At 65.1% G+C, this 56,764-nt stretch carries 51 protein-coding genes (2 of these 51 only partly in view); 28 read left to right on the forward strand and 23 right to left on the reverse strand.

The genetic code is table 11. From position 1 onward, the window contains the following. The 3 genes in view from JQ586_RS10670 to JQ586_RS10680 are tightly spaced (at most 11 nt apart) and all read left to right on the forward strand, a layout consistent with a single transcriptional unit that may run on beyond the window. Positions 1-425 carry the 3' portion of an ABC transporter ATP-binding protein gene (locus JQ586_RS10670; RefSeq protein ID WP_212394490.1) on the forward strand. It extends 367 nt beyond the left edge of the window, so the window shows 425 of its 792 coding nt (coding positions 368-792); its start codon lies beyond the left edge, outside the window; it ends in the stop codon at positions 423-425. Next, positions 422-1,126 carry an ABC transporter ATP-binding protein gene (locus JQ586_RS10675; protein ID WP_212394491.1) on the forward strand — a complete coding sequence of 235 codons (705 nt, stop codon included), beginning with the start codon at positions 422-424 and terminating at the stop codon, positions 1,124-1,126. The genes JQ586_RS10670 and JQ586_RS10675 overlap by 4 nt, the downstream gene beginning before the upstream one ends. An 11-nt stretch (positions 1,127-1,137) precedes the next feature. Next, positions 1,138-1,593, forward strand: a complete 456-nt coding sequence (locus JQ586_RS10680; RefSeq protein WP_212394492.1) for a MarR family winged helix-turn-helix transcriptional regulator — start codon at positions 1,138-1,140, stop codon at positions 1,591-1,593. 29 nt (positions 1,594-1,622) lie between these two features. On the opposite strand, the gene JQ586_RS10685 is transcribed toward JQ586_RS10680, so the two are convergent. After that, a complete protein-coding gene (locus JQ586_RS10685) occupies positions 1,623-2,819 on the reverse strand; it encodes an amidohydrolase family protein (protein WP_212394493.1) in 1,197 nt (398 codons plus the stop codon). A gap of 146 nt (positions 2,820-2,965) precedes the next feature. On the opposite strand from JQ586_RS10685, the gene JQ586_RS10690 reads away from it, so the two are divergent. Then, complete coding sequence (locus tag JQ586_RS10690) at positions 2,966-3,739, forward strand: ferredoxin--NADP reductase (protein ID WP_212394494.1); 774 nt, start codon at positions 2,966-2,968, stop codon at positions 3,737-3,739. Here JQ586_RS10690 and soxA read toward each other — a convergent pair. The 9 genes from soxA to JQ586_RS10735 all read right to left on the reverse strand — a co-directional run bounded on the left by soxA (position 3,736) and on the right by JQ586_RS10735 (position 12,255). Continuing rightward, positions 3,736-4,509 carry a sulfur oxidation c-type cytochrome SoxA gene (soxA, locus tag JQ586_RS10695; protein WP_212394495.1) on the reverse strand — a complete coding sequence of 258 codons (774 nt, stop codon included), beginning with the start codon at positions 4,507-4,509 and terminating at the stop codon, positions 3,736-3,738. The genes JQ586_RS10690 and soxA overlap by 4 nt on opposite strands. Continuing rightward, on the reverse strand, positions 4,506-4,826 hold the full coding sequence (soxZ, locus tag JQ586_RS10700) for a thiosulfate oxidation carrier complex protein SoxZ (protein WP_212394496.1): 321 nt from the start codon (positions 4,824-4,826) through the stop codon (positions 4,506-4,508). The genes soxA and soxZ overlap by 4 nt, the downstream gene beginning before the upstream one ends. Next, complete coding sequence (locus JQ586_RS10705) at positions 4,826-5,299, reverse strand: SoxY-related AACIE arm protein (RefSeq protein ID WP_212394497.1); 474 nt, start codon at positions 5,297-5,299, stop codon at positions 4,826-4,828. Before JQ586_RS10705 ends, soxZ begins: the two co-directional genes overlap by 1 nt. Positions 5,300-5,307: 8 nt before the next feature. Then, positions 5,308-5,754 (reverse strand): sulfur oxidation c-type cytochrome SoxX, encoded by a 447-nt coding sequence (gene soxX, locus JQ586_RS10710; protein ID WP_249147457.1) that lies wholly within the window; start codon positions 5,752-5,754, stop codon positions 5,308-5,310. Further along, positions 5,747-7,018, reverse strand: coding sequence for an FCSD flavin-binding domain-containing protein (locus JQ586_RS10715; RefSeq protein WP_212394498.1), 1,272 nt, complete (start codon positions 7,016-7,018; stop codon positions 5,747-5,749). Before JQ586_RS10715 ends, soxX begins: the two co-directional genes overlap by 8 nt. Positions 7,019-7,073: 55 nt before the next feature. Beyond that, a complete protein-coding gene (locus tag JQ586_RS10720; RefSeq protein WP_212394499.1) occupies positions 7,074-9,272 on the reverse strand; it encodes a molybdopterin cofactor-binding domain-containing protein in 2,199 nt (732 codons plus the stop codon). A gap of 10 nt (positions 9,273-9,282) precedes the next feature. After that, on the reverse strand, positions 9,283-9,732 hold the full coding sequence (locus JQ586_RS10725) for a (2Fe-2S)-binding protein (RefSeq protein ID WP_212394500.1): 450 nt from the start codon (positions 9,730-9,732) through the stop codon (positions 9,283-9,285). Between the two features lie 177 nt (positions 9,733-9,909). After that, a complete protein-coding gene (locus JQ586_RS10730; protein ID WP_212394501.1) occupies positions 9,910-11,310 on the reverse strand; it encodes an MFS transporter in 1,401 nt (466 codons plus the stop codon). A gap of 156 nt (positions 11,311-11,466) precedes the next feature. After that, positions 11,467-12,255 carry an IclR family transcriptional regulator gene (locus JQ586_RS10735; protein WP_212394502.1) on the reverse strand — a complete coding sequence of 263 codons (789 nt, stop codon included), beginning with the start codon at positions 12,253-12,255 and terminating at the stop codon, positions 11,467-11,469. Positions 12,256-12,377: 122 nt separating this feature from the next. Here JQ586_RS10735 and JQ586_RS10740 point away from each other — a divergent pair, with 122 nt between their 5' ends. Next, complete coding sequence (locus JQ586_RS10740; protein WP_212394503.1) at positions 12,378-14,183, forward strand: NAD(P)/FAD-dependent oxidoreductase; 1,806 nt, start codon at positions 12,378-12,380, stop codon at positions 14,181-14,183. Positions 14,184-14,220: 37 nt separating this feature from the next. Beyond that, complete coding sequence (locus tag JQ586_RS10745) at positions 14,221-16,164, forward strand: alkyl/aryl-sulfatase (RefSeq protein ID WP_212394504.1); 1,944 nt, start codon at positions 14,221-14,223, stop codon at positions 16,162-16,164. Between the two features lie 74 nt (positions 16,165-16,238). On the opposite strand, the gene JQ586_RS10750 is transcribed toward JQ586_RS10745, so the two are convergent. Further along, positions 16,239-17,306, reverse strand: a complete 1,068-nt coding sequence (locus tag JQ586_RS10750) for a glycosyltransferase family 4 protein (protein WP_212394505.1) — start codon at positions 17,304-17,306, stop codon at positions 16,239-16,241. 337 nt (positions 17,307-17,643) lie between these two features. Here JQ586_RS10750 and JQ586_RS10755 point away from each other — a divergent pair, with 337 nt between their 5' ends. The 4 genes from JQ586_RS10755 (at position 17,644) to JQ586_RS10770 (ending at position 23,560) form a co-directional block, all read left to right on the forward strand. Then, on the forward strand, positions 17,644-19,407 hold the full coding sequence (locus tag JQ586_RS10755) for an ABC transporter ATP-binding protein (protein WP_212394506.1): 1,764 nt from the start codon (positions 17,644-17,646) through the stop codon (positions 19,405-19,407). Positions 19,408-19,477: 70 nt separating this feature from the next. After that, positions 19,478-21,679, forward strand: coding sequence for an amylo-alpha-1,6-glucosidase (locus tag JQ586_RS10760; protein WP_212394507.1), 2,202 nt, complete (start codon positions 19,478-19,480; stop codon positions 21,677-21,679). 52 nt (positions 21,680-21,731) lie between these two features. After that, positions 21,732-22,232: a PRC-barrel domain-containing protein gene (locus tag JQ586_RS10765; protein WP_249147458.1), complete on the forward strand. Its 501-nt coding sequence runs from the start codon at positions 21,732-21,734 to the stop codon at positions 22,230-22,232. Between the two features lie 86 nt (positions 22,233-22,318). After that, entirely contained in the window at positions 22,319-23,560 is a 1,242-nt protein-coding gene (locus JQ586_RS10770; RefSeq protein WP_312016949.1) for an MFS transporter, read from the forward strand. Here the strand turns inward: JQ586_RS10770 and JQ586_RS10775 are convergent. Both JQ586_RS10775 and JQ586_RS10780 read right to left on the reverse strand, forming a co-directional pair. Beyond that, the gene (locus tag JQ586_RS10775; RefSeq protein WP_212394510.1) at positions 23,514-24,758 is read right to left on the reverse strand and encodes an MFS transporter; all 1,245 of its coding nucleotides are present in this window, start codon (positions 24,756-24,758) and stop codon (positions 23,514-23,516) included. The genes JQ586_RS10770 and JQ586_RS10775 overlap by 47 nt on opposite strands. Positions 24,759-24,865: 107 nt before the next feature. After that, positions 24,866-25,354: a cupin domain-containing protein gene (locus tag JQ586_RS10780; RefSeq protein ID WP_212394511.1), complete on the reverse strand. Its 489-nt coding sequence runs from the start codon at positions 25,352-25,354 to the stop codon at positions 24,866-24,868. 297 nt (positions 25,355-25,651) lie between these two features. Here JQ586_RS10780 and JQ586_RS10785 point away from each other — a divergent pair, with 297 nt between their 5' ends. Continuing rightward, complete coding sequence (locus JQ586_RS10785; protein ID WP_212394512.1) at positions 25,652-26,368, forward strand: peroxiredoxin-like family protein; 717 nt, start codon at positions 25,652-25,654, stop codon at positions 26,366-26,368. Positions 26,369-26,374: 6 nt separating this feature from the next. On the opposite strand, the gene JQ586_RS10790 is transcribed toward JQ586_RS10785, so the two are convergent. Next, positions 26,375-27,271, reverse strand: a complete 897-nt coding sequence (locus JQ586_RS10790; RefSeq protein ID WP_212394562.1) for a LysR family transcriptional regulator — start codon at positions 27,269-27,271, stop codon at positions 26,375-26,377. Positions 27,272-27,544: 273 nt separating this feature from the next. On the opposite strand from JQ586_RS10790, the gene JQ586_RS10795 reads away from it, so the two are divergent. Together JQ586_RS10795 and JQ586_RS10800 are read left to right on the forward strand one after the other, a co-directional pair. Next, a complete protein-coding gene (locus JQ586_RS10795; RefSeq protein ID WP_212394563.1) occupies positions 27,545-28,666 on the forward strand; it encodes a patatin-like phospholipase family protein in 1,122 nt (373 codons plus the stop codon). A 362-nt stretch (positions 28,667-29,028) separates the two neighbouring features. Further along, entirely contained in the window at positions 29,029-30,612 is a 1,584-nt protein-coding gene (locus JQ586_RS10800) for a L,D-transpeptidase (RefSeq protein WP_212394513.1), read from the forward strand. An 18-nt stretch (positions 30,613-30,630) separates the two neighbouring features. Here the strand turns inward: JQ586_RS10800 and glgA are convergent, their stop codons facing one another. Next, positions 30,631-32,058, reverse strand: a complete 1,428-nt coding sequence (glgA, locus tag JQ586_RS10805) for a glycogen synthase GlgA (protein ID WP_212394514.1) — start codon at positions 32,056-32,058, stop codon at positions 30,631-30,633. Between the two features lie 212 nt (positions 32,059-32,270). Here glgA and JQ586_RS10810 point away from each other — a divergent pair, with 212 nt between their 5' ends. From JQ586_RS10810 to JQ586_RS10845, 8 genes are all read left to right on the forward strand, one after another. Next, positions 32,271-33,446: a CaiB/BaiF CoA-transferase family protein gene (locus JQ586_RS10810; protein WP_212394515.1), complete on the forward strand. Its 1,176-nt coding sequence runs from the start codon at positions 32,271-32,273 to the stop codon at positions 33,444-33,446. Between the two features lie 111 nt (positions 33,447-33,557). Then, on the forward strand, positions 33,558-35,099 hold the full coding sequence (locus JQ586_RS10815) for an ABC transporter substrate-binding protein (RefSeq protein ID WP_212394516.1): 1,542 nt from the start codon (positions 33,558-33,560) through the stop codon (positions 35,097-35,099). A gap of 6 nt (positions 35,100-35,105) precedes the next feature. Further along, entirely contained in the window at positions 35,106-36,056 is a 951-nt protein-coding gene (locus JQ586_RS10820) for an ABC transporter permease (protein WP_212394517.1), read from the forward strand. Continuing rightward, complete coding sequence (locus JQ586_RS10825; RefSeq protein ID WP_212394518.1) at positions 36,043-36,915, forward strand: ABC transporter permease; 873 nt, start codon at positions 36,043-36,045, stop codon at positions 36,913-36,915. The genes JQ586_RS10820 and JQ586_RS10825 overlap by 14 nt, the downstream gene beginning before the upstream one ends. Beyond that, entirely contained in the window at positions 36,912-37,904 is a 993-nt protein-coding gene (locus JQ586_RS10830; RefSeq protein ID WP_212394519.1) for an ABC transporter ATP-binding protein, read from the forward strand. Before JQ586_RS10825 ends, JQ586_RS10830 begins: the two co-directional genes overlap by 4 nt. After that, positions 37,901-38,869, forward strand: a complete 969-nt coding sequence (locus tag JQ586_RS10835) for an ABC transporter ATP-binding protein (RefSeq protein ID WP_212394520.1) — start codon at positions 37,901-37,903, stop codon at positions 38,867-38,869. Before JQ586_RS10830 ends, JQ586_RS10835 begins: the two co-directional genes overlap by 4 nt. A 114-nt stretch (positions 38,870-38,983) precedes the next feature. Next, complete coding sequence (locus JQ586_RS10840) at positions 38,984-40,054, forward strand: alcohol dehydrogenase (protein WP_212394521.1); 1,071 nt, start codon at positions 38,984-38,986, stop codon at positions 40,052-40,054. Between the two features lie 108 nt (positions 40,055-40,162). Beyond that, positions 40,163-41,245, forward strand: coding sequence for an isocitrate/isopropylmalate dehydrogenase family protein (locus JQ586_RS10845; protein ID WP_212394522.1), 1,083 nt, complete (start codon positions 40,163-40,165; stop codon positions 41,243-41,245). Between the two features lie 47 nt (positions 41,246-41,292). On the opposite strand, the gene JQ586_RS10850 is transcribed toward JQ586_RS10845, so the two are convergent. The 3 genes from JQ586_RS10850 to JQ586_RS10860 form a co-directional block, all read right to left on the reverse strand. Further along, positions 41,293-41,619: a hypothetical protein gene (locus tag JQ586_RS10850; RefSeq protein WP_212394523.1), complete on the reverse strand. Its 327-nt coding sequence runs from the start codon at positions 41,617-41,619 to the stop codon at positions 41,293-41,295. 175 nt (positions 41,620-41,794) lie between these two features. Next, a complete protein-coding gene (locus JQ586_RS10855) occupies positions 41,795-43,153 on the reverse strand; it encodes a murein L,D-transpeptidase (RefSeq protein WP_212394524.1) in 1,359 nt (452 codons plus the stop codon). Positions 43,154-43,545: 392 nt separating this feature from the next. After that, positions 43,546-43,941 (reverse strand): helix-turn-helix domain-containing protein, encoded by a 396-nt coding sequence (locus JQ586_RS10860; protein WP_212394525.1) that lies wholly within the window; start codon positions 43,939-43,941, stop codon positions 43,546-43,548. Between the two features lie 603 nt (positions 43,942-44,544). Here JQ586_RS10860 and JQ586_RS10865 point away from each other — a divergent pair. Next, entirely contained in the window at positions 44,545-44,796 is a 252-nt protein-coding gene (locus JQ586_RS10865; RefSeq protein ID WP_212394526.1) for a hypothetical protein, read from the forward strand. 188 nt (positions 44,797-44,984) lie between these two features. Here the strand turns inward: JQ586_RS10865 and JQ586_RS10870 are convergent, their stop codons facing one another. The 3 genes from JQ586_RS10870 to JQ586_RS10880 form a co-directional block, all read right to left on the reverse strand. Next, complete coding sequence (locus JQ586_RS10870; RefSeq protein WP_212394527.1) at positions 44,985-46,304, reverse strand: dicarboxylate/amino acid:cation symporter; 1,320 nt, start codon at positions 46,302-46,304, stop codon at positions 44,985-44,987. A 159-nt stretch (positions 46,305-46,463) separates the two neighbouring features. Then, positions 46,464-47,921 carry a sensor histidine kinase gene (locus JQ586_RS10875; protein WP_249147475.1) on the reverse strand — a complete coding sequence of 486 codons (1,458 nt, stop codon included), beginning with the start codon at positions 47,919-47,921 and terminating at the stop codon, positions 46,464-46,466. A 170-nt stretch (positions 47,922-48,091) separates the two neighbouring features. Next, positions 48,092-49,366 carry a serine hydrolase gene (locus JQ586_RS10880; RefSeq protein WP_212394529.1) on the reverse strand — a complete coding sequence of 425 codons (1,275 nt, stop codon included), beginning with the start codon at positions 49,364-49,366 and terminating at the stop codon, positions 48,092-48,094. A gap of 145 nt (positions 49,367-49,511) precedes the next feature. Here JQ586_RS10880 and JQ586_RS10885 point away from each other — a divergent pair, with 145 nt between their 5' ends. From JQ586_RS10885 to JQ586_RS10895, 3 genes are all read left to right on the forward strand, one after another. After that, complete coding sequence (locus JQ586_RS10885; protein WP_212394530.1) at positions 49,512-50,426, forward strand: dioxygenase; 915 nt, start codon at positions 49,512-49,514, stop codon at positions 50,424-50,426. A gap of 310 nt (positions 50,427-50,736) precedes the next feature. Continuing rightward, a complete protein-coding gene (locus JQ586_RS10890; RefSeq protein ID WP_212394531.1) occupies positions 50,737-51,162 on the forward strand; it encodes a globin family protein in 426 nt (141 codons plus the stop codon). 164 nt (positions 51,163-51,326) lie between these two features. Beyond that, positions 51,327-52,226 (forward strand): SMP-30/gluconolactonase/LRE family protein, encoded by a 900-nt coding sequence (locus JQ586_RS10895; protein WP_212394532.1) that lies wholly within the window; start codon positions 51,327-51,329, stop codon positions 52,224-52,226. A gap of 4 nt (positions 52,227-52,230) precedes the next feature. Here JQ586_RS10895 and JQ586_RS10900 read toward each other — a convergent pair whose 3' ends face one another. After that, positions 52,231-53,430, reverse strand: a complete 1,200-nt coding sequence (locus tag JQ586_RS10900) for a 3-hydroxybenzoate 6-monooxygenase (RefSeq protein ID WP_212394533.1) — start codon at positions 53,428-53,430, stop codon at positions 52,231-52,233. A gap of 22 nt (positions 53,431-53,452) precedes the next feature. Then, positions 53,453-54,004: a MarR family winged helix-turn-helix transcriptional regulator gene (locus JQ586_RS10905; RefSeq protein WP_212394534.1), complete on the reverse strand. Its 552-nt coding sequence runs from the start codon at positions 54,002-54,004 to the stop codon at positions 53,453-53,455. Positions 54,005-54,176: 172 nt separating this feature from the next. Here JQ586_RS10905 and JQ586_RS10910 point away from each other — a divergent pair, with 172 nt between their 5' ends. The 3 genes from JQ586_RS10910 to JQ586_RS10920 all read left to right on the forward strand — a co-directional run. Next, the gene (locus tag JQ586_RS10910; RefSeq protein WP_212394535.1) at positions 54,177-55,151 is read left to right on the forward strand and encodes an amidohydrolase family protein; all 975 of its coding nucleotides are present in this window, start codon (positions 54,177-54,179) and stop codon (positions 55,149-55,151) included. Positions 55,152-55,213: 62 nt separating this feature from the next. Beyond that, on the forward strand, positions 55,214-56,572 hold the full coding sequence (locus tag JQ586_RS10915) for an MFS transporter (RefSeq protein ID WP_212394536.1): 1,359 nt from the start codon (positions 55,214-55,216) through the stop codon (positions 56,570-56,572). A 3-nt stretch (positions 56,573-56,575) separates the two neighbouring features. Further along, positions 56,576-56,764, forward strand: partial view of a DoxX family protein gene (locus JQ586_RS10920; protein WP_212394537.1) — the beginning only. The gene runs 291 nt beyond the window's last position; 189 of the gene's 480 nt are visible here — the first part of the coding sequence; it begins with the start codon at positions 56,576-56,578; its stop codon lies off the right edge, out of view.

Raw genomic sequence — 56,764 nt, forward strand, 5'->3', positions numbered from 1 at the left:
CCTATGCGCGCGACGAGGCGGGACGGTTGCTCGATCTCGTCGGTATGGGGGCTTATGCCGAGCGGCCCTGCGGCGAGCTCGCCTATGGCGACCTCAAGCGGCTCGAGCTTGCGATCGCGCTCGCAAACCAGCCGAAGCTTCTGTTGATGGACGAGCCGACCGCAGGCATGGCGCCGCGCGAGCGGATCGAACTGATGCGGCTGACGGCGCGGATCGCGCGCGAGCAGTCGATCGGCGTGCTCTTCACCGAGCACGACATGGACGTCGTGTTCGAGCATTCCGATCGTGTCCTGGTGCTCAACCGCGGAACGCTGATTGCCGAAGGCTCGCCGGAGGAGGTCCGCGGAAATGCCCAGGTCCGGGCGATCTATCTCGGCGAGGGCCTGCTCTACGACGCGCGCCACCGCGAGGGAGCGCCCGCATGAAGCTCACAGTGAACGACCTCAACAGCTTCTATGGTCCGGCGCATATCCTGTTCGACATCGCACTCGAGGTCGGCGAAGGTGAGGTGGTCGCGCTGCTCGGGCGCAACGGCGCCGGCAAATCGACCACGTTCCGCTCGATCGTCGGTCTGGTCGAGAACCGCTCGGGCCGGATCGTGTTCGAGGGCAGGGACGTCTCGCGCGAGCCGACCCATGCCATCGTGCGCGGGGGGCTCGGCTACGTGCCCGAGGAGCGGCGCATTTTCACCGACCTGACGGTCGAGGAGAATCTCGAGGTCGGCCGCCAGCCGAAACGGGCGGGCGCGCCGCAATGGGATCGCGACAAGCTGTTCAATCTGTTCCCCAACCTTGGCGAGATGCGTGGGCGTCCGGGCGGACGGATGAGCGGCGGCGAGCAGCAGATGCTGACGATCGCGCGCACCCTGATGGGCAATCCATCGCTGGTGCTGCTGGACGAACCTTCCGAAGGCCTGTCGCCGAAGATCGTCGAGCAGATGGTCGACGCGATCCTGGCGATGAAGAAGGAGGGCGTCAGCATCGTGGTTTCCGAGCAGAATTTGCATTTTGCGCGGCTGATCTCGGATCGCGCCTATATCATCGAGCGCGGCCGGATCTGCTTCGGCGGCACCATGGCCGAGCTCGACGCGCGTCCTGACATCCGCGACGCGCATCTGTCGCTGTAAAGGTGGCCGTTATGGCAAGGAACGGAGTACAGAAGCGAAGCGCGAAGCCGGCCAAGCCGGCCTACGTACTGGACGAGCAGATCGGCTTCATCCTGCGCCAGGTGTCGCAGCGGCATGCGATGATCTTCGCCCGCGACATCGGCATCAACTTGACGCCGACGCAGTGGGCGGCGCTGTCAAAGCTGTCCGAAACCGGGCCGTGCTCGCAGAACCAGCTCGGGCGCCTGACGTCGATGGACGTTGCGACCATCAAGGGCGTGATCGACCGCCTGACGGCGCGCGGCCTGACCGAGACGTCGCCCGATCCCGATGACGGCCGCCGCCTTCTGGTCAGTCTCTCGCGCGCCGGCCAGCAACTGTCCGAGAAGGCGCTGCCGAATGCGCTGGCGATCTCGAGGGAGACACTGGCGCCACTTGATGCCAAGGAGCGCGACACGCTGATTGCGCTGTTGAGCAGGCTGCGGTAGCGAATCCATCATCGCCGCCGCGCTCCTGTCTACTTCCCCACGATGTCCGGCACCTTGCCCGCCGGTGGCGTGTTGCGGCTGCGCTGGGTGCGGACGATGCCGTCGATGATGGTCATGCCGACGCCCGGGAGATCGCCGAGTTGCACGCTCTCCAGGATGTTCCTGCCGGGCGAATGCTGCGCCTTGTCCATCAACACGAAGTCGGCGGAGCGACCGACCTCGATCAGGCCGCAATCGAGCTCACGCATCCGCGCGGTGTTGCCGGTGGCGAGGCAGAAGGCGAGCTCGGCCGGCAGGTCACCGAGCGAGGACAATAGCGACACCATGCGCAGAATGCCGAGCGGCTGCACGCCGGAGCCGGCCGGCGCGTCGGTGCCGAGAATCACGCGGTGCAGGTCGCCCATCTCGCGCGCGGTGCGCAGCGTGAACAGGGCGGAGCGCTCGTTGCCGTTGTGAACCAGCTCCAGCCCGCGCTTGCAGCCTTCGCAGATGCAGCGGATCTGGTCGTCGGGCAAGGCCGTGTGGCCGCCATTGATGTGGCCGACCACGTCGGTGTCGGCTTCGAGCACCACGTCCTTGTCGATCAGGCCGGAGCCCGGGATCGACGGTCCACCGGTGTGGATCGTGCTCTGGATGCCGTATTTGCGCGCCCAGCCGACCATCTTCCGTGCGGTCGGCCCGTCCTTGACGCCGCCGAGCCCGACCTCGCCGAGCAGCTTGACGCCGGCGGCGGCCATCTCCTTGAAGTCATCTTCCACCATCTCGCATTCGATCACCGGCGCGCCGGCATGCACCTTCACGCCACCGGGCCGCAGCGTCCAGAACGCGCGCTGCGCGAAGATTGCCATCGCCTTCAAGCCGACCACGTCGCGCGGCCGGCCGGGCATGTGCACTTCGCCGGCCGATATCATGGTGGTGACTCCGCCGTGCAGATAGCTGTCGATCCAGTTGATCTGGTTCTGCCGCGGCGTCCAGTCGCCGGCGACCGGGTGGACGTGGCTGTCGATCAGTCCGGGCGCGACCGTGGTGCCGTTGGCATCGACGATGGTGGTGGCGCCTTCGGTGTCGACGTCCTTGAGGCGGCCGATGGCTGATATCTTGCCGTTCTCGGCAACGATCGTGTCGGCGTCGAGGATCGGCCTTTCCAGGGCTCCCGACAGCAGTAGCCCGATATTGCGGATCACCAGCTTGGTCGGACCGGTGGCCTGGGGTGCATCGTGCGCCATGGTTTTTCCTTTTGGTTCAAGGCCTTCTTCACCCATCTTGCCCGCGGCTTGACGTCGGGATCAAGTTGGATTATTCATTTGTACACTAATGATCGTGTACGAATGATTTTGCTGCCGATCCGGCCCGCACGTCAAGGAAACTGACGATGAGCAATCTCAACCAGGAAAGCGTCCTCAGCGTTCACCACTGGACCGACACGCTGTTCAGCTTCAAAACCACCCGCAATCCGTCGTTCCGCTTCCGCAACGGCGAATTCACGATGATCGGGCTCAAGGTCGGCGAGAGGCCGTTGCTGCGGGCCTATAGCGTCGCGAGCGCGAACTACGAGGACACGCTCGAATTCTTCTCGATCAAGGTGCCGGACGGCCCGCTCACCTCGCGGCTCCAGCACCTGAAGGAAGGCGACGAGATCATCGTCAGCCGCAAGGCCACCGGTACGCTCGTGATCGACAATCTCGAGGATGGCCGCAACCTCTATCTGGTCGGCACCGGCACTGGCCTCGCCCCCTTCCTCAGCGTGATCAAGGATCCCGAGACCTATGACCGCTTCGAGAAAATCGTGCTGCTGCACGGCTGCCGCCGCGTCCGGGAACTCGCCTATGGCGAGATGATCACCGAGAAGCTGCCGAATGACGAATTGATCGGCGACCTCGTGCGCGAGCAGCTGATCTACTACCCGACCGTGACCCGCGATCCCTTCCGCAACCGCGGCCGCATCACCGATCTGATCACGTCGGGCAAGCTGTTCACGGACATCGGCCTGCCGGCGCTCGATCCTGCCCATGACCGCGTCATGATCTGCGGCTCGCCGGCGCTGGTTGCCGACACCCGCACCCTTCTCAACGGCCGCGGCTTCGTCGAGGGCAATCATGGCGAGCCGGCGCAGTTCGTGGTCGAGAAGGCGTTCGCCGAGCGCTAAGGCCTGACCGCGGGCGTTTCGATTTTCAAGCCGTGCGCCCGCGTCATCAGATAGAGCTCGAGCTCGACCAGTTCGGGCGAGCCGTAGTCATAAGCCTGCGCCCGGATGCCGGTGATGCAGGCGCGCAGCCGGCGCTGCAATGATCCGAGCGACTGCCATTCCAACCGGTAGAGCGGGTAGCCGGTCGGCTGTCCCTGCGTGATCGGGCTTCCCGCGAGTTTCTTGTCCCAGTTATCGTCGTGGCAGTTGGCGCAGCCGAGATTGAGTTGGCCCTGCCGCTGCGTGAACAGCCGCTGTCCCTTGTCGATGAAGGGCGACAGCTCCGGATCCTTGTCGGTCTCGATCGGCATGCCCCGTGATTGCTCGGCGACATAAGCGGTCAGCGCCAGCAGCTCGCGGCTTTCATAGGCAAGCGGCGCCGCCCGCTGGTGATTGGTGCGGCATAGATTGATCCGCTGCTCGAGATCAACCGGCCTTCCCAACGCCTGCTCAAAGGCGGGATAGTGTGCCGCGACGCCCTTCATGCTGACGCGCGCGTCATTGTGGCAGTCGGCGCAGGCCTTGTCGGCGGTACCGGCCTTGCGCTTCCACAGCGCTTCGCCGTCGAGCACCCACAGCATGCCCGGATTGGCGGTGTCCTCGTCCTGCATCGCCCTGGTATCCGGCGTCATGAAGCTGTAGCCGGAGCGGCGCTCCGCTTGCGGGATCCCGGTCGAATGCGCAGCGCCTGTCAGCGCGGTCAGGATTGCGAGGCAGAAGGCAAGCTTCATTCGACTGTGATCGCGGCCGACGCGGTCTCCGAAAATCCCTTGTCGCCGGTCCATTCGAACTCGAACTTGCCGCTTTCGGTCGCCGTCGTGAAGAAGGTGATGAAGGGATTTGCTGATATCGCGGGATAGAAATCGGCGCGAAAAATCTCGGTGCCGTTGTAGCGGCAGGTGAAGTTCGTGATGATATCGCGCGGCACCACGGCGCCTGAGGCGGTGTGGCGATAGCCGGTCTCCATGATGTGCGACATCAGCGTCTTGATCTCGATGACGTCGCCACGCCTGGCCTTGGCCGGTACGTTGATCAGGGCTGAGGGCATCAGATCGCTCCCTCGGTGCAGGCCGCCAGCGTCACCACGACGTCGGCGGTTGCGGACCAGAATGTGTCGTCGGAAAGTCGCGCGATCGCCGTGACCTTCTGGCTGTCGGCGAGGCGGATGCGGGTTGAGACCTGGGCGCGCCCGGCCCGTGGCCCGAGATAGAAATTGCCGATGTTCGGCTGCGGGTTCTTCTCGTTGAACACGTGAATGCTCTTCACGTAATCGTCCGCCGTCATCGGGCTGGTGACGCTGACGGTCATCGGCACGGTGTTGCCGTTCTCGACGAGAGGCGGGATATCGAGCTTGACCCTGCCGGCGCGAACATTGGCTTCGCCGACGATGTTGCGGATCGCCGACGACAGCATGGCCGGCGTTGCCTCGGCCGGCCGCACGACCACGATCGGAACCGCGCCCAGCACCGCGGCGCTGCCGGCGAGGCCCAGGAATGTGCGGCGCGTGGTATGATCCGTCATCGTCTCTCCTAATCCCGCAGCGTCGCCAGGTAGGCCACGATATCCTCGATCTGCTCCGCCGAGAGGATCGGCTTGCCGCGCCATGAGGTCCCGACGCGCGTGAGGCCGTCCACGCGATAGTAGGACGGCATGATCGTTGTGGCATTGAGCCTGGACGCATCGACCAGACGCAGCCGCAATTGTCCTACCGACCAGCGCCTGCCGCTGCCTGACAGCTTCGGCGCGACGTCGCCCTGGAACGCCTGTTCGGGAAATGGGCCGCTGTGGCAGAGGATGCAAGTGCTGGAACGGTCGACGACCAATGCGCGGCCGCGCGCTGCGTCGCCTCGGGTTCCGGTCAGTGGCTCCGGAATGGCGTCGCCAGCGACGGTATAGGGCAGCAATCCCTGCGCTCCTGCCGGACAGGGCAGGCTGAGCAGCGCGCCGAACAGTGCGATCCATGCCGATTTAGCCAAAGGCGTCCACCGTGATCGTTTTGAACCAGTCCAGTGCCTGTTCGGCCTCGCGCTGCCTGACGTCCCGCGACGCCGCGACCGGGCTCGTCGTCACCTCGCTCTCGGCATATTGATCCGCCTTGGGCTGATAGATGCCTTTCAGCGAGAACGCGTAGCCCGGCGCCACCGTGTTGTAGCACGCGCCGTCGAGCCGGGGCGTCTCGGGCGGCTTTCCCGCCAGCGCATTGATGATCGCGGCCGCGCAGGCCTTGCCCTGCGCACTTGCCGCGGAGGCGGATTTCGGAATGCCGCCGGCGATGCAGGCGTCGCCGATGACATGGATATTGGGCACGAGTTTCGAGGCGAAGGTGACCGGATCGATCGGACACCAGCCGGTGTGATCGGCGGTGCCTGATATCTCGGCGATGTGACCGGCCTTCTGCGGCGGGATCACGTTGGCGACTGCGGCCGTATAGTTGCCGAAGTCGGTGACGATGGCATTGGTCGCGGCATCGACCGACGTCACGCGCCCACCTTGCGACAGCCCGATCCGCTCGATCATGCCGGGATAGAGTTCCTCCCATGCCTTCTCGAACAGCTTCTGCTGGGAGTAATTGTCCTTGGCATCCAGCACCAGCACCTTCGATCGCGGCTTCCTTGTCTTGAGATAATGGGCGATCAGGCTGGCGCGCTCGTAGGGCGCGGGCGGGCAGCGCAACGGCGCGGCGGGAACGGCGATCACGACAAGGCCGCCGTTGTCCATGGCTTCGAGTTGTCTGCGCAGCAACACCGTCTGCTCGCCGGCCTTCCAGGCATGCGGCATCTGGACGGACGCCGCCTCGTCGTAGCCGGGCACGGCGTCGAAACGCAGCTCGATGCCGGGTGCGAGCACCAGGCGGTCGTAGGACAACTTTTCTCCGTCGGCGAAGCCGATCGCGCGCGCCTGTGCGTCGATTGATTTGGCAGCCTGCGCAACGACGACGATGCCGTCGGCCGCGACCTTGTCATAGGTGAATTGCTGCGCACGAAGCTCGCGCAAGCCCGCGATCACCTCATTGCTGAGCGGGCAGGCGGTAAACGTCGTGTTCGGCTCGATCAGCATCACTTGCAGTCTTGGATCGAGCCGCCGCAACGCCCGCGCACAGGCCGCGCCGCCGAAGCCTCCGCCGATCACGGCAACGCGCGGTGCAGCTTGTGCGACGGACGGGCATGCCAGCGCCGCCGCTGCTACTGCAGCGGCACCGCGGACGACATCCCTGCGCGTCCGATGACGCGGAACAGTCATGCATGATAATCCCGAAGGGAAGCGGCGGCCGGTCAGGCCGCCGCTTCTCGTTTCATCAGGCGAAGGTAATGTTCTGGCTGCGCAGCGGGAAGGTACGGATCCGCTTTCCCGTCGCGGCGAAATAGGCGTTGAGCACCGCCGGTGCCGCAACGCCTATGGTCGGCTCGCCGACGCCGCCCCAGAACCCGCCGCTTGGCACCATCACCGCTTCCACCTTCGGCATCTCGTTGATCCGCATCGAGTTGTAATTGTCGAAGTTGGTCTGCTCGATGCGGCCGTCCTTCACGGTGCAGCCACCGTAGAACAGCGCGCTGAGGCCGTAGACGAAGGAGCCCGCGATCTGCCGCTCGACCTGCGCCGGATTGACGACATAGCCGGGATCGGTGGAGGCGACGATGCGGTGCACCTTGATCCTGCTGCCGTCGGTCACCGAGATCTCGGCGGCGCCGGCAACATAGCTGCCATAGCCCATCACCTGCGCGATGCCGCGTGAGATGCCTTGCGGCGCCGGCGTGCCCCAGCCGATCTTCTCGGCCACCGCATTGAGCACCGCGAGATTCTTGGGATGCTTGCCCATCAGCTTGCGGCGGAACTCGAGCGGGTCCTGGCCGGCAGCCTGGGCCAGTTCGTCCATGAAGCATTCCATATAGATCGCGTTGTGATTGACGTTGACGCCGCGCCAGAAGCCCGGTGGCACGTGCGGATTGCGCATCGCATGCTCGATCAGCAAATTCGGCACAGAATAGCCGATCGCGGCCTCACCGGATTGGGCGACGCCCTGGAACGCGGCCGGATCCATGCCGTTCTGCAATGCTTCCGGGCGCACCGAGAACAGGATGGATTGCCCCGACAGCCGGTAGTGCAGGGCGGTCAGGTTGTTGTCGGCATCGAGCGCACCGGTCAGCCTGCACTGCGTGACCGGGTGATACTTGCCGTGCTGCATGTCCTCCTCTCGCGACCATAGCAGCTTGACCGGCGTGCCCGGCATCTGCTTGGCGATCGCGACCGCCTGGCGGACATAGTCGGTCATGCCGCGCCTGCCGAAGCCGCCGCCCAGCATCAGCTTGTGCACGTCGACCTTCTCCGCGGGCAGGCCTGACGCCTCGAGCGCCGCGGCGAAGGCCGCCTCGCCATTCTGGGTGCCGCACCACACCTCGCATTTGTCTGATGTGTAGAGCGCGGTCGCGTTCATCGGCTCCATCGTGGCGTGGTTCTGGTAGGGGTAGCTGTAGATCGCCTCGATCTTCTTGGCCGCGCCTGCGATAGCTGCTTTCGCGTCGCCGTTCCTGTTGCCGACATAAGCCGGCTGCCCATCGTCGAGACCTTCGGCCAGCCACTTCGCGATCGTCTCGCTGGAGACCATCGCGTTGTCGCCCTCGTCCCAGACGATCGGCAGTGCGTCGAGCGCGGTCTTGGCGTGCCACCAGGTGTCGGCAACGACCGCGATTGCGCTGTCGCCGACCTGCACGACTTTCTTCACGCCCTTCATCCCGGCGATCCTGGCCTCGTCAAAGCTCTTCACCTTGCCGCCGAACACCGGGCAGTCCTTGATCGCCGCGTTCAGCATGCCCGGCAGCTTGACGTCGATGCCGTAGATCGTCTTGCCGGTGGTCTTGTCCGCAGTGTCGAGCCGCTTCACACCTTTGCCGGCGATGGTCCAGTCCTTGGGATCCTTCAGCTTGATGTCGGTCGGCGGCTCGAGCTTGCCGGCTGCCTCCGCAACCTTGCCGTAGGTGGTGGTGCGTCCGGACGGTGAGTGGGTGATGACGCTGTTGGCCGCCGTGCATTCAGAGGTCGGCACCTTCCAGTCGTTGGCGGCGGCCTGGATCAACATCATGCGCGCGGCGGCGCCGCCCTTGCGCACATAATCCTGCGAGCTGCGGATGCCGCGGCTGCCGCCGGTCGAGAAATCGCCCCAGACGCGCTTGCGCGCGACGCTCTGGCCGGGCGTCGGAAATTCGGTCGTCACCTTCGACCAGTCGCATTGCAGTTCCTCGGCGACCAGCTGGGCGAGGCCGGTCAGCGAGCCCTGGCCCATCTCGGAACGGGCGACGCGGATAACCACGGTGTCGTCGGGCCGGATCACGACCCAGGCGTTGACTTCAGGCGCGTTGACCTCGGGCGAGCCGTCGGCCGCACGCACGACGGTAGGCCCGAACGGAAAGTCGAAGCCGAGCGCCAGTCCGGCACCGGCGGTCGCCGTACCGATCACGAAGGCGCGGCGGTTGAGCTTTGGCATCATGTGCTGATTCATGACTGCCTCCTCACGCGTTCGCGGCAGCGTGGATCGCCTCGCGCACCTGCTGGAAGGTGCCGCAACGGCAGATATTGGTGATGGCCTCGTTGATGTCGTCGTCGGACGGTTTCGGGTTTTCCTTCAGCAGCGCCGCCACCGCCATGATCATCCCGCTCTGGCAGTAGCCGCATTGCGGCACGTCGTTGGCGATCCACGCCTGCTGCACCTTGTGCAGCATGCCGTTGACCGCGAGCCCTTCGATGGTGGTGATCTGCTTGCCCGCAGCTTCGTTGACCGTGACGCCGCAGGAGCGCATCGCGACACCGTCGATATGTACGGTGCAGGCGCCGCATTGTGCGATGCCGCAGCCGTATTTGGTGCCTGTCAGTCCGACATTCTCCCTGATCGCCCAGAGCAGCGGCGTGTCGTCCTCGACGTCCACGCTGATTGCCTTGCCGTTGATGTTGAGGTTTGCCATCGCTTTCCCCTGATTGGTCCAATCCTCCGATTGGACTTCGCGGCGATGTTGGCCTCGAATCTGGAATGGTTCAAATCAAGAAAATGCGCTCGCAGCGCGGAAGGAAAATGCGCTTGCAGCGCGGAAGAAAGCTTGCAGCGCGGTGTTGAGACGCGGCCGGCGCGCGCGACATGGCTGTCATGTCTTCTGCGGCGAGGGGACCACCAGCCGCAGGAAGCTCATCACGCTGCCGAGCGCCGCAAAGCCGGCGCCGAGCGCGAGCGCGACGGTTGCGCCTTCGCGGTCGGCCAGCGCAAAGCAAAGCGCCGCCAGCGCGGCACCGGTGGTCTGCCCGATCAAGCGGGCCGTTGCGACGATGCCGCTGGCGCTGCCGCTGCGGTGGGACGGCGCGCTCGACATGATCGCCTTCATGTTCGGGGTCTGGAAGAAGCCGAACCCGATGCCGCAGATCATCGTGCGCCAGACGATGTTGGCGATGCTGGGCTCGGTCGGCAGCGTCGCGAGAAGCAACATGCCGACGCCAAGCAACAGCATGCCGATGCCGCCGAGGATGCCCGCGGGATAACGATCGGAGAGCCGTCCGCCGATCGGCGCCATGAAGGCGACGACCAGCGGCCAGGGCGTCATGAAGAAGCCGGTCTCGACCTGCGAGCGGTGCAGGATGTCCTCGAAGTAGAACGGCAGCGACACGAAGCCGAGGCCCTGCACAGCGAATGAGCAGACGGCGGTCGCAGCTGACAGCGCGAAGATTGGTCGGCGGAACAGGTCGATCGGCAGCATCGGCGCCGGATGATCGACGTGCCGCCGTGTCAGGATCCAGCCGAACAGCAAGGCGCCGACCAGTTCGCCGATCACGAGCGCGGGCGGCGCCTTGTGCGCGGCGCTGCCGATCCCGATGATGAAGAGGCCAAGGCAGGCCGAGGCGAACGCCGCCCCGAGGAAATCGAAGGCATGGGTGGCGCGCGGTGTCGCCGGGAGCGTTTTCAGCCCGATCACCAGCGCAATCAGGCCGAAGGGAATATTGACGGCGAACAGCCAGGGCCATGGACCGAGCGCCAGGATACCGGACGCGATCGTCGGTCCGAGCGTAAAGGCGGTTGCGACGACCAGCGCATTGTGGCCGAAGCCGCGGCCCTGCATCCGGCTCGGATAGACGAAGCGCACCAGCGCGGTGTTCACGCTCATCAGGCCGCTGGCGCCGAGCCCCTGCAAGGTGCGGGCGATCAGCAGGCTCGGCAGCGACCACGCCAGGGCGCAGCCGAGTGACGCCAGTGTGAACAGCAGGAGGCCGCAGAGATAAATGCGCTGGTGGCCGACGATCTCGCCAAGCGCGCCGAGCGGAAGCAAGGTCGCGACCAGGGCGATCTGGTAGACGTTGACGACCCACACCACCTCGGCCGGGCTGACTTGGAGGTCGTTGGCGATCGCGGGCAGCGCGATGTTGGCGATCGCGGTGTCGAGCGAGGCCATCGCCAGCGCGGTGAAGATCGCCGCCACCGCCCAGCGCCGGCGTTCCCAGGGCAATCCATCGGTGGCTGGCGCCGAAGCTGCGCCGGCGATCGGGGTCTTTTCGAGCATGCCTGAAGATTTCTCCAGGGCGCCGTTTACTACGCCTCTCTGCCTTTCCACAGCCGTGCCGCTGCATGATGCGTATGCGATGCGGCCCTGTCGGAGGCCGCCAACGTCCCGTCATGTTCGCGCAGATATGCCTCGATGGCAGGACCGACGCGCGACCTACCCCTCCGCGACCAGCGCGCGGATGCTGCGGGCGAGGCCGAGGATGCGCGGGCCGCATTCGCGCTCGATCTGTTCCGCGCTGAAGCGGAACGAGGGGACGCCGCAATTCACCGACAGGCACTCGCCCGACGGCGTGCGATAGAGCGGCGCGGCGACACCGAAGATCTCGCGCCGCCATTCGCCGAGCGAGACGGCAAAGCCGCGCTCCTTGCAGAGCGCGACATCCGGCAGCGTGCGTCGCTGGACGTAATCGAGGTCGTCGGGGCGCTCGGCTCGCACGCGCGCAACGTAGCCGTCGAGCTCGTCGCCCGAGAACAGCGACAGCAGCGCGCGTCCGACCGCAGTCGGCGCGAGCGAGCTGACGAAGCCGACGTCTGGCACATGCGGCGCCGCATCGGTTGTGCGCAGCGTCTCGACATAGATGAAGTCGAGCCCGAACGGCATTGCGATCGACACGGTGCCACCGGCGTAGGTTGCGAAGTCGCGCATCAGCGGACGCGCGAGCTGGCGCACCTTCAGCGACGAAAGGACAGGGTAGGCGGCGGCGAGCACACCGAGCCCGAGGACAAAGCGCCCCTTGGCATCGCGCCTGAGGTAGCCGAGTTGCTCCAGCGTGTAGGTCAGCCGCGACACCGTCGGCCGCGACAGGCCGGTATGCTGGGCGAGCTCGGCGTTCGACAGCGGGCTGCTGTGGCGGCGGAACGCCGCCAGCACATCGAGCCCGTGCGCCAGCGTGGTCGCGAAGGATGGGTCCGTTCCGGTTTCGGCAGGAGATGACGCTGTCATGCAAAATAATGGTCTCAGATCAGCAAATTTGTCAATATATCGAAATGAATTTGCAAATCGTGTCGATATAAGTTATCAGCCGGCAAACAATGACAAGATCTGCCGGAGTGAGGCACCCCCAGATGACGATGACCGACCAACCCCCTGCTATCGACAAGGAGCAGCTGCGGCGGAAATATCAGGAGGAGCGCAGCAAGCGGCTGCGTCCCGACGGCAACGACCAGTATCTCCAGATCAAGAGCCAACTGGCCCACTATCTCGACGATCCCTACACGCCACTCATCGAGCGTGCTCCGAAGACCGACCATGTCACCTTTGCCTTCATCGGCGGCGGCTTTGCCGGGCTCGCCACGGCGGCGAGGCTCACCGAGACCGGCATCAAGGATGTCCGCATCATCGAGAAGGGCGGCGATTTCGGCGGCACCTGGTACTGGAACCGCTATCCAGGCGCGCAGTGCGATACGGCGTCGATGGTCTACATGCCGCTGCTCGAAGAGACCGGCCACATGCCGTCGGAGAAATACGCGCACGCGCCCGAGATTCTCGCGCATTGCCAACGGATCGGCCGGCAGTTCAATCTCTACGACAACGCGCTGTTTCACACCGAGGTCGTGAGCCTCGACTGGGATGAGGCGCAATCGCGCTGGATCATCCGCACGACGCGGGGCGACGAGTTCACCGCGCAGTATATCGGCATCGGCACCGGCCCGCTGCATGTGCCAAAGCTGCCCGGCATTCCCGGCATCGAGCGTTTCAAAGGACACTCCTTCCACACCAGCCGCTGGGACTACGACTACACCGGCGGCGATCCGAAGGGCGGCCTGATGGAGAAACTCGCCGACAAGCGCGTCGGCATCATCGGGACAGGTGCGACGTCGGTGCAGTGCGTGCCGTACCTCGCGCGAGCCTGCAAGGAGCTCTACGTGTTCCAGCGTACGCCGTCGTCGGTCGACGTGCGCGGCAATGGCCCGATCGATCCGGACTGGTTCGCCGGCATCGCGACGCCCGGCTGGCAACAGCGCTGGCTGGAGAATTTCACCGCCAACCAGGCTGGCGGCTCGGCCGAGGAAGACCTCGTGCAGGACGGCTGGACCGACCTGTCGAAGCGGATCCGCGCCAAGATCACGCTGCTGCCGCGCGAGCAGCGGACCGTCGAGAACATGCGGGCAGCCTTTGAGGATTCCGACTTCGAGAAGATGGAGGAAATTCGCAATCGGGTCGACAGCATCGTTCGCGATCGCGACACGGCGAAGAACCTCAAGGCGTGGTACGGCCAGCTTTGCAAGCGGCCGTGCTTCCATGACGCGTATCTCCAGGCGTTCAATACGCCGGGCACGCATCTGGTCGATACCGACGGCAAGGGCGTCGACGTCGTCACCGAGAACGGGATCGTCGTCGCCGGCAAGGAATATCAGCTCGATTGCATCATCTATGCCTCAGGTTTCGAGGTCGGCACCGAGTACAAGCGTCGCGCCGGCTTCGATCTGACCGGCCGTGACGGCGTCAAGCTGTCGGACCATTGGGCGCGGGGCATGCGCACCAAGCACGGCATCCACGTCAACGGCTTCCCAAATGTGTTCTTCGTGCAGCCGACGCAGGGCGCCAACCTGATCTCCAACGTGCCGCACAATCTGACGGAAGCGGCGCGGACAATCGCATTGATGGTCGGCCATGCCCGGGACAATGGCTTCAAGGAAATCGAGGTTACCAGGGACGCCGAGGATCGTTGGGTCGAACTGCTGCTGACGGGCGTCGGCCGGATGATCGGCGGCCCCGACTGCACACCCGGTTACTACAACAATGAGGGACGCGAGCCCGGTCCGGCCGCCAAGCTCAATGTCGGCCATCCCGCCGGCGCACTGGCCTATTTCAAATATATCGACGGCTGGCGCCGCAGCGGCCAGTTCGAAGGTGTGCAATTTCGCTGAGTGAATTGATCTTCATTATGCGAGGGAGTGTTCGCGTATGAGCCAAACAGCCGCAGGTGAAACGTCACAGCAAGCTCCGAAGCCGGCATCCGCCTCGGTCGTCGCCCGACATGAGGCGACGCTGAGGGCACTGCCGTTCTCTGACGTCAGCGATTTCGACGACGCTGCGCGCGGTTTCGTCGGTACCATCGAGAACGCGAAGATCACCTCCGCGCAGGGACGGGTGGTCTGGAGTCTGGAGCCTTACGGCTTCCTCTCCGAGGAGACCGCGCCGCCGAGCGTTGATCCCAGCCTGTGGCGACAGTCGCGGCTCAACATGCATCACGGCCTGTTCGAGGTGGTACCTGGCGTCTACCAGGTTCGCGGACTCGACATCGCCAACATGACGCTGATCGAGGGCGACAAAGGTGTGATCGTGGTCGACACGCTGACCTCGATCGAAGGCGCTCGGGCGGCTATGGAGCTCTACTTCCAGCATCGCGGCAGGCGACCGGTCGCCGCCGTGATCTTCACCCACACCCATACCGATCATTGGGGCGGCGCGCGCGGCGTGGTCGACGACGCGATGTTGGCTGCCGGCGTGCCGATCGTCGCGCCGAACTTGTTCATGGAGCACGCGGTCTCCGAGAACATCATCGCAGGGCCCGCTATGCTGCGTCGTGCGCAGTACCAGTTCGGACCCTTCCTCGCCAAGGGCGTGCGCGGGCACGTCGATTGCGGGCTCGGCAAGACCATGGCGGCGGGCGCCGTAGCCTTGCTGCGGCCGACCGACCTGATCATCGCGACCGGCGACACCAGGATCATCGACGGCGTCGAGTTCGAATTCCAGATGGCGCCGAACAGCGAGGCGCCGGCAGAGATGCATTTCTTCATCCCGCGCTACAAGCTGCTCAACCTCGCGGAGAACTGCACGCATAACTTCCACAATCTCTTGCCGTTCCGCGGCGCCGACGTGCGCGATGCGCTGGCCTGGTCGAAATATCTCGGCGAGGCCTTGCAAATGTGGAGCGGCAAGGCGGACGCGATGTGCGGCCAGCATCACTGGCCGGTGTGGGGCCGGGAGCGGATCGACAACATGATCCGCCAGCAGCGCGACCTCTATAAATTTGCCCACGACCAGACCATCCGCCTGATGAATCACGGACTCAACGCCGCCGAGATCGCCGAGACGATCCGTTTGCCGCAAAGCCTCGAAGGCGCCTGGCACGGCCGAGGCTACTACGGTCACATCAGGCACAACGTGAAGGCGATCTACCAGAAATATCTCGGCTGGTACGACGCCAACCCGGTCAACCTCGATCCGCTGCCGCCGGTCGCGTCAGGCCGGAAATATGTCGAGTATATGGGCGGTTCCGACGCGATCCTGAAGCGCACGGCCGCGGACTTCGCCAAGGGCGAGTTCCGCTTCGTGGCGCAGGCCTTGAGCCATCTCGTCTTCGCCGAGCCCGACAACCAGGCGGCGCGCGCGATGCTCGCCGATACGTTCGAGCAGCTCGGCTACGCCGCCGAAAGCTCGACCTGGCGCAACGCCTATCTGTTCGGCGCCCAGGAGTTGCGTCAGGGCATGCCGAAGACGCCGCCGCGTTCCCCGATGCCGCGCGAGACGCTCGCCGCGCTGCGCACCGAACAACTGTTCGACGTGCTTGGCATCCGCCTCAACGGCCCCAAGGCCGACGGCAAGCGCATCGTCCTGAACTGGAACTTCACCGATACCGGCGAAACCTTTGCCCTCAACCTGGAAAATTCCGCACTGACCTATGTGAAGGGCGCGCAGGCGTCCGATGCCCACGCGAGCTTCACGCTGGCACGGGGCACGCTCGACGAAATCGTCGCCAGGCTGACCACGTTCCCGGAAGCCGTCGGCGCCGGCAAGATCAAGGTCGCGGGCGATCCGACGCAGCTCGGAGAGCTGATGGCGCTGATGGACGAATTCCCTCGGATGTTCGAGATCGTCGAGCCGAAGCGGACGGTGGTGACATGATGATCGAATGACCCGACGAACCGGCCGCACGTTTTTGGCCGGCCGCCGGGTCGTTCGATCGGCCGCTGCGACCGTTATTCCGCGCTCGCCACCAGTTTGAAGCGCGGCTTTGCTTCCATGAGGCCGTGATAGGTGGCGAGATAGTCGAGCGCCATGCGGCGCGCCGTGAATCGGGTCTCGAACTGCTTGCGGATCGCGCCGCGGTCGAGCGTCGCGAGGCGGCCGACGGCCGACACGGCGCTGATCTCGTCCTCGACGACGAAACCGGTGAGGCCGTCGTCGATCACCTCGGGCACCGAGCCGCGGTTATAGGCGATGACCGGCGTGCCGCAGGCCATCGCCTCGATCATCACGAGGCCGAACGGCTCCGGCCAGTCGATCGGAACCAGCAGGCCGACCGCTCCGCTGAGGAAATCCGGCTTCTCGCGGTCGTTGATCTCCCCGATGAAGTCGACCAGCGGATTGCCCTGTATCAGCGGCTTGATCAACTCGTCGTAATACTCCTGGTCGGCGCGGTCGACTTTGGCGGCGATCTTCAACGGAATGCCGCAGCGCGTCGCGATCTTGATCGCACGATCGACGCCCTTTTCCGGGGCGATGCGACCGAGCACGGCGAGATAGGACGGTTTTACGGGTTGCGGCGTCAACAGGCCTTCGGGCAGGCCGTGATGGATGGTGCGCACCCAATGCGCGTGCGGCACCGGCCGCCGTTGCGCACCGGAGATCGATATCACCGGGATCTTGGAGAATGTATTGAAGACCGGCTGGTGTTCGGGAAGGTCGAGCCGTCCATGCAGCGTGGTCACGAACGGCGTCGGCTGCCGGTAGAACAGCGACCATGGATAATAATCGAGATGAAAGTGCAGGAAGTCGAATTCATCGTCGTCGCTCTTCTGCCTGACGCGCTCGAGCATCACCATGTGCAGTGCGTTCGGATCGCGCACGGAACCGTCGAGGCGCAACGCCTTCGGCCAGGTCGCATCGAGCTTCGCTGACGTCTCTGAATCGCCGCTGGCGAACAGGGTGACGTCGTGGCCGAGCGCCACAAGTTCTTCCGTCAACCAGTGTACGACCCGTTCGGTGCCGCCGTAGAGTTTGGGGGGGACAGCCTCCGTCAGCGGGGCAACCTGCGCGATGCGCATTTCAGCATCTCCTGTATGTATGTGGGTGGAACAAAGAACCCCTCAGCCCTGTAAAGAACCCCTCAGCCCTGTGATGGCACCGGCATGCCGAAGACGGGAACGTTTACGCACGTGCGAGGTTCCTTATGTGCGTGAGAACCGCTGCACCTTTCTTCCTTCACAGTGTGGTCTTGCTGATGCCATCTCGCTCCAACAGCTTTTTGCCGACGCCAGAGTTGCAAAAATGCTGCGCAGTGATGGCCGAAGCAAGGAATCGCCCCGCCGCTCTTCACGTCATCGTGCACGAGAGTTCCACTTAGAGCGTCTCGTTCACCCTCAACAGGCTTTGCAGGACGTCATGGACCATCTGTCAGGATATGCGCACCGTCCCTTTCCCTTTGTGTTGCGCTATCTGCGCCGGCGGCTCTCGTCGCATGCCGTGATCTTGTCGGCCGTGGTTGCTGCCGTTGCCTGTTCGGTAGGCACCCAATACGGCGTCAAGAACCTCGTGGATGCGCTGTCAGCGGGGCCGTCTTACGCGGGTGGCGTATGGCTGGCATTCGTTCTGCTCATGTCGCTGATTGCCGCTGACAATTTCATGTGGCGGATCGCAAGTTGGACAGCAAGCTTCACCTTTGTCGGCGTGACCGGCGACCTTCGCCGCGACATGTTCCGCCATCTCACCGGCCACGCACCGAGCTATTTCTCGGACCGGCTGCCGGGCATGCTGACCAGCCGCATTACGGCGACCTCGAACGCGGTGTTCACGGTCGAGAACATGTTCGTGTGGAATGTGTTGCCGCCGTGCATCGCCACCTTTTCAGCAATTGCGCTGATTGGAACCGTCAGCCTGTCGATGTCGGCCGTGCTGGTGCTGATCTCGGGAACCATGGTGGTGGGAATGTTCCGCATGGCCGCCGCGGGCAAGCCGCTCCACGATGATTACGCCAACAAGGCCGCGGCGGTCGACGGCGAGATGGTCGACGTGATCAACAACCTGCCGCTGGTGCGGGCATTCTGCGGCCTCGGCTATGAGCACGATCGTTTCGATGCGACCGTGAGCAGGGAACTGGTCGCGCGGGGCCGCTCCCTGCGTTATCTCGAAAAGCTCCGCCTCACTCACGCCGCCGTGACCGTGGTGCTGACCGTCGCCATGCTGGCCTGGGCCATCAATCTCTGGCAGCAGGGCACTGCGACCACCGGCGACGTCGTGCTGGTCTGCACGCTCGGCATCTCCATCCTGAGCGCCACCCGCGACCTCGCCGTCGCGCTGGTCGACGTCACCCAGCACGTCGCGCGGCTGACGGAAGCGCTGGCGACGCTGTTGCAGCCGCACGAGCTGAAGGACCACCCGGAGGCCGAGCCGCTCGTGAAGACCGGCGCGGCGATCGCCTTCAACAATGTGACGTTCGCCTATCCGGGCGGCATGCAGGTGTTCGAGCGCTTCAGCCTGCGCATCCAGCCGGGCCAGAGGGTCGGCCTGGTCGGCGCGTCCGGTGGCGGCAAGTCCACGCTGTTCACGTTGCTGCAGCGCTTCTATGACGTGGAGCACGGCAGCATCATGGTCGACGGCCAGGACATCTCGCGCGTGACCCAGCTCAGCCTGCGCGAGGCGATCTCCGTGGTGCCGCAGGACATATCGCTGTTCCACCGCTCGATCATGGAAAACATCCGCTACGGCCGGCCGAACGCCACCGACGGCGAGGTGCTGCGCGCGGCGATAGCGGCGCGCTGCGACTTCATCGAAACCCTGCCGGAGGGCATGGACACCATCGTCGGCGACCGCGGCATCAAGGTCTCCGGCGGCCAGCGGCAGCGGATCGCGATCGCACGCGCCTTCCTGAAGGACGCACCGATCCTGCTGCTCGACGAAGCCACCGCCGCGCTCGACACGGAATCCGAGGAGGCGATCCGCGAGGCATTGTCGCGGCTGATGCGCGGGCGTACCGTGGTGGCGATCGCGCACCGACTCGCGACATTGCGCAATTTCGACCGCGTCGTGATGCTTCAGGGCGGCCGCATCGTCGAGGACGGTCCGCCCGACCTCCTCGTCAAGGGAAGGGGTCCCTACCGCGACCTGGTCGCGCGCGAAATGGGCCGCCTCTCCACCAGCGCGGCCTGACCCCGCGCCCTCAAGCGCTGTTGCGTTCCGCCGCGTTCGTTCGAGCCAAAAACAGTTGCCCGAGGTCCTGATGGCAGCCGACGTCGTCACGCAAATCATCACGGCCCGCATCACCGAGCAGGTGATCGAATCGCCATTCTACATTCCGATGACCGGTCCCGCGGCGCGGCCGCGGCGCTCGCTCAAGCATGATGACACGTTCATCGTGCTTGACAGCCACGGCGACATCGGCGCCTCGGCCGGCGGGCCCGACGGACTGTTCAACGCGGATACGCGTTACCTTGCGCGGCTGGAGATGGTGCTGGAAGACGTGCAGCCGCTGCTGCTCGGCTCCAATATGCGCGACGACAATTCGGCGCTGACGGTCGACCTCACCAACTCCGACGTCTATCGCAACAGCCGCCTGACGTTGCAGAAGGACACGCTGCACATCGTGCGATCGATCTTCCTGTGGCGCGGCACCGCCTATCAGCGCATCGGCTTGCAGAACCATGGCGACCACCCAGCGAGCTTCGATCTCACGCTGCTGTTCGACAATGATTTCGCCGACTTGTTCGAGGTGCGCGGCGAGCGGCGACCGCGGCGCGGCACAGGCTCGAGCAAGCTGCTGGGCCCGGCCGATGTGGTGCTGGAATATCACGGGCTCGACGAGCAGACGCGGATCACGGCGCTGCATTTCGATCCGCGGCCGACGCGGCTTTCGGTGAACGCGGCGACCTTTCATTTCGACCTCGCGCCCGAGCAGGCGACATCGCTGTTCGTTACGGTCTCCTGCAACAGGCCGATCATGCACAAGCCGGTGCCGTTCTTCCGCGGGCTGCTGGCGCATCGCCGCGAGATGCGGACATCGTCGGCCGGCGCGGCCTCGATCGAAACCTCGAACAACATATTCAACGAGGTGCTGTGCCAGGCGATGGCCGACCTCAACATGTTGATGACGGAGACGCCGCAGGGCCGCTACCCCTATGCGGGTATTCCCTGGTACTCGACCACGTTCGGCCGCGACGGTCTGATCACCGCGCTGCAGATGCTGTGGGTTGATCCACGGATCGCCAAGGGCGTGCTGAAGCGGCTCGCCTTCTTCCAGGCGAAGGCGGTCGATCCGCGCGCGGACGCCGCACCGGGCAAGATCCTGCATGAGATGCGCGGCGGCGAGATGGCGGCGCTGCAGGAGGTGCCGTTCGCGCAATATTACGGCAGCGTCGATTCGACGCCGCTGTTCGTGCTTCTGGCCGGGCTCTATCTCGAGCGCACCGGCGACGAGGAGACGTTGCGCGAATTGTGGCCGGCGATCGAGGCCGGGCTGCAATGGATCGACGGGCCGGGCGATCCGGATGGCGACGGCTTTGTCGAATATCAGCGCGCGACCGAGCAGGGATTGCAGAATCAAGGGTGGAAGGATTCGTTCGACGCCGTCTTCCATGCCGATGGTCGGCTCGCCGAAGGTTACATCGCGCTGTCGGAGGTGCAGGGCTATGTCTTTGCGGGCAAGCGGCTTGCCGCGCGCGTGGCGGGCCGGCTGGGCATGCCGGACAAGGCCGCAAAGCTCGAGGCGGAGGCCGAGCGCCTGCGCGAGCGCTTCGAGGAGGCGTTCTGGTGCGAGCAACTCGGCAGCTACGCTCTGGCGCTCGATGGAGCCAAGCAGCCGTGCAAGGTGCGCACATCGAATGCCGGCCAGCTGCTGTTCTCGGGCATGGTGCGGGAGGACCGCGCCCGACGCGTCGCGACCGACCTGATGAGCCAGAAATTCTTCTCGGGCTGGGGTATCAGGACCGTCGCTGTGGGGGAGGCGCGCTACAACCCGATGTCGTATCACGACGGCTCGATCTGGCCGCATGACAATGCGCTGATCGCGCTCGGCTTCGCCCGCTATGGCTTGAAGCATTCGGTGGCGCATCTGTTCAAGGGACTGTTCGACGCGGCGAGCTACATGGAGCTGCGGCGTCTGCCCGAGCTGTTCTGTGGTTTCCGCCGCGAGCGCCGGCGCGGACCGGTGCTTTATCCGGTCGCCTGCGCGCCGCAGGCGTGGGCGAGCGCGACGGCCTTCACGCTGCTGGAGGCCGCGCTCGGGCTCGAATTCGATACTGTCCGCGGCGAGATTCGCCTGCGCGACCCACGTCTGCCCGAATTCCTCAACGAGGTGGTGCTGCGCGACCTCAGGCTCGGGTCCTCCAGCGTGGACCTGAGGCTGCGCCGCCACAACGGCGAAGTGTCGCTCGAAGTGTTGCGCACGCGCGGCCAGATCCAGGTGTCGATCGTGCTGACGCATTGAGCGTTGCCGCACGGCCGCCTCGCATGAGGCGAGCAACATGGTGGAGAGTTGCATGCGTACGAGGATCATCATCTTGTTCGTCGCAGTGGCGTTGATCACGGCCCGCGGCGTTCGCGCCGGCGATGATTCACCTTCGCCAACACCATCACCGCCGCCCGCAGCCCAGGCCGCGCCAAAAGAGCCGGCCAAGCAATCGGCGCCACCGCCCTCGGTCACCGTGATCGGCGCGCGGGACGCGCACGGCATTCTCGGCCGCGAAGTGCTCAGCTCGGCCAATGAGGACATGGGCCGGATCGTCGACGTCATCGTCGACCGCGACGGCAAGGTGCGCGCCGCGGTGATCGATTTTGGCGGATTCCTCGGCGTCGGCAGCCGCAAGATCGTGGTCGACTGGAACGCGTTGCGGTTCGCCGGCGTTTCCAACAAGAGCGACAGCATCACGCTGGACCTGACCAAGAAACAGGTGAACGCGGCTCCCGAATACAAGGAAGACACGCCGTTGATCGTATTGGGCGCGGCCGGAAGTCTCCACCCGTGGGATTACGATCATTAGGGGGAATGAACCTGGTCGCACGTCCGAACACTCCATTCGAGACGATTGACGACGATCGTGGCAAGCGGTCAGCCGGCGAAAAAATTGTGCCTCTCGTGACGGACCAGCCCAGGCCGGAGGAGCCGCATACGCCGTCCTCCCAGAGCCAGCACGGGCTCGACTGGTTCATCTTCTTCCTCGCCGATGTGCAGACCGGCTTCGGACCGTTCATCGCCGTCTATCTGACAACGCAGAAATGGACCCAGGTCGAGATCGGCTTCGTGCTTTCGATCGCAGGCATCATCGGCCTGCTGGGCCAGATGCCGGGCGGCGCCATCGTCGATGCGGCGCGCTCGGAGCGGGTTGTCGCCGGCTGCGCAGTGGCCGCCATCGGCAACTGCGCGTTGGCCTACGCGATCTGGCCGATCCTGCCTGTGGTGACATTGGCCGCGACATTTCATGCGCTCGCAAGCTGCGTGCTGGGTCCGGCGATTGCCGCCATCAGCCTCGGCCTGGTCGGGCCGCATGCGATCGGCGAGCGGCTCGGCCGCAACGCGCGTTTCGCCTCGCTCGGCAACGGCTCGGCTGCGGCGCTGATGGGGGCCTGCGGCTATCTGCTGTCGAGCCGCGCGGTGTTCATTGTCACCTTCCTCCTCGCGATCCCGGCGCTGGTGTCACTGTCCAGGATCCGCGAGCGCGAGATCGACATCGCGCAGGCCCATGGCGAGGTGAAGCGCGAGGTCCCCGACAAGAAGGCGACCAGCGTCCTCAGCCTGGTGCGGCATCGCTCGCTCTTGATCTTCGCCTGCGCGATGATGCTGTTCCAGCTCTCCAACGCGGCGATGCTGCCGCTGATGGCGGGCGTGGTCACGAGGCGGTCGAGCGAGTGGGCACCGATCCTGATCGCCGCCTGCATCATCGTGCCGCAGGCGTTCGTCGCGCTGGCCTCGCCCTCGGTCGGCCGCAAGGCCCAGGAATGGGGTCGGCGGCCGCTCCTCTTGATCGCGTTCGCCGCGCTCATGATCCGCGGCCTCCTGTTCGCCACGGTGCACGATCCCTACGTGCTGGTCGCGGTGCAGGTTTTCGACGGCATCACCGCGGCGGTGTTCAGCGTGATGGTACCGCTGGTGGTGGCCGACGTCGCCTTCGGCAGCGGTCACTTCAACCTGGCGCAGGGCATCGTCGGCACTGCGGTCGGCATCGGCGCCTCGCTCAGCACGGTGCTGGCCGGCTATGTCAGCGACAGGCTCGGCAGTGCTACGGCCTTCCTGGGACTCGCCGGCGTTGCCTCGCTCGGACTTCTCATGATCTGGCTGGTGATGCCGGAGACACGGCGGACGTCGGCGTGACCACGAGGCGCATGGTCAACCACGCCGCGACCGCCAGCGCCGCCGCGACACCGGCAACACAGGCCGTCCATCCGAAACGGTCGAACAACGGGCCGAGCACGGCGCTTCCGACCAGGCCGCCGAGGAAATAGCAGGCGAGATAGGTCCCAGTCGCTGCGCCGCGGTTCTCATGCGCGGCCTGCCCGACAAACCCCGTTGTCGCGGCCTGGGCGAAAAAGGTCCCGGCGCCGACCAGCACCATGCCGGACAGCACTGCGAGAAGGTGTGAGGAGAGCAGCAACGGGAGCCCGATTCCCGTTACCGCAAGCGCGCCCCAGATGGCGGGGCGCGTGCCGAACCGCGCGGATATCCCGCCGGCCGGTGGCGTCGTGATCACCGACGGCAGGAAGACGAGGTAGACCAGGCCGAGATCCATCCGTCCGAGCGACAGTGGCGCACGGACCAGGACGAAGTTCACGAATGTGAAGGTCCCGATGAAGGCAAACAGTATGCAGAAGCCGATCGCGAAAGCTGCGCGCAGTGCCGGATTGCGCCATTGCGTAATCGTGGCCCGAAGGGGCGATTGCGTCGCCGGCATCGCGTCCATGGGCTGAACGCGCTTGATCGTGACGTAGACCAGTGCCGCGCCGGCGAGGTTGAGCAGTGCAAAGAGATAGAACGTCGACGCCAGCCCAAGCGTATCGGCAACCGCCGCCGAGACCAGTCGTCCGAGCAGGTTGCTCGCGACATTGCCGGTGATGTAGGCGGCGAATGCTCCGCCGGCGTCCGTCGCGCTGCATTGCTCGCCGAGATAGGCAAGCGTCAGCGCAAAGGCCGACGCCATGCAGAGACCTTGCGCGACGCGGAGCAGCGCGAACGTGGTGAGATCCGGCGCGATCGCAAGCAGCATCGTCGGAAGCGCGAGCATCACGAGGCTTGCGAGAATTCCGCGGCGGCGGTCGACATGCGGGCTCAGCACGCTAATTGCAAGGCCGGCGACGGCCATGCCCATGGTGCTCGCGTTGACCGCAAAGCCCATCGCGGCCGGTGTCACATTGTAGTGCCGGGTCAGCGAGGGAAGGATCGCCTGTGTCGCGAACAGGTCGACCACAGTCAGAAAAGCGGTCAGGCCGATGATCAGGGATCGTAGTGCGACACCTGGCGAACGACCGTGTATCGCCATCACGTCCACTCGCAGGCGCGTTGCCGTCTCTGTCATCGGATCGCTCACAAAACGGGGATGTGACGGCTGGACGTTGGGGAGCATGGGGCCTCCAGGGCGTCACATCGGCAACGAGGCGCGGGGCCGGCGATCGTTACGTCCGGTTACATGTTGTGGTCGTGCGGATCCTTGCGGACGTCGCCGACATAGAGAATGACGGTTTCCTTGCCGAGGTTCTTCCACCAATGCGACGTACCGAATACTTCGGGGCGGATATCGCCGGCCTTGTGCACGATCGGCTCGGAGCAATTGCTGGCATATTCGACGATCTCGCCCTGCTGGACGAAGATCAGGGCCGGGCGGTCGTCGTGACTGTGCCAGGGCACGATGCCGCCGGGCTCGACCGTCAGCTTGCGGAAGCGCAGTTCGCGATCCTTGATGTGGGCCGGCTGCTTTTCGAGGTCGATCGCGCCGAGCGTGACGTCAGTGACACCGACCGGCTTGAAGTCGACTTTCTCGCGGATGTCGGGCCTCATTTTATCCGCCGGGCATTCGCCGGCAAAGGCGGCGGAAGCGGTCGCGAGCGAGCTCATGACGATGCCAGCGAGCGATAGGCCTTGCCGGAGCGTGCGTGATTGTCTGGATTTCAGCATAGTGGTCTCCTTTGGTCCGCCGCGGCCCCGATATGGCTTGGCCGGCGATGGCAGGAGTTTCACGGAGATCAAGTGCGATATGAAATGCCGGCTGGCTCTCGACTCCATAGCGCCACGCTATGCGCGGCCGAGCTTGTGACGGCCGAGCGCCATGCCTGGCAGCTATCGAACCGATCGGGCATCGGCATTTCGATGCGGCGCCGGATCAGGCTTTGATAGGACAGCGGCGCGCTGCCCCTTGCGGGCGGCCCGCGGCCGAAAATATCATCATCTTCAACCCGTCGGTCGGAGCCAGGGATGACCCAGCTTTCACCTGCCAATGCCGAGCGCCTCAGGGAGGCATTCCTGAGCTGCCGTGATATGGAGGGCTCGCTCGGCGAGCGGTTGTCGGCCTATGCGGCGGCGAGCCGCAAGGTGTTCCCTGCCTACAGCGAGGCGGTCGATCGTCTCGTCGTCCGTCTCAGGGAGAATGGTGGTGGCGAGAATGCGCCCAAGCCGGGCGAGGCGTTGCCGCCCTTCCTGCTGCCGGATGAGACCGGCGCGCTCATCAGCCTGCAGACGCTGATCGCCCGGGGGCCACTGGTCGTGATGTTCTATCGCGGGCACTGGTGCCCCTATTGCCGATTGAACGTGAGCGCCGTTGTCAGGGCGCAGGACCGGATCGAGGCACTCGGTGGACGGATCGTAGCGATCATGCCGGAGACGCAGAAATACGCGGCCCAGTTCAAGTCCGAATCCGGCGCACCGTTTCCGGTGCTGACCGATCTCGACAACGGCTACGCCCTGTCGCTCAATCTTGCGATCTGGCTCGGCACCGAGATTCGGCTGCTATTGTCCAACGTCGACATATCCGGCTTCCACGGCAATGATGCCTGGGTGCTGCCGATCCCCGCGACCTTCGTGGTCGACCGCGACGGTCTGGTGCAGGCCCGCTTCGTCGATCCGGATTTTCGCGAGCGGATGGAGATCGACGATCTGGTCGCTGCGGTTAGAAGCGCGGCGGTGGGCAGCTAGGCCGCCTCAGGCGCTGCGGCCCAGCACTTGCTGCCAGTCGGCACCGCGCAGCATCCGCATCACGGCAGAAGCGACCGCGGTGCGCTGCCGCCCGGCAACGCCATAGAGGTGGACGGTCCTGCGCGAATCGAGACCATCGACGGCGGCGCGTTTCAGCGTGTCGGGAATTGTCGCCGTCTTCGGGATGACGGCGACGCCGATGTCGGCCTCCAGCAACTCGATCAGGTCGCGCTCGGAAGAGATTTCGTGGCTGCGATCGACGGCGACGCCATGCTCGCGTAGCGATTTCCCGACGCGCTCGGAATGCTCGCAATAGCTTCGCGACAGCAGCTGCTCGCTACGCAAATCATCGAAGGCGATCTTGTCGCTGCCGGCCAGCGGATGCCGCTTGCTCATCACGAGGCCGAAATCCTCGGTGAAGAGCGGCCAGGTGTCGAACCGGTCCCAGTCGCTGCCAAGCTCGGCCGCAATGCCGAGCTCAGCCTCGCCGTTCTTCAGATACTCGCCGACTTCCGTGCTGTTGCCGCGCAAGAAGCGGAATTCGAGCCGGTTGAACTGCCGCCTGATCTGGGCGAGATGCGGGATCAGCAGCGCAAGATCGATTGCGTGAGTGAGGGCGATCCGCAACGCGCCGATCTCGCCGCTCTTGAACGACGAGGCCAGCATGCGCGCGCCGGCGGCCGCGTCGTAGCATTGCTGCAGCAGCGGCTGCATGCGTTGACCGAGCTCCGTCAGCTGCGCGGCCGGACGCTCGCGCCGGAACAGGTCGCCGCCGAGTTCCGCCTCGAGCTGCTTGATCGCGCGCGTCAGCGAGGGTTGCGTCACGTTGCACTCGTCGGCGGCACGCGTGAAGTTCAGGAGCCGCGCAACCGCGAGGAAATACCTGACCTGATGCATTTCCATGAAGGTGCTGCCCTGCATTATTCCTCGGACCAGGCTAGCCGAAAAGCCCTGCCAGGAACACCGGAACCGCGATAGCGGCGGCGTATGGTTTCGGAAGCCAGCCGGCATTTCCGGTGAAGGCGCTCGCACCGCAGACTGCAGCGATGGAAGCCGAGCCGCGCACTGAAACGTGAACGTAACAAGGACCGCCCACTCGCGAACCTTTGCGGGCAGGTTGAAGCTTCGCAGGAGTGTGAATTGACCGAGGCCAGGGACAGTGTTTCGTCGCGCAGATTGGTATCTGCGGGTGCATCTGATACCGGCCAGGTGGTGCTCGTGCTGCAGGGCGGCGGGGCGCTCGGCTCCTACCAGGCCGGCGTTTACGAGGCGCTGCATGAGGCCGGTATCGAGCCGGACTGGATCGTCGGCACCTCGATAGGCGCCATCAATGCCAGCCTGATCGCGGGCAATTCGCCGCAGAACCGCACGACACGGCTGCGCGCGTTCTGGAAAAAGATGGAGCAGAACCCGGTCTGGAGCTTTCGCGACATCTATCCCGGGTCCAATGAGAAGCTGTCCTACTGGTCGACGGTGACCAACGGCATTCCGGGATTCTTCCAGCCCAATCCGCTTGCGCATGCCGGCGACAGCTATGTGCTGGGCGCCGACAACGCCGGCTACTACTCGACCGCGCCGCTGGAAAAGACGCTCGCCGAATTCGTCGACTTTGATCTCGTTAACCAGTGCTCGCCGCGGCTGACGGTCGGCGCCGCGCATCTCCGTACGAGCGAGATGCGCTATTTCGACAGCCGCGACACCAGGCTCGGCGTCAAGCACATCATGGCGTCAGGTGCGCTGCCGCCTGCGTTTCCGGCGATCCGGATCGACGGCGAGCTCTATTGGGATGGCGGGATCCTGTCGAACACGCCGACGGAAGTGGTGTTCGACGACATTCCGCGCAGGAATTCACTGATCTTCGCGGTGCATCTGTGGAACCCGAGAGGTTCGGAGCCGACGACCATGGCTGAGGTTCTGACCCGTCACAAGGATGTGCAGTATTCCAGCCGGATCGCCAGCCACATCGCGCGCCAGCAGCAGGCGCACCGGCTGCGTCATGTCATCAACCAGCTGGCCGCGCGGCTCCCCGAGAGCGAGCGCAATAGCGAGGCGGTGCGCGAACTTGCCAGCTACGGCTGTCCGACGCGGATGCATATCGTGCGGCTCCTGGCGCCGCAGCTCGATCGCGAGACCCACATCAAGGATATCGACTTCAGTCCGTCCGGTATCAAGGCGCGCTGGGACGCGGGCTACGCCCACACCAGGGCCGTGTTGCAGCGCAAGCCGTGGATCGGCGAGTTCGATGCGCTCTCGGGCGTCGTCCTGCATGAGCAAGCGCTGGCGGAGGCCGCGGAATGATCCGCCGCGCGGTAGTTTGCAGCATCGCGCGTTCCGCAGCGGAGCAACCGGGGCGTCTCATGATCTGGCCGGGGAGGTCGGAGTCAAGGCGACCTGTGTGACGTCAAAGTGACCTGCGGTCACAGCACCGCGCAAGCCGCATCGCCCGAGAAAGCAAGGAAATGCGCCCGGCATGGGCCGATTCCGGACGCCGGCCACCTTTCTCCTCCGCCGCCTGTCGTATATGAGGTATTTGCCCCAGGGAACGCGAGTCCCCAGCGCGAATTGACGTGGAAGGTGGCGGCGACCAGTTAATCGAAAAATCGGGATTTTAACGTTTGATCGACGCAAGCACCGACAGGCATCCTACACCGGGACATGGCATGGTAATTCGATACACGACGGCGCAATCCACCGGGCCGATGCGGCGCCGGGGAACTCTCGCCATTGTGATGCTCGCGACGGTGGCGGGGCTGACGGCGATGACCGCCTCGGCCGGGGCGAGACAGGCGCGCCCGGTGCAGGCCGTCGAGGCGACGGCGCCGCGGGAAGCAGGCGATCCGATCATGGCAATCGTGTCGATCAAGAGCCAGCAGGTGACTTTCTATGACGCCGATGGCTGGATCTACCGCGCACCGGTGTCGACCGGCATCAAGGGACGCGAGACGCCGGCCGGCGTTTTCGCCCTGATCGAGAAGGACAAGGATCACCATTCGACCCTCTATGACGATGCCTGGATGCCGAACATGCAGCGCATCACCTGGAACGGGATCGCGCTGCATGGCGGGCCGCTGCCCGGTTATGCGGCCTCGCACGGCTGCGTGCGGATGCCCTACGAATTTGCGGAAAAGCTGTTCGACAAGACCGAGATCGGGATGCGGGTGATCATCTCGCCGAACGATGCGGCTCCGACCGATTTTTCGCATCCGGCGCTGTTTCAACCGACCAGGGAGGCCCTCGCCGCGGCTCCGGCTCGCGCCGCGAAGCTCTCGCGCGAGGCCGAGGACGCCGCCAGGGTGGCCGATGATGCCAAGCAGGCAGCCGCGACCGCGACGCGCGAGACCGCGTCGCTCACGGCCTCGCTGCGCAAGCTGGAGCAGGCCAAGACCCGTGCCGACGCCGACCTTGCGTACACCAACAAGCTGCTGGCCGCCGCAAAGACCGACCAGGCCAAGGCGCGCGCCGCGGATTTGCAGCAGAAGGCCACCGCCAAGGCGTCCGACGCCGCGACGCAGCTCGACACCGCCAAGGGCGATTCCAAATCGAAGCTCGACGCCGCCGCTGCCGCAAAGGACGCCGCCAAGGCCGCGGCGACCAAGAAGACTGAAACCGCCAAGGCGGCGACTGACGCCAAACTCGCGCTCGAGCCGGTCTCGGTCTACATCAGCCGCGCGACGCAGAAGCTCTATGTGCGGCGAAATACGCACAAGGCGTGGCCCGACGGCGGCGAGGTGTTCGATTCCTCCATCGAGGTTCCAGTCACGATCCGCGATCCCGAGCAGCCGATCGGCACGCATGTATTCACGGCGATGGCGCGCAAGGATTCCGGCCTGCGCTGGAGCGTGGTCACGATCGACAGCGGGGATAATGCCAAGGACGCGCTCGACCGCGTCACGATCCCGCAGGATGTGCTGGATCGCATCGCACCGACCGCATTGCCGCGTTCTTCGATCATCATTTCCGACGAGCCGCTGAGCAGCGAGACCAATTACCGCACCGAGTTCGTCGCGGTGCTGAGCAACCAGCCCCAGGGCGGCTTCATCACGCGCAAGCCGACGCCTCGGGTCGATGACGCCATCGCCAGCAACGACGGCTGGGGCAACAATGATGGTTTCAGCTTCTTTCAGCGCAGCTGGCAACCGGATCCCCAGCCCCAATTCCTGCCGCCGCCCGGTTATTACTACCAGCGTCGGCGCGGCGGCCCGTACGAGCAGCGCCAGGTGCAGCAGCCGAACGGATTATGGTAAGGCGGGGCAGGCGACGCGCTACGCCGCAGCTTGCGGCATGATCAGCTTCTTGTAGAGCGTGCCGTAGCAGGCCGCCGACAGGTCCCAGCTGTAGGACTTGGCCATTGCGCTGGAGCGCATCGCATTGAGGCGGTCCTTGGCGCGGTAGGTGTCGAACGCGCGCCTGACGCCGCCGAGGAAGGATTCTGCTGACGGCTGCGGGAACAGGAAGCCGGTCTCGCCGTCGGTAATCGTCTCGGCAAGACCGCCGGTCTGATGACCGATCGGTAGCGAGCCGAAGCGCTGCGCATACATCTGGCTAAGTCCGCAGGGCTCGAACCGCGACGGCATCAGGGTGAAATCGCTGCCGGCAAAGATGCGGCGCGCCTGCGCGTCGTTGAAGCCGATCACGACACCGATCGCGTCAGGCCGGCGCCGGTGCGCGGCGACCAGCGCGTCCTCGATCGCAGGCTCGCCGCTGCCGGTGACGACGATCTGGCCGCCCGCCTTGATGATCTCGTCGGCCGCCGACAACACGAGGTCGACGCCCTTCTGATGCACGAGCCTGGCCACCAGGCCGAAGATCGGCCCGCGGGAAACGGCCAGGCCGAACTGCCGCCGAACGTAATCGGCATTGGCCTGCTTGCCTTTCCAGTCGCCGGCGCCGAACGGCTTTGCAAGCTGCGCGCAGAAGCGCGGATCCCAGCTCTCGTCGATGCCGTTCAATATGCCCGTGAGCTGGTCGGCGTCGGAGCGGATCCGCAGCAGGCCCTCGAGCCCGCAGCCAAGCTCGGCCGTGGTGATCTCCCTGGCATAGGTGGTGCTCACCGTGGTCAGATGCGAGGCGTAGACGAGGCCGCCCTTGAGGAAGGACAGCTGGTCGTAGAATTCCAGCCCGTCGATGTGGAAGGAGCTTTCCGGCGCGCCGATCCGCCGCAGCGAGTCCCTGGGAAACAGGCCCTGATAGGCAAGATTGTGGATCGTCAGGATCGAGGGGATCCGCGTATCGCGCCAGGCGAGGTATGCCGGTGTCAGCGCCGCCTGCCAGTCATTGGCGTGAACGAGGTCTGCTGCCCAATTCTTGTCCAAGGAGCCGGCTGCAAGTTCGGCAGCTGCGGAGGCGAAACGGCCGAAGCGGATATCGTTGTCCGGCCAGTCGCGGCCGGACTCGTCACCATAGGGATTGCCCGGGCGATCGTAGAGTTGCGGGCACAGCAGGACATAGACGGGCAGGCCATCCTTGGTCGATGCGCGGCCGAGCGTGCAAGCCGGCATCTCGGCGAGCCGAGGGCATTGCCCAACGATTTCAATATGTGTGAACTGTTCGACGACGTCCCGGTAGCCGGGAAGGATGATCCTGACGTCGCTCCATGGGCGGAGTGCCCGGGGAAGCGCGGCGGAAACGGCGGCGAGCCCGCCCACGCGGACGAAATCGTCCATCTCCGTCGTGACGAACAAGACCTTCAACAAGCGCCCTCGTTCCAGCCCATGAAAGGGGCTATGCAAGATCGGGTCCAGTTTGCTCTTGAGTAAAATGCAAGACGGCCCGCGGCCTGGTCTGGACGAGACGCTTTCCTGTCGGCCCGGCCCACTTTAGGGTCGCGCGGCGCCAAGCGATCTGGAAACCGTGCGTGGAGGGAGCCTTGGAAAGAACACTAGCTGAAAACGCTGAGGGGAATTTGCCACGAAGCTTCGACGGCCTTCGCGTGCTCGATTTTTCGACCACGATCGCCGGACCTCATTGCACGCGGATGCTGGCCGACATGGGCGCGGAGGTGATCAAGATCGAGACAGCCGAGGGCGAGACGATGCGCACCCGCCCGCCGTTGCGCAACGGCTGCTCGACGGCCTTCGGCCAGCTCAATGTCGGCAAGCAAAGTCTCGTGCTCGACCTGAAGTCCGCCGAGGGTGTCGAGGCGGTACGTCGGCTGATCGCGACCGCCGACGTGCTGGTCGAGAATTTTCGTCCCGGCGTGATGCGGCGGCTCAGGCTCGACTACGCCTCCATCAGCGACATCAATCCGAAGCTGGTCTACTGCTCGATCTCCGGCTACGGCCAGACCGGCCCGTCGGCGGAATTGCCGGCCTATGCGCCGGTCATCCATGCCGCCTCGGGCTACGAGATGGCGCATCTGGCCTATCAGCCGGGCCGCAGCCGGCCAGACTATTGCGGCATCTACCATGCCGACGTGCTGACCGGTGTCTACGCGTTCGGTGCGATCTCCGCCGCGCTCTATCAGCGCAGTGCAAGCGGCAAGGGACAGCACATCGATGTCTCGATGCTGGAATCGATGCTGAGCCTGACCCTCAACGAGGTGCAATGGTCGCAATTCGAGGTGTCGCCGCCGCAGCGCCCGATGTTCGGCCCGATCGGGACCATCGACGGCTACGTGATGGTGGCGATCGCGAGCGAGAAGACGTTCCAGAGCCTGATGCAGGTGATCGGCCGTCCCGAATGGATTGCCGACCCGCGATTTGCGAAATATGCCGACCGGCGGGAGAACTGGGCCGGCCTGATGGATGGCGTCGAAGGCTGGTCGCGCGCGATCTCTACGGAAGCCGGCCTTGCCGCGCTCAACGAGCAGGGCGTGCCGTCGTCGGCCTACCGCACCGTGCGCGAGGCGCTCGCCGACCCGCAGATCGCGCATCGCGGCGCGCTGGCCGAGGTCGAGGACGGCGGCGGCAGCTTCAAGGTGCTCAATTTGCCGTTCCGGATGTCCGGCGCGAGGGTCGCAGCCGCCCCGCGGATGTCGACGCTCGGCCAGCACACGCTGTCCTACCTCAAGGAGATCGGCCTTTCCGCGGATGAGATTGCGCGCTTCTCGGCGCAGGCGCCGAAATCTGCGCGCGGCTAGCCCTGCCGCCTTTCATCCTTCTTACGGTCTTGCCGTGCGCGGCGATTCCGGACAATCTCCCCCGCCACACGATCCGGAACACCGGACGTCGCGCAGCTGGAGGGAACATCGATGAGGCCGGTCAACCGCGCATATGCGCTTGCGCGTTTATTTCTTGTTGCGGGATTTGGTGTGGCGGCGTCGGCGATGCCGGCCAGCGCGCAGAAGCAGGGCGGTACACTGACTGTCGGCCAGGAGCTGGATATTCCCGGCTTCGATCCGCTCAAGGTGGGCGTCTACGACACTTCGGCCAACACCGCCGCGGCCGCGATCTTCGATACGCTGACCACGCTCGACGACAAGGGGGAGGTGCAGCCGAAGCTTGCGCTGTCGTGGTCCCACTCCGACGACTTCAAGACCTGGACCATCAAGCTGCGGCCCGGCGTCAAATTCCACGACGGCACGCCGTTCAATGCGCAGGCGGTGAAGGAGAACTTCGACCGCCAGAAGGATCCCAACAACAAGTGCCGCTGCGCCTTCTACATCACGAGCATCATCAGTGTGCAGACCACTGACGATCTCACCGTGGTCTACAATTTCAGCGACCCGTCGGTGAACTTCCCCGCAACGCAGACCATTCAAAGCTCCAACAACGTGATGCAGTCGCCGACCGCCTGGAAGACCAAGGGCGACGACTACAACCGCAATCCGGTCGGCACAGGTCCCTACATCCTGAAATCGTGGACCGCCGGCGACCGCATGGTGCTGGAGAAAAATCCGGACTACTGGGACAAGGGCAAGCCCTATCTCGATCGCATCATCCTCAAGCCGCTGCCGGATGCGCAGTCGCGTTTCGCCAGCCTGCAATCGGGCGAGGCCGATGTGATCTGGGACGACGAATACGACGCCGACAACATCATGAAGGCGAAGAAGGACCCGAACCTCTCGGTCAACAGCTATGCCGGCTCGGGCGCGCAGGTCTATGCCTTCAACACCAAGACCCCGCCGTTCGACGACGTTCGCGTGCGTCAGGCGCTGGTGATGGCGCTCGACCGCAAGAAGATCTCGCAGGCGATCACCAACGGCCTGGCGCGGCCCGCCACCAATCCCTACGGCGACGGCTCCTGGGTCAAGTGCAAGGACGACGGCGCGCTGCCGGAGGATGCCGAAAAGGCCAAGGCGCTGATCAAGGACTACGGCAAGCCGGTCGACTTCAAGATGATCGTGTCGGCGACGCCGCGCGGACGCACCGTCGGCCAGGTCCTGCAGCAGGTCTGGAAGCGGGTCGGCGCCAATATGGAGATCGAGCAGGTCGACCAGGCCACCATCGTACCGCGCGCCTTCATGCGCCAGTTCCAGCTGACGCCCTGGCGCATCGTCGATCTGGCCGATCCCGACCCGCAGATGTACGCGAACTTCCACACCGGCAGCCCGGTGGCGCTGGCCAACTACTCCAATCCCGAACTGGATCATCTGCTGGAGCATGCGCGGACGACCGCCGACGTGGCCAAGCGCACCGAGGATTACTGCGCGATCAGCCGCCTGATCAACAAGGAGGCGATCTGGTTCTGGACCTTCCAGAACACCTACTACTCCATCTCGAACGCCAAGGTGAAGGGTGTGCCGAAGATGTTCAACGGAGTGCTGGACGTTTCCGCCGCCTGGAAGGAATAGCGTTTCATGCTGTTCTTCGTCGCGCGAAAGCTCCTGTACATCGTACCGGTGCTGATCGCGGTCTCGATCCTGACCTTCGTGATCGCGTCCCTGTTGCCTGGTGATCTCGCCTACGTGATCCTCGGCGACCAGGCGACGCCCGAGAAGGTCGCGGCACTTCGTCATGACATGGGGCTCGATGAGCCGATCTGGCTGCGCTACTTCGGCTGGCTCTGGCACATCCTGCAGGGCGATTTCGGACGGTCCTTCCGCACCGGGCAGACCGTGCTGGACGCCGTCAGCGAACGCATCCCGGTCTCGTTCGAACTGATGATGCTTGCCGAGCTGATCGGGCTCGCGATCGGCGTGCCGCTCGCGATCGCCTGCGCGGCGAAGGCCGGAAGCGCCTTCGATCGCTTCGTGACCAGCTCGGCCTTCGGCATGCTGTCGGTGCCGACCTTCCTGTCCGCGATCCTGCTGATCTACCTGTTCGCGGTCGAGCTGCACTGGCTGCCTGCGACCGGCTATGTGCCGATCGCCGAGGATCCGATCGCCAACCTTCGCTTCATGGTGTTGCCGGCGCTGACGCTGGCGCTGGCGGAATGGCCGGGCATCATGCGGGTGCTGCGCTCCGACATGATCGCGGCCCTGCAGGAGGACTACATCGCGCTCGCCAAGGCCAAGGGCCTGAAGCCATCGCGCATCCTGTTCGTGCATGCGTTGAAACCATCGTCGCTGACGCTCGTCACCATCACCGGAATCAATATCGGCCGCCTGATCGGTGGCGCGGTCATCGTCGAGACGATCTTCGCGCTGCCGGGGATCGGCCGTCTCCTGGTCGGCGCGATCTACACCCGCGATCTCATCATCCTGCAGGGCGTGGTGCTGCTGGTTGCCGCGGGATTCGTGATCATGAATTTCATCGTCGACATGCTCTACGCCGTCCTCGACCCAAGGATCCGCCATGGCCACGCTTGAGCTCAACCTCGCGGAAGAGGCCGGCTCGGCACCGGTGCGGCGTGCAGGCCGGCTGGGCGTGCTGTTCTGGATCGCGATCGGCTGGATGGCGCTGGTGTTCGCGGTCGCCATCTTCGCCGACCTGCTGCCTCTGCCGTCTCCGACCGACATGGACATGCTGGAGCGGCGCGGACCGATCTCTGTCGAGCATTGGCTCGGCACCGACGGCCTCGGCCGCGACGAACTGGCGCGGCTGATCTACGGTGCGCGGATCTCGCTGATCGTCGGCCTCTGCGGCCCGGTGATCGGCGTCGTCGTCGGCGGCGCGCTCGGCATGCTGGCGGGCTATTTCCGCGGCCGATTCGAGTCGCTGGTGGTCGGCAGCATGGACGTGCTGCTGGCATTCCCGCCGCTGATCCTGGCGCTGGCGGTGACTGCCTATCTCGGCCAGTCGATCTTCAACCTGACCTGCATCCTCGGCGTGCTCGGCATTCCCGCCTTCATGCGGGTGGCGCGCGCCGCAACGCTGTCGCTGGCGCGGCGCGAATTCGTCATCGCCGCACAGGCGCTCGGCGCAACCCACACGCGCATCCTGCTGCGCGAGCTGCTGCCGAATGTGCTGCTGCCGCTGCTCGCCTTCTTCCTGCTCGGCGTCGCTGTCACCATCGTGGCGGAGGGCGCGCTGTCCTTCCTCGGCCTCGGCGTGCCGCCGCCGATCTCGAGCTGGGGCAGCATGATCGGGGAGGGACGCGAGAGCCTCGACGTCGCTCCGCGCCTTGCCTTCCTCCCGGCGGCCGCGATGTTCCTGACCGTGCTCGCCTTCAACCTCGTGGGCGACACCATCCGCGCGCTGACCGATCCCAGGCAGGGTGCGCTGTGAGCGGCGTCCTGCTTTCGGTGGAAGATGCGCTGGTCGAGCTGCCGACCCCGCGGGGCAATCTGCGTGCCGTCGACCATGTCGATCTGACCGTCGATGCCGGCCGCACGCTCGGCATCGTCGGCGAATCCGGCTGCGGCAAGACGATGCTGTCGCGGGCTATCCTGCAGCTGTTGCCGAAAAAGGCCCGGCTGTCCGGACGGGTGATGTTCGACGGACAGGATCTCACAAGGCTGTCGCCGGAGAAATTGCGCAAGCTGCGCGGTCGCTCGCTTGCGGTCGTGTTCCAGGACCCGATGACCTCGCTCAATCCGGTGCTGACCATCGGCACGCAGCTGATCGAGACCATCCAGGAGCATCTCGCGCTCGATCTGGCGGAAGCCAGGAAGCGCAGCGTCGAACTGCTGGCGGCAGTCGGCATTCCGGCGCCCGAGCAGCGGCTCGCGCAATATCCGCACCAGCTTTCCGGCGGCATGCGCCAACGCGTGGCGATCGCAGTGGCGCTGTCCTGCGAGCCGAAGCTCCTGATCGCGGACGAGCCGACCACCGCACTCGACGTCACGATCCAGGCCCAGATCCTCGATCTCCTGGCGCGAGAGCAGCGCCGCCGCCACATGGCGATGATCATCATCACGCATGATCTCGGCGTGGTGGCCGGCCGCACCGACGAGGTCGCGGTGATGTACGCCGGACGCGTGGTCGAGCGCGCCCCGACGCCGGCGTTGTTCAAGCAGATGCGGATGCCCTATACCGAGGCGCTGCTCGCCGCGCTGCCCAAGCTCGACGCCGCGCCGCATACGCCGCTGCCGGCAATCTCCGGGCGGCCGCCCGATCCGACCCGGCCGCTCAAGGGCTGCTCATTCGCGCCGCGCTGCCGCTATGCGGCCGGCCGCTGCAACACTGACAAACCGGTCCTGAGCAGGGCGGAGACGGCGGAGCATCTGTACGCCTGCTTCCATCCGATCGAGACGACCGCGAGCGGGAGGGCATGATGTTGCTGCCATCTCCCGATCCGCTGCTGAAGGTCGACAACCTCGTGGTCGAGTATTCAGTCGGCGGCAAGACCGTTCATGCGGTTTCCGGCGTGAGCCTCGAGGTCGAGCGAGGCGAGACCTTGGGTCTGGTCGGCGAATCCGGCTGCGGAAAGTCCACGCTCGGCCGCGCCGTGCTGCAATTGCGCCGGGCGGAGTCTGGCAAGGTGCTGTTCGACGGCCACGACCTCACGGCCATGCAAGGCGAAGCGCTGCGCAGGATGCGCCAGCGCGTGCAACTGATCTTCCAGGACCCGATCGCCTCGCTCAATCCGCGGCGGCGGATCGGCGATATCGTCGCCGAGCCGCTGGTGATCGCCGGCGTCAAGGATCCCGCCGAGCGCAGGCAGCGCGTTCACGACGTGCTGTCGGCGGTCGGCCTCGACCCGACGCTGGTGGCCGGCCGCCTGCCGCATGAATTCTCCGGCGGGCAGTGCCAGCGCGTCTGCATTGCGCGCGCGCTGGTGCTCAATCCCGAGTTCGTCGTCTGTGATGAGCCGGTGTCCGCGCTCGACGTGTCGATCCGTGCGCAAATTCTCAACCTGCTGGAGGAGATGAAAACGCGCTACGGCCTGACGCTGTTGTTCATCGCCCATGATCTTGCGGTGGTGAAGGCGGTGAGCGACCGTGTCGCCGTGATGTATCTCGGCCGGCTCTGCGAGGTCGGCCCGTCCGAGCAGCTGTTTGCGAGACCGGCGCATCCCTATACCGCGCTCCTGATCGAGGCGATCCCGGTGCCCGATCCCGACATGAAGCCGACCGAGAGCGTGCCGACGGGCGAGCCGCCGTCACCGATCGCGCCGCCTTCGGGCTGCCGCTTCCGCACCCGCTGCCCACGGGCGGATACGCGCTGCGCCAGCGAGGTGCCGGAGCTGCATCCGCTCGCACCCGGCCAGCTCGTGGCGTGCCATCATCCGCTGATCTGAATACCGGAGCGAATTGCATGGCCGTTCACTCGAAACGGCCATCATGAGTGTTTGTCCCGGGCGGGCGGGCGTGGCAAGGTCGGCCGCAAGAACAAGGCTTTCGGGAGAACAGCGATGAAGAGTTTCCAGGTTGTCGATTTCAACGCACCGCTGAAGGAAGTCGATCATCCGACGCCGCAGCCGTCCGGCACCCAGGTGCTGATCAGGGTCAAGGCCGCCGGCGTCTGTCACAGCGACCTGCACATCTGGGAGGGCGGCTACGATCTCGGTCATGGCCGCAAGCCGCTGTCGCTGAAGGACCGCGGCGTGTCGCTGCCACGCACGATGGGGCACGAGACGGTCGGCGAGGTGGTGGCGTTCGGGCCCGACGTGACGGAGGCCGACAAGGCCGGTCTCAAGGCCGGCGACGTTGCGCTGGCCTATCCTTGGCTCGGCTGCGGCAAATGCCCGACCTGTCTTGCCGGCGACGAGAACATGTGCGCGATCAAGCCGAATGCACTCGGCGTCTACTGCGACGGCGGCTACGCCGATCACATGACGGTGCCGCATCCGAAGTACCTGCTGAACCTGAAAGGGCTCGATCCGGTCACCGCGGCGCCGTACGCCTGCTCCGGTGTCACCACCTACAGTGCGCTGAAGAAGGTCGAGAAGGATTTTGCCACCCCGATCGTGATCTTCGGCGCCGGCGGCCTCGGCCTGATGGCGCTGTCGCTCTTGAAAGCGATGGGCGGCAAGGGCGCCATCGTCGTCGATATCGACGCCAGGAAGCGCGAAGCCGCTGAAGCCGCCGGTGCGCTCGCGACCGTCGATGGCAAGGCGCCGGATGCGCTGGAGCAGCTGATGAAGAAGGCCGGCCAGCCGATCCGCGCCGCGATCGATCTCGTCGGCAATGCGCAGACCTCGCAGCTCGGCTTCGACTGCCTGACCAAGGGCGGCAAGCTCGTGATCGTCGGCCTGTTCGGCGGCGGCGCAACCTGGGCGCTGCCGCTGATCCCGATCAAGGCCGTCACCATCCAGGGCAGCTATGTCGGCAATCTGCGCGAGACGCAGGAGCTGCTCGATCTCGTGCGCGAAAAGAAGATTCCGGCAATTCCGGTCACTCCGATGCCTCTGGCCAAGGCGAACGAGGCGCTGGTCAATTTGCAGAAGGGCCAGCTCGTCGGGCGCGCCGTGCTGACGCCGTAACCTATGTTTTTGTCATTCCGGGGCGCGAAGCGAACCCGGAATCTCGAGATTCCGGGTTCGATGCCAGCGCATCGACCCGGAATGACTTTTTGACATTCGGAGATCCCCATGTCCGCCAACAACGCCCTTCACATCGCCGTCCTCGGCGGCGACGGCATCGGCCCCGAGGTGATGGCGCCGGCGCTCGAAGTGCTGCGCAGGATCGAGGCGACGACCGATCTCAGATTCCGCTTCACCGAGGCGCCGGCCGGCGCGGGCCATTACAAGGAAACCGGCAAGTCGATGCCGGAGAGCACGATCCGGCTGTGCGAGGAAGCCGACGCGATCCTGCTCGGCGCCTGCGGCCTGCCGTCGGTGCGCTACCCCGACAACACCGAAATCGCGCCGCAGATCGAATTGCGCATGATTTTCGATCTCTATGCCGGCGTCCGTCCGGCGCGGCTGATTCCCGGCGTGCCGAGCTCCATTGTCGGCGCCGACCAGAAGGGCATCGACCTCGTCGTCATCAGGGAATCCACCGAGGGCCTGTTCGCTTCGATGGGCAAGGGCGTCGTCACCGACAGCGAGGCGCGCGAGACCATGGTGATCACGCGGCACACCTCGGAGCGCTTGTTCGAATTCTCGTTCCGGCTCGCCGAACGCCGCAAGGCGCGCGGCCGCGCGGGCGGCGGGCTGACCTGCGTCGACAAGGCCAACGTGTTCAAGGCCTTTGCGTTCTTCCGTGCGATCTTCGACGAGACGGCAACGCGCCATTCCGGCGTCAAGGCCGATCACCTCTATATCGACGCCGCCGCGGCTGCGCTGGTGAAGCGCCCGTGGGACTTCGACGTCATGGTGACCGAGAACATGTTCGGCGACATCCTGTCCGACCTCACCGCCGGCCTGATCGGCGGCATGGGGATGGCGCCGTCGGCCGACATCGGCGACCGCTATGCGGTGTTCCAGCCATGCCACGGCACCGCGCCCGACATCATGGGGCAGGGCAAGGCGAATCCGACCGCGATGATACTCTCGACCGCAATGATGCTGGACTGGCTCGCCGACAAGCACGGCCTGGACAGTGCCACCGAGGCCGGTCAACGCATCGAGCGCGCGGTGGACAAGGTCTATGCCGATGGCATCAAGCCGTTCGAGTTCGGCGGCAGCAACGGCACCGCCGATGTCACCAGGGCGGTGCTGGCGGCGCTGTAGCGAGATGAGGGGGCCGAAGCCCCCTCGCTGATCGCCATGATCGTCCTTCAGCGGTGGTGTCCACCATGATGCCCGCCACCATGATGTCCGCCATGATGGTGCGGCCCCTGATAGTAATGGCGCTGCTGGTAGTGTGGACGGTGATGCCAGCCATGATGACGCGGTCCGTAGTAGCCATACGCGCCGTACGCGCCCGGACGCCAGCGGCAATTGCCGAAGGGATCGCAGACGTAGCGCACCTGCGCGATATCGGACGTGTCGCCCGTGACGTGTCCGGCCAGCGGCAGACCGTTCGGCATCGCCGCGGCGGCGCCGGACATCACCGCTGCGCCTCCCAAGGCGGCCAGTCCGATAAGGGCAAGCTTGATATTCATCGAGTTCTCCTGGTTGAAGTCTGAAAACGTCCAAGCAGTCGCGTGGTTGCTGCGACAAAAAGACGGGCCCGTGCACGTGGCGTGACGGACCCCGGTTCAACGCAGGAAATGCGGAGTTCTGAAGATCGCTTCTGGCGACAATTGGCCGCGCGACAGAATGGCGAAGCGATCGCGTCTACTGCCCGAGATGCGCGGTCAGCGGATGTTCGGCGGCCTTGTTGAAGAAGGCGGCTTCCTCGGCGGTGGCTTCCAGCAGCTGCTGGTCCTGGTCGTAGATGTCGTTGCGAAACTGGATGGTCTGGTCACGCGTCATCCATGCCGTGAGATAGACCCAGGCGACCGGCACCTTCTTCAGCATCCGGATGTCCTGACGCTGCCCGGTTGCGATCGCAGCGTCGATCGCGGTGCGAGTCCATTGCGGCTGGTCCTTGAGCAGCCAGGCGGCGAGGTCGCGGACGTTGTCGACACGCGAGCAACCATGCGAGTCGAAGCGATAGTCGTCGCTGAACAGGCTGCGCTGGTTGGTGTCGTGCATGTAGACCGAATAGGAGTTCGGCATCTCGATCTTGACCGCTCCGAGCGCGTTCCACGTGCCGCTCTGCTGCCGCACCGTGACATCAGGCGCGTGGTCACGCGACCAGTCGACCGAATGCGGATCGATCGGGTTATCGTGGGAGTCGAGCACATCCATGTGCATGCGCGACAGGTAGGTCGGATCCTTGCGCATGTGCGCCGTGATCTCCGTCCTGGTGATCGACGACGGCACCGTCCAGGTCGGGTTGACAATGACGTCGGTGATCTCGGACGTCAGCGTCGGCGAAGGCTTCTCGGTCTTGCCGACGATCACACGATAGCGCCGCACCACCTTGTCGTCCTCGACAGCCTCGGCGAAGGTTGCGGGAATGTTGACGATCACGTAGCGCTGCCCGAACTGGAAATCCATCTGGGCCAACCGCTCCAGCGAGGCCTCGAGCTGCTTGATGCGCTTCTGGACGGGAACGTTGAGCGCCGCCAGCGTGCGCGGCGTCACCGTGCCGGTGGCCGCGAGGCCGTGCCTGGTCTGGAAGCGCTTCACGGCCTCGGCCAGCGCCTCGTCATAGGCCCCGGTGGCGAGGGAGGCAGCGAGGTCGCCGGTGATGATCAGGCGCTTGCGCAGGAGCTCGTCATTGCTGCCCTGGAGGCCCAACGCGAATTTCGCGTCCGCCGGGATCGTCGGCCAACCGCCGCGCACGGCCAGATCGGCATAGCTCTGCGCCGCCTCGCGAATGCGCTGTGCGGTGCCCTGGTCGTAGGTCGGTTCGTGCGACAGGGCGAGGGCCGCGGCCGACCGCGATTCCGGCGTGGAGGCGGGTGCGGCCGTGGAGGCGGGTGTGGCAGGCTTTGCCAGAGACGGCGCTGCGGCTCCAGGGGCCGGTGCAGGCGAAGTGTGATGGGGCAGAGGCGCCGCGGCCGGGCCGGATGCGCCCGTGCTTTGGCCGAACGCAGGTGCTGCCGCGAGCAATGCGGCCATGGCAACGAGTGTCGCTCTTTGCATTTTGCGTTTCCCCGCAGGGCGCGTGCAGCGCAGGTGTTGGATTTGGATGCATGGCCTGTCGGCCGGGACGGAATGGCGACGTGAAGGTCTAGCCGAAGAGCGTTGCGTGGAGATTAAGTTCCGGTTGCTGCGCACGACCCGGCCGCAACGCGCATGCGTCGCCGGTGCCCGATCGGACCCTTTGGATATGTCGCGGTAACGGGCGTTTTGGTTCGCAACTACTCTAAACAGCCAAACGCCACAAAGAAAAAGCGCCGCCATCTGCGATGGCAGCGCTTGATATCCTTGCGGTCCGGACCGGTGCACCGCATGTCACGGTGCCCGTTGCCGGTCGATCCGCCCAATACCGGTCAGTCGCGTTCGCGGTGCCGCGATCCGACGCGTGGCGCCGCTCAGTCTTCGTTGGCGGCGATCGACTCCATCAGCGAGACCAGCTGACGCTGAACGGTCTGATCCTTGATCTTGGCGTAGGCGCGCAGCAACCGCAGGCTGAACGCGCTGTCGAGGAACAGCAGGCTCTCGACCTCGCGGGCCTTGTTGTCACCGTCGTAGAAGAAGGTGACCGGCACGTCGAGCGCGGTTGCGATCTGCTGAAGGCGGGCGGCGCCGACCCGGTTGACACCCTTCTCGTACTTCTGAACCTGCTGGAAGCTGACGCCGAGCTTGTCGCCGAGTTCGGCCTGGGAGATCTTCTGCTCCACGCGCCGCAGCCGAATGCGCTTGCCCAATTCGATGTCCGGCTTGCCGGCACTGCGCTGCTTCATCTTCTTTGCTGCTGATCTGTTCATTCTGGTGACCGTCCTTCAATCAGGAATCCCTGGCCCGGATAGGTCAGGGATTCGCCCATGATGTACCGCGTTAAGTTCATGTGGACCGTAAGTTCATCGCGAGAACTACGAAAATCCAAGAAGATCGCGGGATGATATCCAAGCGCATTGTGCGCAGCGGAAGCATCCTGATACCGACGTGCCCGACTACCTAAAGTCGATCGCGCCAAGGTGTCTCTCGGCACCCCGCCTTCCACATTTGGCAAAATATTGACCGAACCACAACTACGGCGAGTTTGATCGCCACAGATTTTGCGCACATGCTTACCGGCAGCAACGCGATCCCGTATTTCTACGGGCGCAAAACCATCTTACGGGCATCTAAATTTGGATGCAACCCCTGCTAGTGTGGCTGAAATCGAGGGGGCCGCCCGGGCGGGTGGGACTCCGCAAAAGCTTGGCGTAAGTACAACTCAGGCTTTCCGAATGTTGCTGGACAATTGCCTGAAAGTTCTTGAACATGCGCGCGCCTGAACAACGGCCGGCGCGTTCTGGCAGGAGGGGCCAATGAAGCGAAAGAGGGGAATGCCTCGACTCTACCTCGCTGCTTCGGGAGTGGAAGATATGCCTGTCGCGAGTACGGAAGAACGGCTGCTGTCGCTACTTGCGACCCTCGAGGAATGTCAGGCGATCGTGCTCGACCGGGCCAACGACGAAACTGCGCGACTGCTGTCACTCGCAATCCTCGAGCTTCGCATGGAGCTCCACAAGGTAACCGATTCCGAACTGAAGGCCTTGTGCGACATGATGGCGTCGGCCGAGCCGGCACCGGAGCCGGTCAGGCGGTTGCCGCCCTATCTGCGGCTCATCAAGTAGACGCTCCCCGCCAGACATCGGCGCGATGATGTCTGAAATCGTCATCGCGATTTGGCTCGTTGTTCGAGCGTGATCTCCGCGCGAACGCATTCCGCGCTTGCGCGAGGGAGAAGCTCCACAGAAATGCTCGATCGTCGAGGCGCGTTGTCTTGTACGACTGACACGCCCCGCCTTGCCCGAGCAGGGGCTCAGCCTGCGGTCACATCCACCGCTTCGGCGCCGTCGAGCACGCGCCTTGCCTTGTCACGGTCCAGATCGCCCTCCCAGGCCGCGACCACGACGGTGGCGACGCAGTTGCCGATCAGGTTGCCGACCGCGCGCGCCATGCCGATGAACCAGTCGACCGAAAGCACCAGCACGAGGCCGATCGCGGGAATGCTCGGCACCGCATTGAGCGTCGCTGCCAGGATGACGATCGCCGAGCCGGGCACGCCATGCGCGCCTTTCGAGGTGATCAGGGATACGCCGAGCACCAGCAGCAGGTCGCCGAACGACAACGGCGTGTTGGTCGCCTGCGCGATGAACACGACCGCCAGCGTCAGATAGATCGAGAAGGCGTCGAGGTTGAACGAATAGCCGGTCGGAATCACGAGGCCCACGACGGACTTCTTGACGCCGAGGGCTTCGAGCTTGCGCATGATCTGCGGCAGCACGGCGTCGGATGAGGCGGTCGCAAGCACAATCGTCAATTCCTCGCGCAGGTAGCCGAGGAATTTGAGGATGTTGATACCGGCCAGCGACATCACCAGGCCGAGCACGCCGAGCACGAAGATCGCGACCGAGAGATAGAACAGCGCGACCAGCGACAGCAGTTGCTTCAGCGAGCCGACGCCGTATTTGCCGACGGTGTAGGCGACCGCGCCGAGCACGCCGATCGGGGCGACGCGCACGATCAGGCCCATCGCGCGGAACAGCACGGTCGAGACCGCGTCGATGAAGGAGGTGATCTTCTCGCCCTTCTCGCCGCCGACCAGCGCCAGGCTGGTGCCGAAGATGATGGCGAAGAACAGCACCTGCAGCACGTCGTTGCGCGACAGCGCGTCGAACGAGGTGGTCGGGATGATGTTGAGCAGGAAGCTGCCGATGCCTTCGCCCTTCAGCTTCTGCGCATTGCCGGCGTAACTGGAGAGTGCCTTGGCATCGAGCGTCGAGGTGTCGATGTTCATGCCGTGGCCGGGCCCGAACAGGTAGGCGAGCAACAGGCCGACCACGAGCGCGACCGTCGTCATCACCTCGAAATAGACCAGCGCCTTGACGCCGACGCGCCCGACCTTCTTGAGGTCGCCGGCGCCGGCGATGCCGTGCACCACCACGCAGAACACGATCGGCGCGACGATCATCGAGATCAGCTTCAGGAAGGCGTCGCTGAAAATCTTCAGCCCGATCGCGAAATCCGGCGCGGCGACGCCGATCACGATGCCGAGCAGCAGCGCGATCAGCACCTGAACGAACAGCGACGTGTAAAGCGGCTTGCGTGTCTCGGTTGCAACCGCTGCGATGGTCGACATGATTTCCCCCTGATTGGTCGGCCCGAACCGGCGTTATCGTAGCAACTTGCGTGCCAGAATGTCGCATGGTCTCTCACGCCGTCCACCGGTCGCGCGGATCTGTGACGCCGGTGCGGGGCCCTGCCAAGCCATTCCAGTTGCGGCGGAATTCCGCTCGCCTCAGCCGTCGCTTTCGAGCGCACAGGTCAGCGTGCAGACGACGCCGTAGGGCAGGAAATCGACCGTGGCCGCGCCGCCGAGCTGGTCGCGGGCGCTGCGCTCGATCAGGCGCGAGCCGAAGCCGCGCTGGACCGGCGCCGTGACCTGCGGCCCTCCGGCCTCGGTCCAGATCATCTTCAGCATCCGGCCCGAGGTCTCGTCGCGGACCTCCCAGTCCAGCGTCACCGTGCCGGTCTCGTTCGACAGTGCGCCATATTTGGCCGCGTTGGTCGCGATCTCGTGCAGGATCATCGACAGCACGACGGCAAGCCGCGGCGACAGCGGCACGCGCGGGCCGAACATCCTGACCCGCTCGGGATTGTTCATGAGATACGGCCGCAGCACGCGGCCGACCACATCCTGGAAATCGGAACCCTGCCATTTGTCCGTGCTGAGCAGGTTGTGCGCCTCGGCGAGCGCGCCGAGCCGCCCCTCGAATTTCTCGCGTTCGGCGCGGCTGGCGTTGCGGAAGGTCTGCGTGGCGATCGATTGCAGCAGCGCGAGCGTGTTCTTGACACGGTGGTTGAGCTCCTCGATCAGGAGATCGTGCAGCATTTCGCCGCGCGCGATCGTCGTCGCCATCCGGACCGCGAAGGCGAGGCCGATCAGGAGCAGCACCCCGCCGATCGCGCTGGTGATCGCAAGCGTACGCCAGAGCGGCGCCACCAGCGAGCCTTCGGCGATTCCAGCGGCGACCGTCCAGCCGGTGACGCGCGAGCGCGTGAAGCTCGTGATCAGCGGGACGCCCTCGAGCGACACGGTCGGCAGCGTGGCCTCGTCACGGCGGAACATCTCGGCATAGAGCGACGGCGCCGCCCGCTTGCCGATTGTATCCTGCGGATTTGGGACACGCGCCAGGTTGACGCCGTCGCCGTCGAAGATGGAGATGGTCCAGTCCTGGTTCAGCCGCTGCTTCTCGATGATGGCCTGGAACATCTCGATCGGCGGGCTGAACGAGATGTCGTAAATCGCCTCGCCGTTGCGTGTGACCGGCACTTCGACGGTGATGATCAGGCTCTTCTTCACCGCTCCCATGAACAGGTTCGAGTACACCGGTTGCCTGGTCGCAAACACCTTCTCGACGATCTCGAGGTTGTTGCGCGGCGGCAGGCTCGCGGTCTCCGGCGCGATCGAGGAGAACAGCTGGCGTCCCTCGCGATCCGCCACAAGCACCACGCCGTCCTTGCCATACTGGTCGAGGAAGCCGCGTGCGATGCGGCGGAAGTTGTCGAAGTCGCCGTTGCGCAGCGAGTTGGTCAGCGCCAGCACCTGCAGGCCGCCGGTCATGCGCTGCAACTCGGCGTCGAGCACGAGACGGACGTTGCGCGTGGTCTCGAGCACGCGCAGGGTTGCAGCCTTGCGGTCCTGCCCGTAATTGTGGAAGACGATGCCGACAGCGAAAACGATCAGCGGCAACATCGTCCCCGCGACCAGCAGCGCGAGACGGACTGGCAGTGTCAGTTTTGGCACGAAGGCCCCGGGTCAACGCCCATTCGTTGCAAGCTTGGGAGAGGCGGGAAAATCCGCCACGCAAATTGCTGTTGGAGAACGTTCCGCGGCGCGCGCGTGCGCCGCGGAATTGCGTTGCGTCAGAGATTGCTTTCGCTGATCGCCGCGTAGACCATCGTGCGCAGCTCGCGCCGCAACGGATAGGCGCTCGACGGCAGCACCTGGGTCATGAAGATCGTGATCAGCTCCTCGGCTGGATCGATGAAGAACGACGTCGTCGCCGCGCCGCCCCAGTTGAACTCGCCCGGGCTGCCGGCGATCATCGTCTGCGATGGGTGCATCGTGACGGCGAAGCCGAGCCCGAAACCGATGCCGTTGTAGGTCGCCTCACTGAACATCGAGCGCGACATCGCCGGCAGGTCGACGCCGCCGGGCAGGTGGTTCGAGGTCATCAGCTTCAGCGTTTTCGGTCCGAGCAGGCGGACACCGCCGAGCTCGCCGCCGTTGAGCAGCGCCCGGCAGAAGGTGAGGTAGTCGGCCGCAGTGGAGCACAGCCCGCCGCCGCCCGAGATCAGCGAGGGTGGCGACAGGAACGAGCTCGTCGTCGGATCGTCCTGCAAGGTCAGCGTGCCCTTGCGGTCGGCGGCGAGCGGATTGAAGCCGCCCTGCGGATCGGCCGAATAGCAGGCGGCGAAGCGATGCACCTTGTCTGGCGGCACGAAGAAGCCGGTGTCGTTCATGCCGAGCGGCGTGAAGATGCGCTCTTTCAGAAACTGCTCGAACGGCATGCCCGAGATCTTGCCGACGAGGTAGCCGAGCACGTCGGTCGAGACCGAGTAATTCCAGGCCTCTCCCGGCGAGAACTCGAGCGGGATCTTGGCCAGATCCTCGATCATGCTGTCCAGCGTGCCGGCCTTGATGACTTCGCCGATCTTCTTTTCGCGATAGGCAGCATCGACATTGGAGCGTTGCTGAAAGCCGTAAGTGAGGCCCGAGGTGTGCCGCAACAGGTCGACGATCAGCATCGGCCGGGTCGGTGGCCTGGTCAGGAAGGCCGGCGCGGTGCCGGCGGCGAACACGCCGAGATTCTTCCATTCCGGAATGTATTTGGCGACCGGCTCGTCGATCGCGACGCGGCCTTCCTCGACCAGCATCATGAAGGCAACCGACGTGATCGGCTTGGTCATCGAATAGATGCGGAAGATGGTGTCGTCCTTGACCGGCACCTTGCGCTCGAGATCGGCAAAGCCCTGCACCGCCGAGTGGACGATCTTGCCGCGGCGATAGATCAGGACCTGCGTCCCGGGAAAGCGGCCGGCGTCGATGTAGCGGGTCTTCAGATGCGCTTCGAGGCGGGCGAGGGCCGCGGTCGACATTCCCGCGGATTCGGGCGAGGCAGGGGTGGGGGCTAACATCGGCTGTTCTCCGGCTGGCGAGGGAGGATTTGATAGCCGAAAAGTGTCCCTGGCACCAACTTTCCGGAGCTTAACCGCACATGAGCGCTGGTGTAGGCTGGGCCCTGCAATCGCGCCTCAGAGCGCCACAACGGAAACGCCCCAGATGACCCAGTTCAACGACACCGAGCTCACCGCCGCCGTGATCAAGAGCTTCGAGCAGACGCCCAATTCGCGGGCCAGGTTCCTGCTGCAGGAACTGGTGAAGTCGCTGCACGACTATGTGCGCAAGACGGATCTCAGCTTCGAGGAATGGGATACCGCGATCGGCTTCCTCACCCGCACCGGCCAGAAATGCACCGACATCCGCCAGGAGTTCATCCTGCTCTCCGACGTGCTCGGCGTGTCGATGCTGGTCGATGCAGTCAATCACCGCGACCGCGATGGCGCGACCGAGACCACGGTGCTCGGCCCATTCTATGTCGGCGAGCACAAGGTGACGCCGCACGGCAGCGATATTTCCGCCGATCTGTCGGGCGAGCGCATGTTCGTGCAGAGCCGTGTCACCGACCTCGGCGGCAAGCCATTGGCCGGCGTTCCGGTCGATGTCTGGCATGCGGATCAGGATGGCTTCTACGATTCACAGCGCCCGAGCTACGCCACCGACGGCCCGTCCTCGCGCGCCCGCTTTGTCACTGATGCCGATGGCCGCTTCCATTTCCGCACCATCGTGCCGTGCAGCTATCCGATCCCGACCGATGGGCCGGTCGGGCAGATGATCATGCAGACCAACCGTCACCCGATGCGGCCCGCGCATGTGCACTTCCTGGTCAATGCCAGGGGCTATGAACCGCTGATCACGCATGTCTTCGTCGAGGGCGACAAGTACATCGACTCGGACGTCGTGTTCGGCGTGAAGGATGAGCTGATCGCAAGGGTCGAGAAGCGCACCGATCCGGTGATGCCGGACGGCAAGCCGGCGGACGGCCCTTGGCACCTGATGACCTACGAATTCCACGTCAAGCCGGGTGGCGGATTGGCGCCGGCGCCGCTCGGGACCAAGGCGACCGAGGACGCCTGAACGTCATCCAGAGCGAATGCTCAATTCCTGTGCGCCGCACAGGAATTGAGCGTACCGCAAATTTTGCGGGCGCACGCCATCGTCGCACGCGCTGCGGCAGGTTGCGCAAGGCTTTATGACTCAATCCGGTTTTGTGCTCTGGCAGCTTGGCACGATGCTTGAATAGCTCTTGCCGAGCCAGTCGTCGTCCCTCGAGACCACCTCATCCGATTTTGCGGCGCCGCCAGACCGGGGCGGCCTACGGCTCGTCATGGCCGGTCGAGCTCGTCGCAGCGACGCGGCGAGGGCAGCAGCGTGCATGGAGGCACACATGACACCCGACCAGGTCAAGCTCGTCCAGGAGTCCTTTGCCAAGGTCGCGCCGATCTCGGAGCAGGCCGCGGTGATCTTCTACGACCGCCTATTCGAGGTCGCGCCCGCGGTCAAGGCGATGTTCCCCGCTGACATGAGCGAGCAGCGCAGAAAGCTGATGGCCACGCTCGCCGTTGTCGTCAACGGGCTGAGCAACCTGCCGTCGATCCTTCCTGCCGCCAGCGCGCTCGCCAAGCGCCACGTCGACTACGGCGCCAGGCCCGAGCACTATCCCGTGGTCGGCGGCGCGCTGCTCTGGACTCTGGAGACGGGGCTCGGCGACGCCTGGACGCCCGACGTCGCCGCCGCCTGGACCGCGGCCTACGGCACGCTATCGGGCTACATGATATCGGAAGCGTATGGCGGCGCGCAGGCGGCGGAGTAAGACGCGGGACGAGCCGAGGTCTATCCGCGTCATTGCGAGCGAAGCGAAACGATCCATTCGTCCATGCGGGCGGTGAGAATGGATTGCCTCGTCGCCGGCGCTCCTCGCAATGACGGTGAGAACCTCCTATGGTCCATCCGTTCCGCCAACGGGTGAATCAAGAAATGATGTATCTGGAAACGCCGCCCAAACTGATCCCGACCGAGATCTTTTCCGCCGTTCCCGCCGAATTCCGCCGCAAGGTGGCGACCGAATGGGCCGATGCCAACCGGCCGGGCGCGCCGACCGATTGCTTCATCGAGGGACCATCGTTCGATGCCTCCGGCAACCTCCACATCGTCGACATTCCGTTCGGGCGCATCTTCAGGATCGCGCCTGACAAGACCTGGTCCCTGATCGCCGAATATGACGGCTGGCCGAACGGGCTGAAGATCGATCGCACCGGGCGCATCCTGATCGCCGACTACCGGTACGGGCTGATGGAGCTCGACGCCAAGGCTGGCAAGGTCACGCCGCTGCTGCGCTCGCGCAATTCGGAATCGTTCCGCGGCTGCAACGATCTGCACATCGCGTCGAACGGTGACGTCTATTTCACCGACCAGGGCCAGACCGGCCTGCACGATCCGACCGGCCGCGTCTATCGCCTGAGGACCAACGGGCAGCTCGATTGCCTGATCGATACCGGCATCAGTCCCAACGGCCTGGTGCTCGATCCGCACGAGGCGGTGCTGTTCGTCGCCATGACCCGCGACAATGCGGTCTGGCGCGCACCGTTCATGAAGGACGGCAGCGTCTCCAAGGTCGGCCGCTTCTGCTCCCTGTTCGGCCCGAGCGGGCCCGACGGCATGACGATGGACAAAGCGGGGCGGCTGTTCGTCGCGCACGCCTCGCTCGGTCATGTCTTCGTGTTCGCACCGAACGGCGAGTGCATCGCGCGGATCAAGTCCTGCGCCGGCCAGAGCTGCACCAATGTCGCAATCGGCGGCGAGAAGCGCGACCGGCTGTACATCACGGAGTCGGTGACCGGCTCCGTGCTGGTGGCCGATATCAGCGGGCTCGGCTAGATCTTCACGCCGCAGCGCGCGGCCGCCCGGGGAAGGGCGAGTCGTAGAGCCAGGCGAGATTGTCGCAGAACCTCTCGAGACTGGTCGCGCGAATGAGCTCGTTGCGCAGCAGCGCGTGCACGCCGGCGGGATGATAGACGTGGGTGCCGAGCTCCCGGGCCTGAAGCTGGACCCGCGCCGTTCGTATCAGCCGAACCTGCCGGTATTTCTCCAGCGCGTCCTCGAACCTGTCGGGCATCTCGCCAAGCAGGTCGGCCAGCCAGACCGCGTCCTCCAGCGCCATGCAGGCGCCTTGCGCGAAATACTGCAGCATCGGATGCGCGGCATCGCCGAGCAGTACCACGCGTCCGTCAACCCAGCGGTCGGTGGGCTCGCGATCGCAGGTCACCCACGCCTTCCAGTCCTTGCCGTGGTGAATGATCGCCTTCGCGCGGGGATGGACGTCCCGGAAACCCTCAAGCACCTCCTCGTGGCTGACCGGCCTGGCGGCAAAGGCTTCGGACGGGTCGTTGTGGCATGTGATGGCGAGGTTGAAGACCTTCCAGCCCGAAAGCGGGTAGTGCACCAGATGGCATTTCGCACCGGCCCACAGGGTCGCCGCATTCCACCGGAGATCTTCCGGCATCTGCTCGGTCGGAATCACCGATCGATACGTTGTGTGGCCGGCGATCCGCGGCGGGCCGTCGTTGATTGCCTGCTGGCGGATGCGGGACCGCAGCCCGTCGGCGCCGATCAAGAGGCAGCCTCTGACGCGCTCGCCGGATTTCAACTGTGCTGTGACCTCGTCACCGCTCTGGTCATAGCCCGTGACATCGCAATCGCTGCGCAGCGCGATGCCGGGGTGAGCCTCGCAGGCCCGCAGCAGGATGCCGTGCAGGTCGCCGCGATGAACCACCGCGTAGGGATTGCCAAAGCGTCGGCGGAAATAGCTGGTCAGGTCGATGCTGGTGATCTCCTCGGCCGAGATGGCGTCCATCAGGCGCAACTGGTCGATGAACACCGCAATGGAGCGCGCGGCATCGCCGAGATCGAGATGATCGAAGGCGTGAAAAGCGTTCGGGCCCAGCTGGATCCCGGCGCCGATCTCCTGATAGCGCGGCGCGCGCTCCAGAACGGTGACCTGAAAACCCCTGCGTGCCAGCGCGATCGCCGCGGCAAGTCCACCGATGCCGCCGCCTGCAACGATGATCGGATCCCTGCGCATGTTCTCTCCCTGACGTTCGGTTCTATTTCCTCGGTGTCTTGCGCCGCTGCCCGGCGCTGCCTCTCGGGTCGGATTTCGGCTCGCGCATCTCTTTCGACGCTGCCGGCGCGGGCACCTTGATCAGGCCGGCCTCGACCTCGTGCTCGAGCCGGTCGAGATTGCCGTAGAGCTGGACGAGCACCCGCTTGAGCTCCGCCGCCTCCTTCGCCGACATCGCGCCGGTCGCGACTTCCTCGTAGTGCTGCGCGATCGGCATCAGCCGGGACGCCAGCTCTGCGCCATCAGGCGTCAGCGCGACCTGCAGGCTGCGCTGGTCGTTTTCCGGCCGGTCGCGGGTGAGCAGGCCGGCGCGGCTCATATCTGCGACGATGCGCGACAGCGTCGAGACGTCGGCCGACGTCAGCTCGGCAATTTCGCCGAGCCGCAGCGGATGTCCCTGCTCGGACAGCGCGGCAAGCACGCGGTACATCGGCAGCGTCAGCTTCTCGTGACGGATGACGCGGACGAACAAATCGCCCATCCGCACGCCGAGCCTGGCGAGCAGATAGGGAAGCGAATTCGAAAATCGGTACATGGGCTTGGTTCCAGGCGGGAGATCTCCGCCCGGAATAGCCGCCGGTCGTCGCATCGACAACAATTGCATGTCAATAATTTGCATATGCAACTTTTCCATTGACAATTATTTGCGCCGGATGCTTTGCTCTGTCAACACCGAAACGAGCCACGAGCCGGAAGGGACGACGCCAATGCAGGGCAAGATCGCGCTGGAGGAGCACTTCGCCATCGAGGAGACGGTCCGCGACAGCGCGGGCTTCTCGCCGGCCGACGACTGGACCGAGCTCAAGGCGCGGCTGCTCGACATCCAGGAGCGGCGGCTTGCCGAGATGGACGCGCACGGCATCGAGACGATGCTGCTGTCGCTCAATGCGCCGGCGATCCAGGCGATCCCTGACCGCAACCGCGCGCTGGAGCTGTCGCGTCGCGCCAATGATTTCCTCGCCGATCAGGTCGCGCTGCGGCCGCAGCGCTTCCAGGGACTTGCCGCGCTGCCGATGCAGGATCCCGAGGCGGCGGCGCAGGAACTCGAGCGCTGTGTGAGTGCGTTGAAATTCCGCGGCGCGCTCGTCAACGGCTTCAGCGAGGTCGCGGGCCAGGACGGCGCCGTCTACTACGATCGCAGGGAGTTCTGGCCGTTCTGGTCCGAGGTCGAGCGCCTCGACGTTCCGTTCTATCTCCATCCGCGCAACCCGCTGCCTAGGGATGCCGCGATCTACGAGGGCCATCGCTGGCTGATGGGGCCGACCTGGGCGTTCGGCCAGGAGACCGCGGTGCATGCCCTGCGCCTGATGGGCTCGGGCCTGTTCGATGCCTATCCGCGCCTGCAGATCATTCTCGGTCACATGGGCGAAGGCCTGCCGTATTCGATGTGGCGGATCGACAACCACAACAAGTGGATGCGCGCGCAGAACGTCTATCCGGCCAGGCGCAAGATCGCCGACTACTTCCGGGACAATTTCTACATCACGACGTCGGGCAATTTCCGCACCCAGGTGCTGATCGACGCGATGCTCGAGATCGGCGCCGACCGCATCCTGTTCTCGGCCGACTGGCCGTTCGAGAACATCGACCACGCCGCCGAATGGTTCGACACCGCGACCATCGCCGAAGGCGATCGGGTCAAGATCGGCCGCGACAATGCCCGCAGGCTGTTCCGGCTTTAGGACACGCGCCGTTCCAGCCTGCCGCAGAGCAGGGCGCATCATCGATTGCAACGGAGGAGACCGTGAGCACTTCGCCTGAAATCGACGTGCATGAGGAACTGTCCGGCGCGGCCATCGGCCGGCTGCACTGGCTCCTCGGCATCCTGGTCACGCTGATCACTTTGTTCGACGGTTATGACACGTTCAATCCGGCCTATGTCATCCACTATGTTGCGCAGCCCTGGGGGCTGTCGCCCAGCCAGGCGGGGCTACTCGTGAGCTCGGGCCTGGTCGGATTCCTGTTCGGCGCGGTCGGTCACGGCACCGTCGCCGACCGTGTCGGCCGCCGCGGCACGCTGCTGGCCGGCCTCTGGGTCGTCAACGTGTTCACGCTGCTGACAGCAACTCTTGGCAATGACTTCTGGAGCTTCTGCGCGTTGCGCTTCGCGACCGGCCTCGGTCTCGGCGTGCTGCTGCCGCTGGGGACAACCTTCGTCAACGAACTGGCGCCGCGCCGCGTCAGCAACGCATTCTCGCTGTGGGGCGTGACCCTGGGCTGGTCGCTCGGCGGCGTCTGCGCCGGGCTGGTCGGCGTCTACCTGACGCCTCATCACGGATGGCAGATCCTCTACTATCTCGGCGCGCTGTCGATCCCGCTGACCTTCGTGGCTCACGCGGTGCTGCCCGAGAGCCCGCAATTCCTGGCGGCGCGGCGCCGCGTCGACGAACTGCGTGCGCTGCTCGCGCGGCTGCGACCCGAGCGGGCCGCAGTCTATCGTGGCGCGAGCCTTGTCTCGGCCGATGCGAGCAGCTTGCCAAACCCGATCGCGGCGTTGCTCGGTCCGCGCTATCGGCGCGTCTCCCTCACGATCTGGATCACGGCGTTCCTGAGCCTGTTCGCGATCTTCGGACTGACCGGCTGGATCCCGACCGTCATGCAGAAGCGCGGCGAGAGCTTCGCGGCCTCGTTCGGTTTCGGCGCGCTTATGCAGGCGATGTCGTTCGTCGGCGGGCTCGCGCTGGCGATGCTGGCCGATCGCAATCTGTCGGCGACGCCGCGTTACCTCGCCACATGGTGGCTGACCGGCGGCATTGCGGTGCTGGCGCTGGTGTTCGTCAGCGGTCACGGCGTCAACCTCGCGATCGTCGCCGTCGCCGGCTTCTGCATCATCGGCGCCCAGCACGTGCTCAACAATTTCACTGCCGGCTCCTACGAAACCCTGCTGCGCGCCAGCGGCGTCGGCATGGAACTGGGCGTCGGCCGGGTCGGCGCGATCCTGGGTCCCTACGTGATCGGATTGTTGCAGCAGACGACCGGCGGTCCCGACATCGTGTTCTGGGTGATCGGCGGCGCCGCGATCGTCGGCGCATTCGCGATCGGCTCGCTCGGCCTCGTCCCCGCGGCCCGGGCCGCCGCGGTCGATGCTGCACCGGCAGAATGATGATTGAAGACATCAACACCAAGGGAGACATCTGTGTCCAGTTCTACTCACATTGCAGCGGGTGATAACGCCGCCCGGCTTTCCGATTCCTGGGTGCTGCTGTTTGCTCGCCTGGCGATCGCACCCCTGTTCCTCTACAGCGGCATCGGAAAGCTGCTGGCATTCCCGGCGACCGCTGCACGCCTCGGCGCG

This window comes from Bradyrhizobium jicamae (assembly GCF_018130215.1).
Classification (GTDB): domain Bacteria; phylum Pseudomonadota; class Alphaproteobacteria; order Rhizobiales; family Xanthobacteraceae; genus Bradyrhizobium; species Bradyrhizobium jicamae_A.

Excerpts from the sequence above, each read along its gene's own strand:
- JQ586_RS10675 (WP_212394491.1), top strand. The coding sequence starts at position 422 with ATGAAGCTCACAGTGAACGACCTCAACAGCTTCTATGGTCCGGCGCAT.
- JQ586_RS10680 (WP_212394492.1), top strand. The coding sequence starts at position 1,138 with ATGGCAAGGAACGGAGTACAGAAGCGAAGCGCGAAGCCGGCCAAGCCG.
- JQ586_RS10685 (WP_212394493.1), bottom strand. The coding sequence starts at position 2,819 with ATGGCGCACGATGCACCCCAGGCCACCGGTCCGACCAAGCTGGTGATC.
- JQ586_RS10690 (WP_212394494.1), top strand. The coding sequence starts at position 2,966 with ATGAGCAATCTCAACCAGGAAAGCGTCCTCAGCGTTCACCACTGGACC.
- soxA (WP_212394495.1), bottom strand. The coding sequence starts at position 4,509 with ATGAAGCTTGCCTTCTGCCTCGCAATCCTGACCGCGCTGACAGGCGCT.
- soxZ (WP_212394496.1), bottom strand. The coding sequence starts at position 4,826 with ATGCCCTCAGCCCTGATCAACGTACCGGCCAAGGCCAGGCGTGGCGAC.
- JQ586_RS10705 (WP_212394497.1), bottom strand. The coding sequence starts at position 5,299 with ATGACGGATCATACCACGCGCCGCACATTCCTGGGCCTCGCCGGCAGC.
- JQ586_RS10715 (WP_212394498.1), bottom strand. The coding sequence starts at position 7,018 with ATGACTGTTCCGCGTCATCGGACGCGCAGGGATGTCGTCCGCGGTGCC.
- JQ586_RS10720 (WP_212394499.1), bottom strand. The coding sequence starts at position 9,272 with ATGAATCAGCACATGATGCCAAAGCTCAACCGCCGCGCCTTCGTGATC.
- JQ586_RS10725 (WP_212394500.1), bottom strand. The coding sequence starts at position 9,732 with ATGGCAAACCTCAACATCAACGGCAAGGCAATCAGCGTGGACGTCGAG.
- JQ586_RS10730 (WP_212394501.1), bottom strand. The coding sequence starts at position 11,310 with ATGCTCGAAAAGACCCCGATCGCCGGCGCAGCTTCGGCGCCAGCCACC.
- JQ586_RS10735 (WP_212394502.1), bottom strand. The coding sequence starts at position 12,255 with ATGACAGCGTCATCTCCTGCCGAAACCGGAACGGACCCATCCTTCGCG.
- JQ586_RS10740 (WP_212394503.1), top strand. The coding sequence starts at position 12,378 with ATGACGATGACCGACCAACCCCCTGCTATCGACAAGGAGCAGCTGCGG.
- JQ586_RS10745 (WP_212394504.1), top strand. The coding sequence starts at position 14,221 with ATGAGCCAAACAGCCGCAGGTGAAACGTCACAGCAAGCTCCGAAGCCG.
- JQ586_RS10750 (WP_212394505.1), bottom strand. The coding sequence starts at position 17,306 with ATGCGCATCGCGCAGGTTGCCCCGCTGACGGAGGCTGTCCCCCCCAAA.
- JQ586_RS10755 (WP_212394506.1), top strand. The coding sequence starts at position 17,644 with ATGGACCATCTGTCAGGATATGCGCACCGTCCCTTTCCCTTTGTGTTG.
- JQ586_RS10760 (WP_212394507.1), top strand. The coding sequence starts at position 19,478 with ATGGCAGCCGACGTCGTCACGCAAATCATCACGGCCCGCATCACCGAG.
- JQ586_RS10765 (WP_249147458.1), top strand. The coding sequence starts at position 21,732 with ATGCGTACGAGGATCATCATCTTGTTCGTCGCAGTGGCGTTGATCACG.
- JQ586_RS10775 (WP_212394510.1), bottom strand. The coding sequence starts at position 24,758 with ATGACAGAGACGGCAACGCGCCTGCGAGTGGACGTGATGGCGATACAC.
- JQ586_RS10780 (WP_212394511.1), bottom strand. The coding sequence starts at position 25,354 with ATGCTGAAATCCAGACAATCACGCACGCTCCGGCAAGGCCTATCGCTC.
- JQ586_RS10785 (WP_212394512.1), top strand. The coding sequence starts at position 25,652 with ATGACCCAGCTTTCACCTGCCAATGCCGAGCGCCTCAGGGAGGCATTC.
- JQ586_RS10790 (WP_212394562.1), bottom strand. The coding sequence starts at position 27,271 with ATGGAAATGCATCAGGTCAGGTATTTCCTCGCGGTTGCGCGGCTCCTG.
- JQ586_RS10800 (WP_212394513.1), top strand. The coding sequence starts at position 29,029 with ATGGTAATTCGATACACGACGGCGCAATCCACCGGGCCGATGCGGCGC.
- JQ586_RS10815 (WP_212394516.1), top strand. The coding sequence starts at position 33,558 with ATGAGGCCGGTCAACCGCGCATATGCGCTTGCGCGTTTATTTCTTGTT.
- JQ586_RS10820 (WP_212394517.1), top strand. The coding sequence starts at position 35,106 with ATGCTGTTCTTCGTCGCGCGAAAGCTCCTGTACATCGTACCGGTGCTG.
- JQ586_RS10825 (WP_212394518.1), top strand. The coding sequence starts at position 36,043 with ATGGCCACGCTTGAGCTCAACCTCGCGGAAGAGGCCGGCTCGGCACCG.
- JQ586_RS10835 (WP_212394520.1), top strand. The coding sequence starts at position 37,901 with ATGATGTTGCTGCCATCTCCCGATCCGCTGCTGAAGGTCGACAACCTC.
- JQ586_RS10840 (WP_212394521.1), top strand. The coding sequence starts at position 38,984 with ATGAAGAGTTTCCAGGTTGTCGATTTCAACGCACCGCTGAAGGAAGTC.
- JQ586_RS10845 (WP_212394522.1), top strand. The coding sequence starts at position 40,163 with ATGTCCGCCAACAACGCCCTTCACATCGCCGTCCTCGGCGGCGACGGC.
- JQ586_RS10850 (WP_212394523.1), bottom strand. The coding sequence starts at position 41,619 with ATGAATATCAAGCTTGCCCTTATCGGACTGGCCGCCTTGGGAGGCGCA.
- JQ586_RS10855 (WP_212394524.1), bottom strand. The coding sequence starts at position 43,153 with ATGCAAAGAGCGACACTCGTTGCCATGGCCGCATTGCTCGCGGCAGCA.
- JQ586_RS10860 (WP_212394525.1), bottom strand. The coding sequence starts at position 43,941 with ATGAACAGATCAGCAGCAAAGAAGATGAAGCAGCGCAGTGCCGGCAAG.
- JQ586_RS10865 (WP_212394526.1), top strand. The coding sequence starts at position 44,545 with ATGCCTGTCGCGAGTACGGAAGAACGGCTGCTGTCGCTACTTGCGACC.
- JQ586_RS10870 (WP_212394527.1), bottom strand. The coding sequence starts at position 46,304 with ATGTCGACCATCGCAGCGGTTGCAACCGAGACACGCAAGCCGCTTTAC.
- JQ586_RS10875 (WP_249147475.1), bottom strand. The coding sequence starts at position 47,921 with ATGTTGCCGCTGATCGTTTTCGCTGTCGGCATCGTCTTCCACAATTAC.
- JQ586_RS10880 (WP_212394529.1), bottom strand. The coding sequence starts at position 49,366 with ATGTTAGCCCCCACCCCTGCCTCGCCCGAATCCGCGGGAATGTCGACC.
- JQ586_RS10885 (WP_212394530.1), top strand. The coding sequence starts at position 49,512 with ATGACCCAGTTCAACGACACCGAGCTCACCGCCGCCGTGATCAAGAGC.
- JQ586_RS10890 (WP_212394531.1), top strand. The coding sequence starts at position 50,737 with ATGACACCCGACCAGGTCAAGCTCGTCCAGGAGTCCTTTGCCAAGGTC.
- JQ586_RS10895 (WP_212394532.1), top strand. The coding sequence starts at position 51,327 with ATGATGTATCTGGAAACGCCGCCCAAACTGATCCCGACCGAGATCTTT.
- JQ586_RS10900 (WP_212394533.1), bottom strand. The coding sequence starts at position 53,430 with ATGCGCAGGGATCCGATCATCGTTGCAGGCGGCGGCATCGGTGGACTT.
- JQ586_RS10905 (WP_212394534.1), bottom strand. The coding sequence starts at position 54,004 with ATGTACCGATTTTCGAATTCGCTTCCCTATCTGCTCGCCAGGCTCGGC.
- JQ586_RS10910 (WP_212394535.1), top strand. The coding sequence starts at position 54,177 with ATGCAGGGCAAGATCGCGCTGGAGGAGCACTTCGCCATCGAGGAGACG.